Here is a 57476-nt window from a genome sequence, read left to right as displayed (position 1 = left end):
TCGCCCCGCCCGACCCGCCCACGCAGCTGGTGAAGCTGGGCCAGACCGAACCGCTCGGCGTGCTCGATCACCATGACCGTCGCCTCCGGCACGTTGACGCCGACCTCGATCACCGTGGTGGCGACCAGCACGTCGAGCGCGCCCTCGGCAAAGGCGGCCATCACCGCGTCCTTGTCCGGCCCGCGCATCTTGCCATGGACCAGCCCGACGCGGTCGCCAAAGGCCCCGGTCAGGAAGGCGTGGCGTTCGGTGGCGGCGGCGAGGTCGATCTGTTCGGATTCATCGACCAGCGGACAGACCCAGTAGATCCGTGCGCCCTCCTGCACCTTGCGGCGGATGCCGTGGACGATCTCCTCCAACCGGTCGAGCGCAACGGTGACGGTTTGCACCGGCTTGCGCCCAGCGGGTTTTTCCAGCAGGCGCGACACGTCCATGTCGCCATAGGCGGTGAGCGTCAGCGTGCGCGGGATGGGCGTGGCCGTCATCACCAGGACGTCGGTGGCCCGCCCCTTGGCCGACAGTTGCAGGCGCTGATGGACGCCAAAGCGGTGCTGCTCGTCGATCACCGCCAGCGCCAGATCGTGAAAGGTGACATCCTCCTGAAACAGCGCGTGGGTCCCGACCAGCAGGGACAATTCGCCCGAGGCCAGCCGGTCCAACACCGCCTGACGCGCCTTGCCCTTGTCGCGCCCGGTCAACAACCCGATCTCGACCCCGGCGGCCTTGCACAGCGGGGCGAGGCTTTCGGCGTGCTGGCGGGCCAGAATCTCGGTGGGAGCCATCAGGGCGGCCTGCGCGCCGGTTTCCACCGCGTTCAGCATGGCCAGCAGCGCCACCACCGTCTTGCCGCTGCCGACATCACCCTGCAACAACCGCAGCATGCGGGCGTCCGACGCCATGTCGGCGTAAATCTCCTCCAGCGCCGTGGCCTGCGATCCGGTGAGCGCGAAGGGTAAGGCGGCCAACGCCTTCTGGCGCAAGGAGCCGTCGCCCTGGGTGACGCGCCCGGTCAGACGCCGTTGGCTGGCCCGCACCAGCATCAGGGCCAACTGATTGGCCAGCAGCTCGTCATAGGCCAGGCGGCAACGCGCCGCCGTGGTGGTGGCGAGGTCGGCCTCGTCCTCCGGGTTGTGGGCGCGGGTCAGGGCGTCGGCCCAGCCCGGCCAGCGCCGCCGCTCCAGCCACGCCGCGTCCTGCCATTCCGGCAGGGCCGGAAGCTCGGCCAGCGCCGCGCGCACCGCTTTGCGCAGCGTCTTGGCGGGCAGACCGGCGGTCATCGGGTAAACCGGCTCCACCATGTCGATGTCGTCGCGCGCCTCCAGCGGGACCACGGCGTCGGGGTGGGAGATCTGCGGGGTGTCGTTGAACCATTCGACCTTGCCCGACACCACCATGGTCGAGCCGATCGGCATCTGCCGGGCCAGCCAATCGCCCTTCACATGGAAATAGACCAGCTCCAGCACGCCGGTGTCGTCGGTGCAGCGGACGCGGTAGGGGTGGCGCGGGTTGACCGGCGCAACGTGCGAATCGATCCGCACCGTCAGCGTGGCGATGCGCCCGTTCGGGGCCTGGGCGATCTTGGGCGAAAACCGGCGGTCGATGACCCCACAGGGCAGATGCCACAGCAGATCGACGACATGGCCACCCGCCAGCTTCTCCACCAGCTTGCCCAGACGGGGGCCAAGGCCGGGAAGCGCCGTGACCGGCTTGAACACGGGAAACAGAACGACGGGACGCACGGGAGCAGACCGATCCGGCTGGCTGACAGGCCCTTCAGAAAGCGGCAGCCGCTGCGGCACGTCAAGGCCGGTGTTCCACAATAACCGGATGGCAAAAGGAAAATGGCGGAGCGTGACCAGGATCTGGACGAGCATGGCCGGGGGGCAACCATGACCGGACCCAATCCCATCACGCTCCGCCGAAAGGCACCACCCGGCGGGGGGATGAACAACAGCCGGATGGGCGATTCAGTTCGGTGGCAGGGGGAAACGCCACCGAGGGAGGAGACATCAGAAGACACACTTAAGGAGACGCACTTGCAAAACGCACTGTGAAGACACTGCTCTCTCGTGCGACGGGGCCGGTCTGTGGGGGAAGAAGAAGCGCCCCCGTCACAGGATGAACAGTATCTCAGGGTGCGTGAACCGGGTCTGACGGCTGGATGAAATCCGCTTCATGAACCGGGGTAAGGCGAAGAGCAGTTTCAGAGATGGGCGGCCACGGTTTCGGCGCTCTGGCGCTGCGCGGCAGCGGCCAACCGGTACAGCTCATCGCCGTCCAGAATGATGACGATCCGCCCGTCGTTCAGCAGCGACACGCCCCCCACCCCCGGTACATCGGCCAAACCGGGATGGCTTTCGCGCACGAACAGATCGCCGCGCCGCAGCAGCGTGTCGATCTCCAGCCCGATGCGGCGGTCGCCCTGGCGCAGCACGACGATCAGGCGCTGCCCCTCCCCCTGCGGCGGCCACGGCCCATCGGCGGGAAAGCCCAGCGCGTCGGCCAGACGGACCACCGGCAGGATGCGGTTGCGGCGCAACACGGTCCAGCGCCCGGAGACGACACGGAAGGCGTCGGCGGTGAAGCCGCACACCTCCTCCACGCAGCGGTCGGGGATCGCCAGCACCTGATCGCCGATCTGCACCAGCAGGGTGCGGACAATCGCCGCCGACAGCGGCAGATCGATGGCAAAGGCGGTGCCAACCCCCTCGCGCGTGCGAATGGCGATGCTGCCGCCCAGGCGGGTGATGGCGTTGCGCACCACATCCATGCCCACCCCGCGCCCGGAGGTTTCGGTCACGGCCTCCGCCGTCGAGAAGCCCGAGGCGAAGATGAAATCATGTAGCGCGTCCGGCGGCAGGCGGTGGCTGTCCTCCTCCCCGATCAGGCCGCTGCGCACCGCCTTGGCGCGCACCGCCTCCGTCGCGATCCCCCGGCCATCGTCGGCGATCTCCACCACCACCCGGCTGTTGCGCTGAACCGCGCGCAGGCTGAGGGTGGCTTGCCCCGGTTTTCCGGCGGCCTCGCGGTCGGCGGGCGATTCGACGCCGTGGTCGATGGCGTTGCGCACCATGTGCATCAACGGGTCATAGAGCGTTTCGACCATGCTCTTGTCGATGCGGACGTCGCCGCCATCGACCAGGAAGCGGACCGTTTTGCCCTGCACACGCGCCAGCTCGCGCACCACACGGGGAAACTGGGAAAACAGCGTGTCGATGGGCACGACGCGCAGGTCGAGCGCGGATTCGCGCAGCCGGTCGACCGAGCGGCTCAACTGGGCGTCGAGATCCAGCAGGGCGCGGCGATGATGCTCCACCGCCTCCTGCACGGCGCGCAAGGCGGGATCGCCCGCGCCCAGCCGGTCGGTCAGCGCGGCGAGCGCCTGCTCCAGCCGCAGATCGTTGGCGGTGGCGTTCAACTCACCCGACAGCAGCACCATGCCGTCGATGCGCGACATGAAGCGGTCCACCACCTCCCCCGGCACGCGCAGGACGCCGCCGCTGGTCGGCGCGGGCGCGCGGGCGGCGGATGGAGCGGCGGGGGGCTGAACCACCGGGGTTGGAGAGGCCGGAGCCGCAATGGACGACGATGGCGGCACCATCGGGGCGGCTGGGGCGGGCGGTGCGGGTGTCAGGGTGGCGGGGAGCGCGTCGGTCGCAGGCTCCTCCCGCTCCGGTGGGGTCTCCTCGGCGTGATCCTCCAGATCGGGGGCGCAACGGCGAAGGTGCAGAAGGTCGCCAGCGGGGTTGATCGCCCGCAAACCCGCCTGCAACGTCGCCACATCCGGCGGGGCGGCGACCAGCACGCGCAGCCAGGTCTTGCCGTCGATGAATTCCGGCCAGTTGGTGATCGCCCGCACCGCGCTGCCCAGCCAGGCGACGAAGCCGGAGGCCACCTCGGCCGAACTCTCCAGGAAGGCCGTGACCTCGTACAGCGACAGGGTGGGATCGGCGACCGCCGCGCGCAGATCCGCCGCGCTGTCCGGCGACAGGAAGCGCAGCAGGCCGGAATCCAGGCCGAAGGCGGTCAACTCCTCCGCCGTGAAGGGGCGGCGGGACTCGGCGGCGGCGGACGCGGCGTCAACGAAGCGGCGCAAACGGTCTTCCAGCGCGGCGCAGGCGTCGGAGTCCAAATCCTCCGGCGGGTCAAGCGTGGCCTGATGGGACAGGCGCGCCACCATCGCCCGGCTGTCGGCCAGCAGTCCCGGCCAATCGGCGTGCGTCAACGGGGCCGCCCGCCGCACCACATCGCCCACCACCCGCATCAGGGCCGCTGCGCGCGGCAGGGACAGGATGTCGAGCGTGGCGGCCAATCGGTCGAGCTGCCCGGCCAGCTCCTCCCCGGCGGATTCGCCGTGGACCTGGGCCGGATCGGCCATCAACTCCAGGCAACGATTGGTCCCGCGCGCCAGGGCCTGGGCGTTGTGATCGGCCAGCAGGGTGGCGAGGATCGCCGACCCGGCGTCGCGCCCCGACAGACGGCCAACACGGGCGCTGGCCAGCGTCAGGGCCTGCAACTCCCGCAGGATGGCGTCGGGATCGCGGTCGGACATCCCGGCGCGGAACCGGCGGAACACGTCGGCGAAGGGGAGGAAATTCAGCCGTTCGCAGGCGATTTCCAGCCGCTCGGCGGTGTCGTCAACGCTGCGGAACCCCTCCTCGTCCAGCACCGACAGGTCGAGCGCGCGGGTCAGCGTCGCCATGCCGTCGTGCAGCAGGCCGACGAAACGCACCAGCAGCTTGTCGTTGTCGTGCAGCTTGGCCGGGGGCGGAGCCGGTTGGGCGGGGACGGGCTTGGCCGCCGCGCCGTCGGGACCACCGCCCAGCGCGTCGAGCCGCGCCAACAGATCGGCGTCGGCCTTGCCGTCCTTGCGCTCCCGCTCCGCCAGTTCGGCCAGCCCGCGCAGGGCGTCCAGCGCCTCCAGCAGACCGTCGGCGACCGGCCCGGCCAGCGTCAGAGTCCCGCCACGCACACGGCCCAGAATGGTTTCGGCGCGGTGGGCCACCGCCTCCATCGCGAACAGATCCATCGCCCGCGCCGCGCCCTTCAGCGAATGGAAGGAACGGAACAGCGCGGCCACGCGCTCCGCCCCGCCCGCCTCGCCGGAGGGGTCGGACAGCAGCCGTTCGATGGCGTCGAAATGCTCGCCCGCCTCGACGCCGAACTGCCGCCACAGGGTTTCGATCAGCTCGCTCATGCCCCGCGCGCCCGTTCCGTCAGGACCGCAGGGGCAGACCGGCGGCCCGGCGGATGGCGACGACGATGTCGTGCCCCTTCTTGTGGGCCAGATCGAGGCTCATCGTGCCGGATGGCTTGGCGATGATCTCCACCGCCCCCAGCGCGCGGGCCTCGTTCGCTTCGGGCGAACCGACCTGCGCGACCGAGGAAATGATGATCACCTTGGCGCGCGACGTCAGGGACAGATGCTCCATCACCTCCAGCCCCGACATTTCCGGCATCTCGATGTCGAGCAGCACGATGTCGGGCTTCAGCGTCTTGACCATCTCCAACGCCACCTTGCCGTTTTCCGCCGCGCCGACCAGATCGAGATCCTCGTCGGAGCGCACGATGTCGCCAATGATGGTGCGCATCAGCACCGAATCATCGACCAGCAGGATCGTAGGCTTCGCCATAAACCGGGTTTCCTATGCTTGCGTAAGAGTGAAGAGAGCGTTGAGTTTGGCCGCCAGCGCGGCGACCGGAAGAACATCGGTGGCCACCCCGGCGCGGATGGCCGAATTGGGCATGCCGTCCACCGCACAGGTGGCGGGATCCTGGACCAGCACCGGATGACGCCGGGCCGCCAGTTCCGCCGCGCCCGCCGATCCGTCGTCGCCCATCCCGGTCAGGATGACGCCGACCGGGGCTGACGCCTCCAGCCCGGCGGAACGGAACAGACGGTTGGCGGAGGGGTGGTGCGGTTCGCCGCTGTCGGCCACCCGCTGCAACAGGAAACGCCCGGCCGCCGACCGCTTCACCGCCCAATCGGTTCCGCCGCGCAGGATGACGACGGTTCCCGGTTCCAGCGGCGCGCCCTCCTCCCCCTCCACCACCGGGCGTTTGAGGGTGCGGGCGAGCGAGGCGGCGAACCCGGCGGTGAAGCTGGCGGGCATGTGCTGGGCCACCACCAGCGGGCAAGGCAACGGCCCCAAGCCCCCCAGCAGTTCGACCAGCGCCACCGGCCCGCCGGTGGACACACCGACCACCACCAGATCGGGCCGGTTGTGCCCTTGCCCGGCATGCCCTCGCCCTGTCCGCTCCGAAACCGGCTGGACGGTGCGCGGGGAAAGCGACGGACGGGCCGTCACCGCCTCCACGACGGGCGCGGGCTTCACCCGCCCCTCGCCCAACGCGGTCATCCGCCAACGCCCCCAATGGCGCACCTTGTCCGTCAGTTGCCGTTCGATCGACACGGTGTCAAAGGCGATGAAGGAGGTGTTCTTGCAGACGAAATCCACCGCCCCGGATTCCAGGGCGCGGATGGTCGCGTTGGCCCCGTCGGAGGTTTCGTTGGACACCATGATGCAGGGCGGCCCCTTCTCCTGCGCGATGGCCTGAACCGCCTCGATCCCGTCCATGATCGGCATGTTCAGGTCCATGGCGACAACATGCGGCTTCAACCGCCGCGACAGGCGCAGCGCCTCCGCCCCGTTGCGCGCCTCGCCGACGATGTCGATGTCGGCGGCGGTCTCCAGCATTTTGCGCAGGGCGACGCGAACGAAGTTGCTGTCGTCCACCACCAGCAAGCGGATGCGCGGCGCGTCCATCAGCCTGGCCTCGCGTTGGTTGTGGAAGCGTCGATCACAGAGGAAGCGTTGACGGACACCGTGCTGACGGGGGGAAGCGCGACCGATCCGGCTGTTTCGGCCGCTTTGGCGTCGGCCATCAGACCTTCCGGGCGCAACACAGGGATGAGCGCGCTGTCCAATCGGATGACGGCGGCGGTGAGACGGTCGGACATCGGATCCACGTCGTCGCTGGGGATCTTGCGGATGCGCTGGATCGAATCGGCGATCACCGCCACCGTTCCCCCTTGAATCTCAATCAGGATGGCAACGCCGGATTCGGCGGACGTCTGCCCCACCGGGCCGCGCGCCAGCAACCGGCGCAGGTCGAGAACGGGCAGGATCGAGCCATCGACGTCGGTCAACCCGTCAAAGCTGCGGCCACCCTGCGGCAGGCGCAGCCGCCCCGACACCTCCACCACCCGGCGCACCCGCTCGAACTCCATCGCGTAGAGCCGCTCCTCCACCAGAAAGGTCAGGAAACGCCGATAAAGGCGGCGCGGCAAGCGGCTGTCGGCCATATCACCGCCATCGGGAATCAGGGGGCCGATCTCGTCCAGATGCTCGCCCAACATGCGCATGCCGCTTCTCACGTCCAGCCAAGCCCCATCGTAATCCACGATTTCGTTCGGCGCATCGGCTTCCCCGGTTTTCACCCGATCCAACGGCACACGCGCCACACCGCGCACCGCGTCCACCCGAACGCCCACCGGGCCGCGCGGGGTGACGTGCACCACCGCGTAACCACCAACGTCCGGAGCCACGCCGTGCGCCGTTCGGTGCAGCGGGCATCCGCTGAGCGGATCGGTCAACAGCACCGGACGCCGTTGCACCCGCCCCATCCCACGCACCAGCGCCGGGGCGTTGGGCAGCGACCGCACTTCCGTCACTGGAAAGACCAGGACAATGTCAGCCATGTCCAGCGCGTGAACACGCCCACCCGCCTCGACGATCAACAACCGCAGCGTGTCGCGTTCCCGCGATGGGTCCGGCGGGTCGGCGGCGAAGCCGGTCAACGCCTTCCCCTCTCCGGCAGCGGCGACCTGAGCCGCCCCCCGGCCCAGTTCCAGCCGCTCCAACGCCAGCAAACGCAGGGCGCGGTCGCCATGACGCAACCGCCCGACGACCGGCGCGCCCGCGTCCTCAACGGCGGGCGGCTCCAGCGTCACCCTGTCCACGGGCAGCGATCCGCCGATCCGCCCGGCGCGCAGCGCCACCAGCCCGTTGACCGCGCGCACCACGATCAACAGCCCGCCCTTGCGCCCCCCGCCCCAGGCCAACCCCAGCGACGGGCAACCGGTGACGTCCAGCACCGGCAGTATCCGACCGGCGACGTTCGCCACCCCATCGACGTGCGGCGGGCTGAAGGGCAAGCGGGTGACGCGGGTCGATTCCGCCACCTCGATCACCTCGGCGTTGTCGAGGGCAAAGGGGGTGCCGGCAATGTCAAAGGTCAGGAAGCCGCCCGTCATGGCACCCCCGCCTTGTCAGAGCGGCGGCGGTAGGCAACGGCACGGTCGCCGTGAACACGCTCGAACGGAGCGCCATCGGGCAAGCGGTCGGTCGCACCCAAAACCAGCCAGCCATCGACCGCAACCGCCCCGATCAAGAGCCGCATCGCCCGCTCGCGGCTGTCGTCGTCGAAATAGATCATGACGTTGCGACAGGACACGAGGTCAAAGGCGTCGTCGGCGGATCGGCCATCCGGCGCTGCATTCCCCATCAGATTGTGCCGTTCAAAACGGACCAGACGCCGGGCATCCTCCCGCACCCGGCGGCAGGGAGCGGCCTCCCCGACCAACGGCACAAACCACGAGGCGTAGGCGGCGGGCAAATCGCGAAACGACCCCATGCCTTCTTCGCCATAGCAGCCGTGGCGTGCCTGCCGCACAGCGATACGGCTGATGTCGGTGCCCACGACCGCCACCTCCCAAGCGGTGGCAACGCCGTCCGTCCCGCGTCGGGCTTCCCCGGCATCGGCCAACGCCTCCAGGGCCAGGATGGCCAGCCCATAGGCTTCCTCACCGCTCGCGCAACCGGCGCTCCACAGGCGCAACCGCCGTTCCGAACGCCGGGCGTCGATCAGGGCGGGCAGGACCCGGTGACGGACATGCTCGTGATGCTGTGGATCGCGGAAGAAATAGGTTTCGTGAATGGTCAGATTTTCAATCAGACTGAGCCAATCCGGGCTGTCAGGATCGGCAGCCTCGATTTGCGCCACCCACAGTTCCAGCACCGCCAACGGCATGGCGGACAGGATACGGGTGAGTTTGCGTTCCAGCGGGCGGTCGTGGCTAATCCCGGCCTTGCGCCGCACATCGTCCAACAGGCGGCGGGCCAGCGCCTCCAGGGTTTCAGGGGACACGCTCACCGGCGGCACCCCGTCACTGCGCCTTGAACCGATCGGCCAATCGGCGGGTGTCGTCGGCCAGGCGCGACAGTTGGACCATGGTGGTGGTGATTTCCTCCGACGCGGCGGCGTTCTTAAAGGCAACGTTGCGGATGTTGCCGACGTTCGATTCGATCTCGACGATGCTGTCCTGCTGCTGGGCCATCGCCCCGGCAACCGATTGCACCATACGGTCCAACTGCGTCACCCGCTCGGCGATGCCGTCCATCATCGCCACCACCTCGGCGGTGGCGGCCATGCCTTCCTCGGCCATGGCAGCGGCGGCCTCGACGATGTCGGCGATCTGGCGAGCGCTTTCGACCGCGTTGTCGGCCAGCTTGCCGACCTCCTCGGCCACCACCTCAAAGCCCTTGCCCTGTTCCCCGGCACGGGCCGCCTCAATGGAGGCGTTCACGGAGAGGATGTTGGTTTTCACAGCGATCTGGGTGATCGCTTCGGTGATGCGCCCGATCCGGCGGCTGTTGTCCGCCACCGTTTGCGACACCCGGACCAGCCGTTCCATTTCGACCTTGCCCTTGTCAGCAAACCCGGCGGTGTCCTTGACCATGTTGGAGGCCGCGCGCGTGCTGTCGGTGACGGACGCGATGGCGCGGGCCGATTGACCGACCGCGCGCACCACCCGGTCCAAGTCCTCCGTCTGAATCGCCGCCCCGTCGGACACTTGCGCCACAGCGGTGCTCGCCTGGCCAGCGGCGACGGCGACCTGGGTCGCCTGCTCGCCAATGCGCTGGAAGGAGTGACGCGCGCCCTCCACCAAAGTCAGCATCACCCCATAAGCACCGGGCAAGGCCGGACCGCACACCGCATCGCTTTCCCCACCTTCGACCAGGCGCGTCAACTCCGCGTGCAGCGTGGCTTGAGTCTTCGCCAGCCGATCCAACGCCGCCTGGCTGTGTCCGATCTCATCGCCACGCGCCGGAGCCGCCCGCCACCCCTCGAATCGCCCCTCAGCCAGCGCCACCGCCGAGGATTCCAAGCGGCGCACCGCATCGGCCACATCAAGCACGATCACCGCCCCGATCAGCAGCGCGATGGCCAGAGCGCCACCGGTGGCCAACCACAGCGTGCGTGTGTCCAACCCCGGCAGGACCAGCGGCAGGACCAGCGGCACCAACGCGCTGGCGGCGGGCAGCGACGCCATCAGGCACAGCTTGGGAACAGCACGCAGATCGACCGGAAAGGACATGGATCGGCTCCCCACCACACGAACGGATCGAGCAAACGGATCGAACAAGGGAAACGGATGCGATGGCAACCGCCATATGACTTGCCGGATGCACCCCAACCGACGCAAGGTTAAACCAAAGCAGCACGCCAAGGCCAACACGCAGGAACATCGTCGGCATGTCGATCGCCACCCGCATCTCCCTGGGGTTTTCCGCCATCCTGCTGTTGACCGTGTCGGTCGCCGCCGTGGGCTGGAACGGGTTGGACACCTACGCCGGACGGGTGGACGTGGCCAGCCGCACCGCCACGCTGGACAGCAAGCTCAACCTCGCCCGGTTGGAGGAGGCGCGCTATCTGATCGACATCGATCCGTCGGCCAGCCGCCGGGTGCGCTTTCTGACCGACTCGCTGAAGGCCGACGCCGAAGCCCTGTTGAACGATCCCGCCCACCCGGTGAACCCGGTGATTCTGGGTGAAGCGCTCGAAAAGCTGACGGTCTACCGCAAGGCCTTTGACGAAGTGGTGCGGTTGGAGGTGGAGAAGTTCGCCAGCCTGTCCAAGCTGCGCAAACAGACCGCTGTTCTGCTGGTTGCGGCGCAATCCATTTCCCACGCGCAAGCCGACCGCTATTCCAACGCGGTGATCCGCCTGCACACCGATCCGATGGACGGTGACGCGATGGCGACCCTGGAATCCTCTGTGGTGATGTCCAGCATCGCCAACCGGATGATCCAGGAAACCCGGGGGGCAATGCTCGACATCCAGCAGTTCCTGATCGAAGGCGGTGGATCGGGCCGTGACAGCCTGAACGCCAGCATCGACAAGCTGTTGTATGTTGTGGCTGACGCCAAGAAAAGCGCGCCTGACTCCTCCACCCAGGCCGACATCGCCAACCTGACCGCTGCCGTTCTGGGGGTTGAAACCGAATTTCTGCTGGTGCGGGACATCATCCAACAGCGGACCAAAGCCCGTGCGGCGATGAAAAGCGCCGCCGATGCCGTGAGCGAACGGGTCGACACCCTGGTCGCCGGGCAGTTGGCGGAGCGCGAGGCCGGGCGCAACCGCGCCGTTGCCCTGTTGTGGACCGGCGCGCTGGGGGCGCTGGCCGTGGGTGTTCTGCTGTCCATCCTCATCGCCCGCAGCCTGAGCAACCCGATCACAGCGACCACGCGGGCGATTCAGCGTTTGGCTGAGGGCGATCTGACCGTCACCATCCCTGGCACCGGACGCCAGGACGAGTTGGGAGCCATCGGTCGTGCCATCAGCAGCGTCATCCAGGTTCTGCACGGTTTGCACCGCGAGATGCACCGGTTGTCCGGGATGACCACGGGGAGCCGCAGCACGGCCGACACCGCCAACGACCGCCCCGTCGCCTTTCACGGGGCCTATGGCGAAATGGTCGATTTGCTGAAGCAAACCGGGGCGGCCTTCCAGTCCATCGGCGATCAGGCCACCCAGGTTGCCATCGCCGCCGGTCAAGCGAGCACCGCCGTGGCGCAGGTTTCTGATGGCGCCTCGGAACAGACCGGCGATCTCGATCAGGTGGTCATCGCCGTGGGGCAGTCCGCCCGCGCCATCGCCCATGTCACTGACAGCACCCGCGACGTGTCCGACATGGTCAAGGATGCCGCCGGTTTCGCCGACAAGGGCAAGCAGGACATGGCCCGCCTGTTGAGCGTGTCGCAGACCATCGCCGAAAACAGCCGCCGGATCGGGCGCATCACCGAAGCAATCACCCAGATCGCTGTGAAAACCAACATCCTCTCCGTCAACGCCTCCATCGAGGCTGCCCGCGCCGGAGAACAAGGCAAGGGGTTCGAGGTGGTGGCCGAGGAAGTCGGCAAGCTGGCCGACAGCGCGGTCGACAGCGCCCGCCAGATCGCCGACATCATCGAGACCGCCGCCGCGATGGCCGCAGAAGGCACCGCCGTGACCGAACAGGCCCGCCGGATGATGGATGGCCTGGCCGAACGCGTCGCCCGTATCGACCAGGCCTTTCAGGCCGTGGCCGTGGCGATGGAGCAGCAGCAGGCATCGGTCAAGGACATCGAGGGATCGGTGGAAAGCGTGCGGATGGTCGCGTCCAAAAACGCCGCCGCGTCGGAGGAAATCGCCGCCACCATGGTGCAATTGTCGCGGTTGGCCGACGACACGCGCCGCCAGGCCGAACGGTTCAAAGCGCTCTGAGGACCCGTTTCCGAAGGTTTACGGATCGGTCGCTTGGCGGGCCTGCTGCACATCGCGCCAGCGGGCGACGTTGCGGTTGTGATCGGCCAGCGACTTGGCGAACACATGCCCGCCGCTGCCATCGGCAACGAAATACAGCAGATCGTGGCGTTCCGGCTTCAACACCGCCTGCAACGACGCCTTGCCCGGGTTGGCGATCGGCCCCGGCGGCAGCCCCGTCACCTGATAGGTGTTGTAGGGCGACTCGAACTTCCAATCGTTTCGGGTCAGGGCGCGTCCCAACTCCCCCGTTCCATCGGTCAGGGCAAAAATCACCGTCGGGTCGGATTGCAGCTTCATCCCGGATTCCAGCCGGTTGATGAACACCCCGGCCACCTTCGCCCGCTCTGTGGCGATGCCGGTTTCCTTTTCGACGATGGACGCGAGGATCAACGCCTGTTGCGGCGTGTCGAACGGCAAACGCGAATCGCGAGCCTTCCAGGCCTCGGCCAGGGTTTGCGTCATCGCCGTCTGCATCCGCTCAATCAGGGCGGCGCGGCTGTCACCATAGGCGTAATGGTAGGTTTCCGGCATCAGGCTGCCGTTCTTGGGCAGTTGCTTGACCGTGCCGGTCAAGGCGGGTTCCTTGTCGAGCAAGGCCACGACCTGAGCCGAGGTCAGCCCCTCGGGGACCGTAAAGCGACGGACCACCGTGTGGCCCTGCCGCAGTTGGTCCAGCACACCATCAATGCTGATGCCCGCCGGAAACTGGTACTCGCCCGCCTTCAAATCGCGGGGTGCGCCGGGGGCTGCGATCATCGCGGTGATCTTCGCACCGGCCAAAAACAACAGCGGCGACGACACGACCCCGGCGTCCGCCAGGGTGATGGCGATGGCCTCCGCACCGCTGCCGCGCGCGATGACCACCGTTTCGGGATGATCGAGAGGGCCGGGGGCCATGACCTGCATGGCACCCCAGACACCAACCCCGGCTGTGGCGCTGACCAGGACCAGCGCCCCCGCAACAATTCGGAGGCCCCAGCCCATGGCGGTTTACGCGAAAGCCTTGAACACCAACGACGCGTTGGTGCCGCCAAAGCCGAAGGAGTTGGACAGCGCCGCGCGCACCTTGCGTTCCTGGGCCACCTTCGGGACCAGATTGACGCCCTGGCAGCTTTCCGACGGGTTTTCCAGGTTCAGGGTCGGCGGAACGATGCCGTGGTTGATCGACTTGATCGAGTAGACCGCCTCAACCGCGCCAGCCGCACCGAGCAAGTGGCCGATGGCCGACTTGGTGGAGGACATGGCCAGATTGTCCATGGCGGACCCGAACAGACGCTTGACCGCGCCCAGCTCGATCTCATCGCCCAGCGGCGTCGAGGTGCCGTGCGCGTTGATGTAGTCGATGTCGTCCGGCGACAGACCGGCGCGCTTCAGCGCGCCGCGCATGGCGCGGAACCCGCCGTTGCCATCTTCCGCCGGAGCGGAGATGTGATAGGCGTCGCCCGACAGACCATAGCCGACCACCTCGGCGTAAATGGTCGCGCCACGGCGCTTGGCGTGTTCCAGCTCCTCCAGGACAACCACACCGGCCCCTTCGCCGATGACAAAGCCATCGCGGTCCTTGTCATACGGGCGCGAGGCGCGCTCGGGCGTGTCGTTGAAGCTGGTGGACAGGGCGCGCATGGCGGCAAAGCCCGCAACACCCAGGCGGCTCACCGCCCCTTCGGTGCCACCGGCCACCATCACGTCGGCGTCTTCCCACATGATCAAACGGGCCGCATCGCCGATGGCGTGCGCACCGGTCGAACAGGCGGTCACAACCGCGTGGTTCGGCCCCTTGAAACCGTGCTGGATCGAGACATGGCCCGACGCCAGATTGATGAGGCTCGCCGGGATGAAGAAGGGCGACAGACGGCGCGCGCCCTTCTCATGCAGCGTGATCGCCCCGTCGGCGATGCCGGGAAGCCCACCGATGCCCGAGCCGATCATGACGCCCGTCATCTCGCGCTCTTCGTCGGTCTGGGGGACCCAGCCGGAATCCTTGATCGCTTCATGGGCGGCGGCCACCGCGTAGACGATGAAATCGTCCATCTTGCGCTGGTCCTTCGGCGACACGAAGGAGTCGGGGTTGAAATCCCCTTCACCCGAGCCGCGCGGGACCTGCCCGGCCACCTTGGAGGCAAGGTCCGAAACATCGAAGCCCGTGATCGCGCGGATTCCCGACTTCCCGGCAATCAGCCGCTCCCAGTTCAGCGAGTGACCGACGCCCAGCGGCGTGGCCAGTCCGAGTCCGGTGACGACGACACGTCTCATGAGGCTGTTCCTTGACCTTTCCTCGAAAAATCTCGGCGACGGTCAGCACGCCGACACGCGGCGAGGCTGACCGTCGGGAAACGCTGTCCCCGCGCTCAGGCGGCGGGGCCGTTCGCCTTGATGAAGTCGATGGCGTCCTTCACCGACAGGATCTTTTCGGCCGCGTCATCGGGGATCTCGACGCCGAATTCTTCCTCGAAGGCCATAACCAGCTCGACGGTGTCGAGGCTGTCGGCGCCCAGATCGTCGATGAAGGAGGCTGCCTCCACCACCTTCGACTCTTCGACACCCAGGTGGTCGACAACGATCTTCTTCACGCGCTCGGCGATGTCGCTCATTTTATTAGACCTTCCAATCCTTGAAACCGCTCGGGATAATCCGGTCGGAGCAACACGCGAAGAACGTGCCGTCCTGCCGCGAAAGCCCCGTCCGATAACATATTTCGACCGCCTTGACCAGCGCCCAAGAGGGCAACCGGGGGCAATCGACGCTTCACAAGAGGCGAAGCCGCCTCAGATCATCGCCATGCCGCCGTTGATGTGCAGCGTCTGGCCGGTGACATAGGCAGCCTCTTCGCTCGCGAGGTACACGACCCCGGCGGCGATTTCCCCCGGCTCGCCCATGCGGCCGGCCGGGATGGCGGGGAGCAGCTTGTCCTTCTGCTCGTCGTTCAGGGCGTCGGTCATGGCCGTGGCGATGAAGCCCGGCGCGACGCAATTCACCGTGATGTTGCGCGAGGCCAACTCGGCCGCCAAGGACTTTGACATGCCGATCAGGCCAGCCTTGGAGGCGGCGTAGTTCGCCTGACCGGGATTGCCGGTCACGCCGACCACGGAGGTGATGTTGATGATCCGGCCCCAGCGCTGCTTCATCATGCCGCGCATGACGCCGCGCGACAGCCGGAAGGCGGCGGTCAGGTTGACATCCAGAACGGATTGCCAATCCTCGTCCTTCATGCGCATCGCAATCTGGTCGCGCGTCAACCCGGCGTTGTTCACCAGAATGTCGATGCGGCCGAGCGCCGTCTCGGCGTCCTTCAGCAGCTTGGTGATTGCTTCGGCTTCCGACAGATTGCCGGGGACCACATGCGCGCGCTCGCCCAATTCAGCGGCCAAAGCCTCCAGCGGCGCGACGCGGGTGCCCGAGAGCGCCACAGCGGCCCCCTGGGCGTGCAGCGCGCGGGCGATGGAGGCACCGATGCCGCCGGACGCGCCGGTGACGAGGGCGGACTTGCCGGTCAGATTGAACATGGATGGCCTCACAGGGTCTTCAGGAACGACTCGACGTCCGCCGGAGTTCCGACCGACGTGGCCGACAATTCCTTGTCGATGCGCTTGGTCAGACCGGCCAGAACTTTGCCCGAGCCAAGCTCGACCAGCGTTTCGACGCCCTGCTCCTTCATCGCCAGCACGCATTCGCGCCACCGGACCACGCCCGTGACCTGTTCGACCAGCAGGCGGCGAATCGTGTTGGGGTCGGTGACGGGGGCGGCGGTGACGTTGGCGATGACCGGAACGACCGGGGCGGCGATGGTGACAGCGGCGAGCGCCTCGGCCATCGCGTCGGCGGCGGGCTGCATCAGGGCGCAATGGAACGGCGCGCTGACCGGCAGGCGAACCGACCGCTTCAGGCCACGCTCGGCGGCGAGGGCGATGGCGCGGTCAATGGCGTCGGCGCTGCCGGAAATCACCACCTGACCGGCGGAATTGTCGTTGGCGATGGAGCACACATCGCCCTGCGCGGCGTCGGCGGCGATGGATTGGGCCTGATCGAGATCGGCACCCAGCAACGCGGCCATCGCGCCCTGCCCGACCGGAACCGCCTTCTGCATGGCCTGACCACGCAGCTTCAACAGGCGCGCGGTGTCGCCCAGGCTGAACGCGCCAGCGGCGCACAGCGCGGAATATTCGCCCAGCGAGTGACCGGCGACGAAGCGCGCGTGCTTGGCCAGATCGACCCCGCCTTCGCTCGCCAACACCCGCAGGACGGCAACGCTGACCGCCATCAGGGCGGGTTGGGCGTTTTCGGTCAGGGTCAGATCGGCCTCAGGACCTTCGGCCATCAGGCGGGACAGGCGCTGATTCAGCGCGTCGTCCACCTCTTCGAAGGTGTGGCGTGCGACTTCGAACGCCTCGGCGAGTTCGCGGCCCATGCCGACCGCCTGACTGCCCTGCCCCGGAAAGACGAACGCCCGTATCATGCTGCCTCTGAAACCCTGGATGAAACGGCACCGCCCCAGCGGCGGCACCTTTCGATTGGGCGACAGTCATACCCTCCCTTTTGGGCAAGTCAAGCGACGCGCAACGCGCCACCGCCCCAAACACCCATAAAATTCGACGCATCAGGGGCCTGCGCATCGAATTTTTCCCGACCACAGGGCGTCACCTGATCCCATCGTCACAGGATTGGACCGCGCACACTCCGTATATATAGAGTGCCAATTCATCATCCCGCCTTGATGACCGGGACCGGTTCTCGCGGGAATCGCGCCGTAACGGCCGACGCGTGAAATCGGGGTGTCGGCGCGGTCCGCCAACCGAATCCCTCTTGCCAGACCGCCCGCCCTGTGCATACTGCGCCGCTTCATAACTCCTTGCCAGCGGCGTGCCGTTGGCTAGGCCCGGGCGGCTGACCGCACCCATTGGGGGTGTTGGCGCAGCGCCGGACCATGAACAGCCATGGGGAGTGCAATGGCACTTTACGAGTGCGTGCTGATCGCGCGCCAGGACATTTCGGCCGCCCAGGCCGAGACTCTCAGCGAACAATTCGCCCAGATCATCCGTGACAACGGCGGTACGGTTGCCAAGACCGAGTACTGGGGCCTGAAGACCTTGACCTACAAGGTCAAGAAGAACCGCAAGGGTCACTACACGCTGTTCAATCTCGACGCTCCGGCCGCCGCCGTTGCCGAGATGGAACGCAACATGAGCATCAACGAAGACGTCCTGCGCTACATGACCGTGCGCGTCGACGCTCTCGACCCCAACCCCTCGGCGATGATGCAGAGCCGCAACGAGCGCAGCGATCGTGGTGATCGTGGCGACCGTGGCCCGCGCCGTTTTGACGACCGTGGCCCGCGTGGCCCGCGCCGTCAGGACACCGCCACCGCTTCGGAAGGGGAGATCGCGTAATGAGCGACAAGCAGACCACGGGCGCTCCCGCCGCCCGCACCGGCGGCGCCCGTCGCCCGTTCTTCCGCCGCCGCAAGACCTGCCCGTTCTCGGGCGCGAACGCTCCGGCGATCGACTACAAGGACATCAAGCTGCTGTCCCGCTTCATCTCTGAGCGTGGCAAGATCGTCCCGAGCCGCATCACGGCGGTCTCGACGAAGAAGCAGCGCGAGCTGGCCCGCGCCATCAAGCGCGCCCGCTTCCTGGCTTTGCTTCCGTACATCGTGAAGTAAGCCCGGACCGAACGGTTTTCTGGCAAAGGTTCAAAAAGGGGTTTCCATGGCCTCCGGTCTGGCCGCTCCACTGGTTCTCGCCGTAGGCGGTGGTCTGGTCAGCGCGTTTTTCTATCTGGCGGTTTTGCTGGGCGGATTTGGCGCGCTGATTTTGGGCTACCTCGCTCCCCTGCCCCTCTTCCTTGTGGGGTTGTGGCTGGGAGCACCGACGGCGGTCATCGCCGGTCTGACCGGCGGTGCGGCGGTGTTGCTCGGCACGTCCGGCAGCCTGCTGGTGTCGGTGGCCTATCTGCTGACCGGTGCCTTGCCGGTCGTGCTGGTGGTGCGTCAATCGCTGCTGGCGCGGGTCGGTGGGTCTGGAGACCTTGAATGGTATCCTCCCGGTCGGGTCCTTCTGGGACTGGTCGGGATGGGGGTCGCGGCGGTTCTCGTCGCCATGAGTTTGGCGCTTGACCAACCCGGCGGGTTGGAAGGCGTGGTGCGGCGGATGCTGGCCCAACTGGCCGAGCCTCTGTTCAGCGCCCAGGGCCTTGCGGCCCCCGGACCCGAGGCGGTGTGGATGGCGTCGGCCCTGCCGGGGTTGGTGGTGATCTCATGGATTGTCATGACGGTCATCAACGCCGCCCTGGCGCAAGGGGCGCTGATGCGGTTCGGCCGCAACCGTCGCCCTCCCATGCGGATGGGGGCGTTGGAGCTGCCGGTTTGGCTGCTTCCCGTCTTCGCCGTGTCGCTGGCGGCGGCGCTGACTCTCCCGGACTCCTTCGGGTTTCTGGGGATCAATCTGGCGCTGATCCTGGCCCTGCCGTTCGCCTTTGCCGGGCTGTCGGTGGTTCATCATGTCGTGTCCCTGCGCAAGACGGCGCGCGCGCCGCTCCTCGTCGGGTTCTACATGGTGCTGTTTCTCTTCGGGTGGCCGATCCTGCTTTTGGTCGGCCTGGGCATGATCGAGCAATGGATCGGGCTGCGCCGCCGGTTTGACCGCGCGGCCCCCGGTCAGGAGGACGAGTGATGGAAGTTATTCTGCTGGAACGGGTTGAGAAGCTCGGCCAGATGGGTCAGGTCGTGAACGTGCGCCCTGGCTTCGCCCGCAACTATCTGCTGCCGCAGAAGAAGGCCATGCGCGCCACCAAGGCGAACCTGGCGGTCTTCGAGAAGCAGAAGGCCCACCTGGAAGCCGTCAACCTGGAGCGCCGCAAGGACGCCCAGGACGTCGCCTCCAAGATGGACAACGTGACGGTGGTGGTGATCCGTCAGGCCGCTGAAACCGGCGTTCTGTATGGTTCGGTCAACACCCGTGACGTCGCCGAGGCGCTGGACGCCGCCGGTTACAAGGTGGACCGCAAGCAGGTCGTGATCGAAACCCCGATCAAGACCCTGGGCCTGTTCAAGGTCCGTCTGGTCCTGCACCCGGAAGTGTCGATCACCGTGACGGTCAACGTTGCCCGTTCCTCGGAAGAGGCGGAGCTGCAGGCCCAGCGCGGTGGCATGATCACCGCCGCTGATCTGCGCGACGACGACGAGGAAGAAGACACCTACGTCGAAGAGACCGCGACCGAAGACGAAGAGGCCTGATCGCCTTTTCCGCCCCGCGCCCAGGTCCCGGACCGGGGTGCGGAGCGCAGCGTCGCTCGTCCAGATGCCGCCCACCCCGCCCGGGGTCGGGCGGTTTTCTGCGTTTGGCCCGCTGTTCGGCCCATACACTGTGTTTGCCCTGCCTTGGACGGTCATCGCGCGAAATTGTGGGCGGAGGAATGTCGTTTTTTGGACAGACGCCGACCGACAAGCCGGAGGTTCACGGGGTGAAAAACGCACATGGACGGCGTGTCCCGCAGTGGTCTGACCAGTTGGTGCAAAGTGTTGAACCGTGCGACATCGACGCCGGGGGCTTCGCGATACCTTCCTTTTCCTGCCGATGCGGTGCTATACAGCATTGATTAATTCCGCCCGGGGTATCGGGGGCCGCGCTTGCGCGTTCTCCCGGCAACAAGCGCCCGCTGGACGGTGCGCCCGGCACCAGGAAACGACAACGCCCTTACCCGTTCGGGGAGATCTCGCACACATGAACAAGATCAAGGTAGCCAATCCGGTCGTCGAACTCGACGGCGACGAGATGACGCGCATCATCTGGCAGTTCATCAAAGAAAAACTGATCCTGCCCTACCTCGACATCGATCTGAAGTATTACGATCTGGGCATCGAGAATCGCGACGCGACCGACGACAAGGTCACGGTCGAGTCGGCCAACGCCATCCAAAAGTACGGCGTGGGCGTGAAGTGCGCGACCATCACCCCCGACGAAGCGCGGGTGAAGGAATTCAACCTCAAGAAGATGTGGAAGTCGCCCAACGGCACGATCCGCAACATCCTGGGCGGCACCGTGTTCCGTGAGCCGATCGTCTGCTCCAACGTTCCGCGCTACGTGCCGGGTTGGACCAAGCCGATCATCATCGGCCGTCACGCCTTCGGCGACCAGTACAAGGCCACCGACTTTGTCGTGCCGGGTCCGGGCAAGCTGACGATCAAGTGGGAAGCCACCGACGGCAGCAACAAGATCGAGCACGAGGTGTTCGATTACCCCGGCGCCGGTGTGGCGATGGGCATGTACAATCTGGACGAGTCGATCGAAGGCTTCGCCCATTCCAGCTTCATGTATGGCCTGGAGCGCGGCTACTCGGTCTATCTGTCCACGAAGAACACCATCCTGAAGGCCTATGACGGGCGCTTCAAGGACATCTTCCAGAAGATCTTCGACGAGACCTACGCCGACCAGTTCAAGGCCAAGGGCATCGTCTACGAGCACCGCCTGATCGACGACATGGTCGCCTCGGCCCTGAAGTGGGAAGGTGGCTTCGTCTGGGCCTGCAAGAACTACGACGGCGACGTGGAGTCGGACGTGGTGGCGCAGGGCTTCGGCTCGCTGGGTCTGATGACCTCCGTGCTGGTCACGCCCGACGGCAAGACCGTCGAGGCGGAAGCCGCGCACGGCACGGTCACTCGCCACTACCGCGAGCACCAGAAGGGCAAGGAAACCTCGACGAACCCGATCGCCTCGATCTACGCCTGGACCCAGGGCCTGGCCTATCGCGGCAAGTTCGACGACACCCCGGACGTCGTGAAGTTTGCCCAGACGCTGGAACGCGTCTGCGTCGAGACGGTCGAGGCCGGTTACATGACCAAGGATCTGGCCATCCTGATCGGCCCGCAACAGCCGTGGCTGACCACCAAGCAGTTCCTGGACAAGCTGTCGGACAATCTGGAAAAGAAGATGGCCGCCTGGGCCTGATCCAGCGCGTTCATCTCCGCTGTTCCACAGCCGGGGTGCGACGCCTCGTCCGGGTCACAACGGATGAGGGGTCGGCTAAGGTGACAAACGGGGGGCTTCGGCTCCCCGTTTTTTGTTGCCTGCGCGCCGCGCCGCGCAGAGGGAGGACACCACACCATGGCCCATGATCTGTTCCGCGTCGCCATCGTTGGCGCGGGCGAAACCGGCACCCCGCTGCTGCGCCAATTGCTGGACGCCCCGTTCGTCCGCCTGCTGGGGGTGGCCGATCTGGACGCCGACGCCCCCGGCATGACGCTGGCCCGCGCGCGCGGCGTCACCACCACCACCGATTTCCGGGAGTTGGCCCGCTTGGGCAGCGACCTTGACATTCTGATCGACGTCACCGGGGTGGCGGCGGTGCGCGAGGCGCTGCGGCAGGAGATGCAGGACACCGACAACCACCACACGCTGATCGTGCATGAGAAGGTCGTCCAGTTGATGCTGTCGCTGCTGGCCGGGTCGCTGGTGACGCTGAAGCACGGCGCGCAGGACTATTGAGCGCCGCGCCCGGTGTGCGCCACCGCCGGAAAAGGAAAAACCCTTCTCACCAGAGGTGAGAAGGGTCGTTCATCAGGATCAACGGTACGGGAGAGGCGGCCGGATCAGGCGGCACCGACGTTGCGGTCCCGCTCCTCCTCGCGCTTCTTGCTGCTGCCGGTGGGCTGATAGGCCATGGCGGCGTGCTCCGCGCAATAGGGCAGACCGGCCAGGGACGGCTTGCCGCAGAAATGGAAATCCTGGTGCTTGGGATCGCCGACCGGCCATTTGCACATGCGCTCGGTCAGGGCGAGGATGGTCGCCCCACGGGTCGGCTTCTTCTTGATCGGCGAGGGGCGACCGGACAAGCCGAGCCGATGCGCCTTGCCGATCACCGCGTTGCGGCTGATGTCACCCAGAGTGTCCGCGATCTCGCTCGCGCTCAACCCCTGGGACCACAGATCCTTGAGCTGTTGAATACGCTCATCCGTCCAACTCATCCCCGAGTACTCCCGATCCGGTGCCATTGCCTGCTTCCGGGTCACGGTCTGACGCCGTTTTCCATAAGCCGCAACATTTTGTGCCAGTCGGTGAGGAAGCTACCAGATGGACACCGGAAGCGGTAGGGGGTCGCGGCAACATTCCTGTGCATAAGTCGCCGGAGCCTCAGGAGTTCAGCGCGCCATAGACCTCCTCGGCGATGGCCGACAGGGTGGCGCGGTCGAGATCGCCGGTGACGGCGAGCGCCAAGCCGTTGTCCTGCCAATACAAAGCCTGCAAGCCGCCGTCCTGGGCGAAGCGGAAGGCGGTCCCCGCCGGGCTTTTGGTGGAGCGGATGTAGAGGGTAATGCGGCGACCAGCCGCATCCTCGTACATGTAGAGCGCGGCCGGTCCCTCGGCGTCGGCAAGCAGCCGCCCGCCGATCAACTCATAGCCGCTCTTGGTCGCCTTGGGACAGCGCATGTCCCGGCCGATCCGCTTGGACAGCCAGGACACCAGATGCGCCTCCTGGTCCACCCCGACCTCGATCGGGTGGCGGACCTCGACGGAAAACACCTTGTGCGCCGCCACCGCGTCGGCAAGGAAGGCGGTGGACAAGGCGTCGCCCCCGGCCCCACGGCCACCGCCCAACCGGTCGCGCACCGCCCAGCCCGTCGCCCCACCGGCCACGAACAGCAGCAGCGAGGCGGCGAGCGCCAGCCCCCAGACGCGCCCCCGGCCAAAGCGCGACGGCGGCACGGCGGCGGCCTTGCGCGGGGCGAAGGGCGGGGTCAGATGGTCGGGCAAGGGCTGGTCGATCAGGGGGCCGAAGCTGCGGGCCAGCAGCGCGCGCTGCGCCCGGTAGCGCTCGAACCGCTGGGCGTCCTCCGGGCGGTCGGCCAGATGCCGTTCCACCGCCGCGATCCGCTCCTCCGGCAATTCCCCGTCGATCCAGGCGTGCAGTTCCGCCTCGGTCACGGGTTGGGTCTCGCCGGTCATCATCACTTGATCCTCCTCACCACCGCCTGCTCCACACCGCCGTCCAGCAGCACGCGCAATCGCTCGCGCGCGCGGGCCAGCCGGGACATCACGGTGCCGATGGGCAGTTCCAACACCTCCGCCACCTCGCGGTAGGACAGCCCCTCCATCCCGGTCAGGAGCAGCACGGCCCGGTGCTCCTCCGTCAATTGGCCAAAGGCGCGGACGAAGTCGCGCACCTCGCCCCGGTCGGCGGGGGTGGCGCTGAGCGCCAGATCGTCGGCCAGTTCCTCCACCGGCACCTCGGCCCCGCGCCGCCGCCGCCCGCGCAGCACCGACACGTGCAGATTGTGCAGAATCGACATCAGCCAGCCGCCCAGACGCGAGGGGTCGCGCAGGGCGTGGCGGTTGGCCAGCGCCTTTTCCACGCAATCCTGCACCAGATCGTCGGCGTCGGGCCGGTTGCCCACCAGCGCCGTGGCGTAGCGGCGCAGGCGCGGCACATGGGCGGCGATGTCGTGATCGGTGGGGGAACCGGGGGTCATGCGGGGGTCATCCGGCGGCGGCCTTGAGGAAGCATCTTCATCGATCATGACGCCGCTCCCCTCCCCTTTATTCCGCCCGACTCAGCCCAGCGTGGAGAATCCCGCCTTGCCGTCGAAGTTGCTGAGGTTTTCCGTCTGGGTGAAGTCGATCCCGGCGTCGGCCAGACGGCCCAGCAGATCGACGATGGCCGCGTGGGTGATCGGCCCGTTCTGGGCCAGGAAGCGGCAACGCCAATGGTCGGTGCAGAACACGTCCAGATTGCCGTCCGGCCAGACCTTTTGCGAGCGGTTGGAGATGCTGACCAGGGTCAACGCCTCCGTCGCCAGCGGTTCGACCAGTTCGGCCAGATCGTTCGGCACCCCGCCCGACCAGTGCAGGAACACATCGACGCCGACCAGCTCCTTCACCGCCACCCGGCGCGGCGACAGCCGGTTGGTGCGGTCATAGGCGGGCCGGGCGGTGGTGTAGCCCACCGTCGGCATGGTGACGGGCATTTGCCCCAGCCGTTCCACCACAGCGTCGGCAAAGGCGCGGGTCCCCGCCCGCACCCGCCCGATGCCGCGCGCGAAGATGTCGGCGGTGTGGATGCCGTCCTCGATGGTTTTGAGCCACGCGTTGTGGATGCGCGCGGCGATGTCGCCCTGGCCGATGTGGACCAGCATCATCACGGCGGCCATCAGCAGGCCCGACGGGTTGGCGATGCCCTGCCCGGCGATCATCGGGGCCGATCCGTGGATCGCCTCGAACATGGCGCAGGTTTCGCCGATGTTGGCCGACCCGGCCAGCCCGACCGAGCCGGTGATCTGCGCGGCGATGTCCGACACGATGTCGCCGTAGAGGTTGAGGGTGACGATGACGTCGAACCGCTCCGGCTGGTCGGCCAGCCGCGCCGCGCCGATGTCGACGATCAGGTGATCGGCCTTGATCTCCGGGTATTCGGCGGCGAGTTCATAAAAGATCTTCAGGAACAGCCCGTCCGTCATCTTCATGACGTTGTCCTTGACGAAGGCCGTCACCTTTTGCCGGTGGTTGGAACGGGCGTAATCGAAGGCGTAGCGGACGATGCGCTCCGACCCCGGCCGCGAGATCAGCTTGACCGACTGGATGACGTCGTCGGTCTGGCGATGCTCGATCCCGGCGTAGAGATCCTCCTCGTTCTCGCGGATGATGACGACATCCATGCGCGGATGGCGGGTGCGGACATAGGGGTGGTAGGCCACGCAGGGCCGGACGTTCGCGAACAGCCCCAGCGTGGTGCGCGCCGTGACGTTCAGCGATTTGTTGCCATAGCCCTGCGGCGTGGTGATCGGCCCCTTGAGAAACACCCGCGTCCGGCGGATGGACCCCCACCCGGCGTGATCCAGCCCGCCGGCATGGCCGCGCCGGTAGACGACCTCGCCCGCCGGAACCTCCTCCACCTTCAGACGGGCACCCGCCGCGTTCATCACATAGAGCACGGCGTCCATGATTTCGGGGCCGATGCCGTCGCCGCGAGCGACCGTGATGGGGGTGATATCGCGCATGCACTCACTCCGAAGCAACGCGGCGACCGTAGACGCAAACGGGGGTCGGTTTCAATGGGGGGCGGTGCCGCATGGGGGCAATGAAGCAAGGTGAACGGAACCAGGCCAGCGGGGGGAGCGGGTTTTGAACACGGATGAACACGGATATCCACGGATGAACACGGATAAACAACGCCACATGATCCGTGTTCATCTGTGCGCCGACACCGTCGGCATCCGTGTTTATCCGTGTTCACTGTTGCGTTCCGTTCGTGCAACACGGCCAGATTCGTCCTCTGCCCTTGCCGTCGGCACCGCATCCGGGCAATCCGGTTCCGTCGCGCCTGTGGTGGAGCGACCATTCCCGATGGTGGGGGCCGATGGCGGTTCGGGGTGGTGAATGGAACGTTTGAAACGCTGTGCACCGGTTTTCCGCCCGCTGTTTCATCCCATCCATCGCGCGTCAGGTTCGGCGCGACCACGCCCCGCGCCCGCCCCGCCGTTCCGCGACCGATCCCAGATTGGGAAAGCGGTCGTCGGGGTTGAGCGTCCAGGGATAGACGCCCTTCGGCCCCTCCGCCTCCGGCCGGGCCAGCAGGGCGGCGATGGCCTCGGGATCGGGCGGGAACCGCTCGCGCAGCGCACCGGGATCGGCATCGTCGTCGGGGATCGGACCGGTGGCGGCGATGGAGGCCACGAGGCGCGAGGAGTCCGGGGACCGCGCCGCGTCGGGGCACGCGGGGAATGGCGGCGCGGGAGCAGGGAGCGCGGTGTCGCCGGACGCGGAATCGGAGGGGGTGGCTTCCGTGGTGGCGGCCTCCGTTGGAGAGGTTTCCGTGGGGGTTGATTCGGTGGCCGTTGATTCCGTGGCCGTTGATTCCATGGGTTGAACGGTGGGCGGGCCGCTGGGCGGCGGGGTGGGGTCAGCCGAGGCGGCGGCGGGCGGGCGTGTCGGGTTGCCTGTCGGGTTGGGCGCGGCGGCGGTTTCCGCCGCGATCCCGCTCACCGCGCGCGGTTCGGCGAACAGGCCCAGCCGGTCGGCCACCCAGCGCACCGTCGCCGGATCGCCAAGGGACACCAACCGTTCCAACTGCTCGACCGCCAAGGCGCGCAGGGAGCCAAGCCGCAACTCCGCCTCGCGGTTCAGCGATTGCCGTTCCCACCACACCCGGACGCGCAACGCCTCCGACCCGTAATAGGCCCGCCACAGGGTGGTGCGGCTGCACCCCATGGCGCGGGCGACCTGCTGAAACGATGCCCCGCGCGCCAGCATCCCGGCGGCCATCACCCACAATTCCTCATGAAAGCGGGAGTCGGGAACCAACGACCCTTTCACGACCGGCGGCTCCTCCGCCCAGGCGGGAAAACAGTCGGTGGCGGGGGTGGTGGGGTTCAGGCAATCGGGCATGGAGCGACTCCGTGGGCTGGAGAGTGAAACGCGCCAGTGTCCGGCACCGATCACCAGAATGATAGGATTAAATGCACATTCCCGAACGAGCAGCTCACCCGCGCCACCGGATGCCACCGACTCCGGAGGCCCGATGGTTGATGCGAGGGTCCGGGCGGGGGTAAGCTCCCCCTCCCCGAAACAACCTTAACTTTTAGTTAATATTATTTTGTCAACCGAAGCTATTCGGCTGTTGCGTCTTCAGGGGGGAAGAGATCGGGCAAATTTCGCGCACCATGGACAACATGCAGGATTGTCACGCTGTCGTCTCTGATCTCGTAGAAAATCAGGTGTTTCTTATAAGGAAACAAGAAGGTGCCCGGCAGGATGTCGTCCCGCTGTCGCCCCATACGGGGAAAAGCCGCGATCTTTTTGCATGTTTCCTGAAGGTTGAGGACCCACATGCCGACGGCGGCAGGGTTTTCTTTGTGAATGTCCGTCGCAATGGTGAGGATTTCGTTTCGCGCCGAAGGGGCAAAAACAAGTTTGCGCACGGTTATTTGCAGAAGGTTCGTTTCAGGTCCGCAAAAACCGCGTCGCCGTCAATCCCCAACCCGGCGTCGATTTCCGCGCGGCCCTTGTCGATGCCAGCGCGGGCGTTCGCCAGCCATTGGTCCGGCGTCGGCTCTTTGACCGCAAGAGTGACCTCCACCATGTCCGACGGCAGGGGACGGGGGCGGATGAGGGCGGCGTATTCCGGGGGGAGCGCGTCCGCCCGAACGGTCACAGTGGCGCGTTGCGGCATGGCTGCGGCCTCCTTTTCCATGCCCTGAGCTTACCCCCCATTCCTGAACAGCGCCAGAGGCGGACGCGGCGGCGTGGCGGTTGATGCCGGGGGCCGGGCGGGGGTAAGCTCCCCCGCGCCGCTGCGAGAGGATCACGCCCCATGTCAAACCAGAGCTTCGCGATCCCGTCGATCGGGGTCACGCTCAACGCTGACGTCGCGCGCGAAATCCTGGAATGGAGCATCGCGCAGCAGCCTGCCCACCCGCCCTTTGTGCTGAAGGTTCTGAACCTGTTCCGCTGCATGCACGCGCATGGGCTGAGCCGCTTCATCGAAACCGGCACGTTCCACGGCGACACGGCGGCGCGGATGGCCGCCTTTGGCTTCGACGTGACAACCATCGAGCTGTCCGTCGCGCTGCATCAGGCCGCGTTGGCGCGCTTTGCCGGGCAGCCCCGGATCCGTTGCGTGCAGGGCGACAGCGCCGATGTTCTGCCTGCGGTGGCGGCGGCGCTGGACCAACCGGCGCTGTTTTGGCTGGACGGCCATTATTCCGGCGAAGGCACGGCGCGGGGCGCGGTGGAAACCCCGATCCGCGCGGAAATCGCCGCGCTGAAGGCGGAACGGGCGCGCCGCCCCGACCTGATCGACCGCTGCGCCATTTGGATCGACGACATCCGTCTGGCCGGAAGCGGCGATTACCCCAGCCTGTCGGCGCTGCTGGACATGGCGGCGGATGCCTTTCCCCGGCACCGGACCATGGTGGTCAACGACGCCTTGCGCATCCTGCCGCTGGAAGCCGCCAACGGCGCGGCGACCAACGCGGGCTGACCGGTCCCCGCCCGCGCATGGGGAGCCACCGCCTGATCCGCCTCGGTTCGTGCTTGGGTGACGATGGCCGCTCGTTTGGGCGATGAACCTGCCCGTTAGCGCACCAACTCCCGCATCGCCGCGTCCAGCCCCTCCAGGGTCAGGGGGAACATGCGACCGTCCATCAGTTTGGTCAGGAGGCGGGTGCTTTCGGAATAGTCCCAATAGGGACGCGGGGTGGGGTTGAGCCAGACGGCGCGGCTGTAGACCGACAGCAGGCGTTGCATCCACACCTGCCCCGCCTCCTCGTTCCAATGCTCCACGCTGCCGCCGGGGTAGGTGATTTCATAGGGCGACATGGCGGCGTCGCCGACGAAGACCAGCTTGTAATCCGCCGGGTAGGTGTTGATCACCTCCAGGGTCGGGGTGCGTTCGACATGGCGGCGGGCGTTGTCGCGCCACACGCCTTCGTAGACGCAGTTGTGGAAATAAAAATGCTCCAGATGCTTGAATTCGCTGCGCGCGGCGGAGAACAGCTCCTCGATCAGGCGGATGTGGTCGTCCATCGACCCGCCGATGTCGAGGAAGAGCAGGACCTTGACCGAATTGTGCCGCTCCGGGACCATTTTCAGATCCAGCCACCCGGCGTTCGCGGCGGTGGCGCGGATGGTTCCCGGCAGATCCAGTTCGCTGGCCGCGCCGCTGCGGGCGAATTTGCGCAGGCGGCGCAGGGCGACCTTGATGTTGCGGGTGCCGATCTCCACCCCATCGTCGAGATTCTTGAACTCGCGCTTGTCCCACACCTTCACCGCGCGGCGGTGGCGGCTCTCGCGCTGGCCGATGCGCACGCCCTCCGGGTTGTAGCCATAGGCCCCGAAGGGGGAGGTTCCGGCGGTGCCGATCCATTTGGAACCGCCCTGGTGCCGCCCCTTCTGCTCCGCCAAGCGCTGGGCCAGCGTTTCCATCAGTTTGTCCCAACCGCCCAGCGCCTGGATCCGCGCCTTTTCCTCCTCGGTCAGGAAGCGTTCGGCGAGCTTGCGCAGCCATTCGTCGGGCAGGTCGGTGACGGGGATTTCGTCGGTCCCGTCGGCTGTCGCGTCGCCAATCCCCTTGAAGGTCGCGCCGAACACGCGGTCGAAGCGGTCCAGGTTGCGCTCGTCCTTCACCAGACAGGCCCGACTGAGGTAATAGAACTCCTCAACGCGGAAGTTGGCGACGCCGCGCGTCATGGCCTCCATGAGCGTCAGGTACTCCGTCAGCGAGACGGGCACGCCAGCCTTGCGCAGATCGAAGAAGAAACGGGTGAACATCGGCGGTCCTTGCGCGCGGAATTGCGTGCGCCAGGGTAGCGCCGAAACGGAAAGAACTCCATGAGCCAGCCACACGCCCCCCTGCCCAACACCTCCTTGCACGCCCCCCTGTTGGATTTCGCCCGCGCGCTGGATTTCGCCGCGCACAAGCACATCGACCAGCGCCGCAAGGGGGTGCGGGCCGAACCCTATGTCAACCACCTGTCCGAAGTGGCGCTGCTGGTGGCCGAGGCGACGGAGGGCAAGGACCCGGTGGCCGTCATCGCCGCCCTGCTGCACGACACGTTGGAAGACACCGACGCCAGTTTCGAGGAGATCGAGGAGCTGTTCGGCGAAGAGGTGGTGCGCGTGGTCGCCGAAACCACCGACGACAAGCGGATGTCAAAGGCCGAACGCAAGCAACACCAGATCGACGCCGCCCCCACCGCGTCCAAACGCGCCAAGCTGGTGAAGCTGGCCGACAAGGTGTCGAACCTGCGGTCGATGGCCGCCAGCCCGCCCGCCGATTGGCCGCTGTCGCGCAAGATCGAGTATTTCGAATGGGCCTACGCCGTCGTCGCCGGGCTGCGCGGAACCAACGCCCGGTTGGAAGCGGTGTTCGACCGCGCCTATCACGACGGGTTGGCCGAACTGCGCGGCGAGAGCGTGTGAGGCGACAGGCAGGGTTGCAACGCGGGCGGGGCGGAACCGCCCAAGCGATTGACATCGCGCAATGTGACTTCATCACGGAACGCTTATAGACGAGGGACTACGCTGACCAACGACGTCACCCCGACGGTCGAGGATGCCTGCCATGTCCCAGTCTTCCGATACGCGCTCTTCCGATACGCTTTCTTCCGATGCGCGCGCAAAGCACGCCGATCCCCTGCCCCGCTCCGCCTCCGACGTGCCGCACGGCGCGCCGCAGGAGGAGCCGGTGCGGCATTGGTTCATCGACCGGCCCAAGGTGTACGCCGCCGACGTGCGCGGCACCTTCCGCCGCCTGAAATGGGCGGCACTGATCGCGCTGCTGGCGGTCTACTACATCACCCCCTGGATCCGGTGGGAGCGCGGCCCCGGCATTCCCGATCAGGCGGTGTTGCTCGACATGGTGGGGCGGCGGGCGTACTTCCTGTGGATCGAGATTTGGCCGCAGGAGATTTACTACCTGACCGGCCTGCTCATCATCGGTTGTTTCGGCATCTTCTTCGCCACCACGCTGTTCGGCCGGGTCTGGTGCGGCTACGCCTGCCCGCAAACGGTGTGGAGCGACCTGTTTATGTGGGTCGAACGCAAGATCGAAGGGCCGCGCACCCAGCGCATCCGGCTGGACAAAACCGCGATGACCGGGGCCAAGCTGGGGAAAAAGGCGCTGAAACACGCGGTGTGGATACTGATTTCGGTGATGACCGGCGGGGCCTGGGTGTTTTACTTCAACGACGCGCCGACGCTGATGCGCGAGATCGCGACGGGCGAGGTTGGCAGCGGCGTCATCCTGTTCACCGCCCTGTTCAGCGCCACCACCTATTTCTTTGCCGGTTGGGCGCGCGAGCAGATTTGCATCTATGTCTGCCCGTGGCGCAGCTTCCAATCGGCGATGGTCGATGAGGACACCTTCCTCGTCACCTACGAGGATTGGCGCGGGGAAGGCCGCGCGCCGCTGCGCAAGTCGCAAAGCTGGGAGGACCGCGCGGCGGCGGGGCTGGGCGACTGCATCGATTGCAAGCAGTGCGTCTTCGTCTGCCCGACCGGGACCGACATCCGCAACGGTCAGCAAATCTCCTGCATCGGCTGCGGCCTGTGCGTGGACGCCTGCAACGACGTGATGGCGCAGATCGGGCGGCCCGGCCACCTGATCCAGTTCGACACCCAATCCAACCAGATCGCCAAGATCGACGGCTCCACCGAACGGGTCCGGCTGATCCGCCCGCGCACCGTCGTCTATTCGCTGATCATGCTGACGGTGGGCTGCATCATGGCGATCGCGCTGTATCTGCGCCCGACGCTGGACGTCAGCGTGCTGCGCGACCGCGCCCCGCTGTTCGTCGCCCTGTCCGACGGGCACATCCAGAACGCCTACACCATCAAGATCCTGAACAAGACCACGATCAACCGCCGCTACACGGTGACGGTGGAGGGGCTGCCCGGTGCCAGCCTGTCGGTGGCCGGTGAGACCGGCGGTGCGGCCAGCCTGACCCTGGGGGCCGAAGCCGATCAGGTCGCCACCTACCGCGTCTTCGTGAAAATCCCATCCAGCGCGGTGAAGTCCGGCTCGACCGACGTCAGTGTGCTGGCCAAGGATCTGGGAAGCGGTGAAACCCGCAAGCATCAGAGCGTGTTCATGGCACCATAACGCGGTGGAAAGAGCGGCGGCGGCGTCCGATTTGGGTGTCGCCACACATTGTTTTTTAATACAGATGAATGATGATGAGTGCCACCCACCTTGTCCTATCGAGGAAAATTGAATTCAATAAATTAGATCAATTTATTGATAAGGTTTATACATTTGTTTGTTCTTGTAAGAAACATCATGCGCCACATCAAGATAATTTCAACGTTGCCGCTGGATCGCACATATCAAATATGGTAAAATAAGTTCACTGCTTCTTATGGAGAAGAAAGTGGAACAAGAATATATAGATATCGATTATTTTGAAAGCTCAAAACTATTAATAGAACGAGCAAAAAAAAGGAATAGTGAATTCCACCTCCATTGCCAAGAGTTTCTCCGCAAATTAAGCCATGATGTCATTAGGATAATTGATGGTAAATCTGGAGATTTTGTAATTAAATTTCGATTTCATCAAAGAATTCCTAAAGATCTATATTTAGATGCATCGGAGATTATCTCCTTATTTCGAGAGGCCCTTGATCATTCAATATGCGATTCAATTCGATTTCTAGGGAAATCTCCAGGTCATGCGGCATTTCCAATAGGAGATGCTCATGATACATATGAGAAATCCATTAAAAGTAAATGCAAAAATGTTCACCCTGATATTTTATCCTTGATAAGGGAGACAAAAGCCTATCGCGGCGGAAATGACTTCCTCTACGAAATATGCGAACGCAATAACAAGAAAAAACATAATAGAATTCTTTCTTTATCAGCCAACCAAATAGGATTTTTGATCGATTTTTCAAAAACAAATATAGAGATTCCGCATACTGCTTTAAGAGATGTTCCAATAAACAAATGGTGCGAGACACGAAATGAGCTTGAAATTTTTAGGTGTGGACCAGGAGCAAGAGGAAGTATAGATTTTATACCGAATCTCGATATCAGAATTCGTGATAGCGGGCCGCATCTTTCAGGCTCGGCTCACGTAGTTTTTGAAAAATTCTCCCAAGAAGTGGAGAAAATTGTTTTTGACATAGAAAAAGAAACTAAACGTATATCGGAAATTAATGAGAGTAACGACCCTCAATAAACCGCAGTCTGATGTGATACTGGCATGTGTGCCCACTGCATAAACCTGTGGATAGAGCGGCACGATCATAGACTATTCTGAGCTTTAGCACCATGTCATCTCAGCTCTATTGACCGATGACGACGCCCTGTCGCGGGAGATTCTGGACGCGGCGCGCGCGCGCTGACAACACCGACGGCGGGGTAACGCCGTCGGTGCCGCCGATGAGGAGGCTTACGCCCCCAGCATGTCCAACGCCTTTTGCAGCTTGTCGCGGGCTTGATCGGCGGCGGCGCGGCGGTCGCGTTGCTCCTCGATCACTTCGTCCGGGGCCTTGGCGACGAACTGTTCGTTCGACAGCTTGGCGTCGATCTTCTTGATCTCGCCGGACAGCTTGTCGATCTCCTTGGTCAGGCGCGCGCGCTCCTTGTCGAGATCGACGATGCCTTCCAGCGGCAGGACCAGCGTGGCTTCGTCCTGCACGGCCTGGACCGCGCTTTTCGGCGTCGGGCCGACCAGCGGTTCGACGCTCGACAGGCGGGCCATGCGCAGGATCAGGTCGCGGTGGGTGTCCAGACGGGCGAGGCTGCCGGGACCGGCGTCCTTCAGCTTCAGTTCGATCTGGGCGGCGGGCGGCACGTTCATTTCCGAGCGCATCGAACGGACGGAGGTGATGAGCCGCACCACCCAGTTCATCTCATCGCGCGCCGCCGCATCGACCAGCTCCGCCCCATAGACCGGCCATTCCGCCGCAATCAGGCGGTTGGCGCGGGCCGGGGAGAGCTGCTCCCACAGCTCTTCGGTGATGTAGGGCATCATCGGGTGCAGCACATGCAGGATCTGGTCGAGCACCCAGGCGGTGGTCGCGCGGGTCTCCGCCTTCGCCGCCTCGTCCGTTCCGGCCAGGATCGGCTTGGTGAACTCCATGTACCAGTCGCAGAAATTGCCCCAGGTGAACTGGTAAGCCGCGTTCGCCGCCTCGTTGAACTTGTAGGCGTCGATGGCCTCGGCCACCTTGCGGGCGGCGTCGGCCAGTTCGCCGACGATCCAGCGGTTGACCGTCTGCGTCAGCCCGACCGGGCGGTAGCCCGCCACCGGCTCGCAACCGTTCATCTGGCAGTAACGCGCGGCGTTCCACAGCTTGGTCGCGAAGTTGCGGTAGCCCTCGACCCGGTTGACCGCCAGCTTGATGTCGCGGCCCTGCGCGGCCATCGCCGACAGGGTGAAGCGCAGGGCGTCGGTGCCGTATTCGCCGATGATCTCCAGCGGGTCGATGACGTTGCCCTTCGACTTCGACATCTTCTGCCCCTTTTCGTCGCGGACGAGGGCGTGGATGTAGACGGTGCGGAAGGGCACATCCTTCATGAAATGCAGGCCCATCATCATCATCCGGGCAACCCAGAAGAAAATGATGTCAAAGCCCGTCACCAGAACGTCGGTGGGGTAATAGCGCGCCAGCTCCGGCGTCTGGTCGGGCCAGCCCAGCGTCGAGAAGGGCCACAGCGCCGACGAGAACCAGGTGTCGAGCACGTCCGCGTCGCGCGTCAGCTCCACGTCGGAGCCGTAGTGTTTGGCGGCGGCGGCGCGGGCGGCGGCCTCCGTCTCTTCGACGAAGAAGGTGCCATCCGGGCCGTACCAGGCCGGGATCTGGTGGCCCCACCAGATTTGACGGCTGATGCACCAGGGCTGGATGTTGCGCATCCACTCGTAATAGGTGTTTTCCCACTGTTTGGGCACGAACACCGTCTTGCCGGTCTCCACCGCCTCGATGGCGGGCTTGGCCAGGGTGGCGGCGTCGACATACCACTGATCGGTCAGCCAGGGTTCGATCGCCACGCCCGACCGGTCGCCGTGCGGGACCATGTGGGTGTGCGGCTCGATCTTCTCCAGAAGCTCCAGGGCTTCCAGCTCGGCGATGATCTTCTTGCGCGCCTCGTACCGGTCGAGGCCCTGATAGGCTTCCGGCACGTTATCGTTCAGGCGGGCGTCGCGGTCGAGGATGTTGATCGCCTCAAGGTTGCACCGCTTGCCAACCTCGAAATCGTTGAAGTCGTGCGCCGGGGTGATCTTCACGGCACCCGACCCGGTGGCCGGATCGGCGTATTCGTCGCCGACGATGGGAATCAGGCGACCGACCAGCGGCAGGCGGACATGCTTGCCGATCAGATCCTTGTAACGCTCATCCTCGGGATGAACGGCGACGCCGGTGTCGCCCAGCATGGTTTCCGGGCGGGTGGTCGCCACGACGATGAAACGGCCCTCCTCCCCGTCGATGGGGTAGCGGAAGTGCCAGAGGTTGCCCTTGATCTCCTTCTGCTCCACCTCCAGGTCGGAAATGGCGGTGTGCAGCTTCGGATCCCAATTAACCAGCCGCTTGTCCTTGTAGATCAGGCCCTGGCGGTGCAGCTCGACGAACACCTTGGCGACGGCGCGCGACAGCCCGTCGTCCATGGTGAAACGCTCCTTCGCCCAATCGGGCGAGGCCCCCAGGCGGCGCAGCTGGCGGGTGATGGTCCCGCCCGATTCGGCCTTCCACTCCCACACCTTGCCGATGAAGGCGTCGCGGCCGAAATCATGGCGCGTCTTGCCCTCCTTGGCGAGGTTGCGTTCCACCACCATCTGCGTGGCGATGCCCGCGTGATCGGTGCCGGGCTGCCACAGCGCGTCGCGCCGCCGCATGCGGTTGTAGCGGATCAACACGTCCTGGATGGTGAAGGTCAGGGCGTGGCCCATGTGCAGGCTGCCGGTGACGTTCGGCGGCGGCATCATGATGGTGTAGGGCGTGGCGTTCGACCGCGTGTCGGCGGCAAAGGCGCCCGACTCTTCCCACAGGCGGTAGTGCTTTTCCTCGACCTCGGCGGGCCGGTACGTCTTTTCCAACATCACCCGAAACTTTCGCTCAGCGTCTCAAACAGGGGTCCGAACGGGGCGGCGCGGTGCCGCCCTTTCCTTAGAATTTCTGCGACCGGCGGATCATGCGGTCGATTTCCTGCTGCACCAGCCGTTCGACGACGGTCGGCAGATTCTCATCCAGCCATTCCTTCAGCAACGGCTTCAGCAATTCGCGCACGACCTCCTCCACCGTGCGGATGCCGATGGGCATCGGGCCGATGGACAGATCGTCGCCCAACTCGCGCGCCAGATGGGTCAGGTGATGCGACGCGTCATCGGCGGTGCGGCGGGAAATCAGGCCGTCGTCGTCGGCGACCATGCGGCGGCGCGGGCGCGGCGGCGGCGGCGGCTCGTCGTCTTCGAAGTCGTCGAAGGCGGGCGGCGGCGGGGGCGGCGACCGGCGGCGCGGCGGGGGCGGCGGCGGTTCCTCGAACGCCATCGGCGGATCGGGAAAGGCCGGTTCGTCCTTCCAGGGATCCGGTTCCGGCGCGCCGAAATCCGGCATGCTGGGAATCGGATCGTCATCGACCATCTGGGTCAATTCGAGCACGTCGTCGTCATCATCCTCCATCATCGGGGGAGGAGGTGGCGGCGGCGGCGGCGGCGGGGGCGGAGGAGGTGGTGGGGGCGGCGGCGGCGGAGGCGGGGCAGCCGCCGGGGCTTCCGTCTTCGGAGGTTCGCCGTCCTCGGAAATGATCCGACGAATGGAGGCGAGGATCTCCTCCATCGATGGTTCTTGTTGGCCCTTATCGCTCATCGTGGCAACCCAAGACGTCAACCTGCCACGAACCTAGGGCAGACCCGGACAAAAAGCCACAATACAAAAACGGCCCGCTTTCGCGGGCCGTTTCAAACGATCATTCACCCGATCATTCGACCGAGGTCCCGATCCACTTTCCGCGCGTTTTCTCGTAATTCGCCTGCGGATCGTAATACTCCGTTGGCAAATTCAGCTGCTGCGCGGTCAATTGGCCGGCGGCGGCAACCACGTTGAAGGACGCCACCATCTCGTCGCGCTGGGCGCGGACCAGATTGACGCGGCCGTTCAGCAGTTCCTGTTCCTGGTTCAGCACGTCCAGCACGGTGCGCGACCCGACCTGCGCTTCCTGACGGACGCCGTCCAGGGCGATTTGCGCCGCCTTGATCTGCGCCGAGTAGGATTGGATGCTGGCACGGGCGGTTTGCAGGGACTGCCAGGAGCTGATGGCGCTTTCCACCACCTGGCGGCGCGACTCCTCGATCTGGATGCGGGCCTGATTCGCCGTCTGCTTGGCCTCGCGGACCTGGGCTTCGGGCAATCCGGCCTGATAGATCGGAACCGTGACCTGGGCGGTGATCGACCCGCTGTCCGTCCGCTTCAACTCGACCCCGGACGAGCGCCCCGGATCATAGGTGCGGGTCCCCGTGGCCGACAGGTTGACCGACGGCATCAGCTTGCCATACTGCTGCTCGACCGCCGCCTGCTGGGCCGACTCCGTGTAGGTCGCGGCCAAAACATTGGGGTTGTTGGAGCGCGCCAACTCCACCAGATCATCCAACGTCTTGGGCAGCTTGAAGGACGGCTTCGGGGCCTTCAGGTCGCCCGGAGGCGCGCCGATGATGCGCTCATACGTGGCGCGCGCGCCCTTGAGCTGGCCTTCGGCGGAGATTTTGGTGGCCACGGCCAAGGCCAGACGCGACTCGGACTGGCTGACGTCGGTGCGGGTGTATTCGCCCACGCGGAAACGGTCGCGGGCGGCGTCCAACTGGCGGCGCAACACCTGCTCGTTGTTGGCCTGAAGCTGATAGACCGCCTGATACTGGACCACATCGAGATAGGCTTGCGCCGCACTCAACAGAATCGACTGTTCGCTGGCGATGAGCGTGGCGCGCTGCGCCTCCACCAACCGTTCGGCCCGGCGGACCCCCGGCGCGACGGTGGCGTCGTAGATCGGCTGGGAGGCGGTCAGGCTGGCCGATTTGGAATTGGTTTCGGAACCGGTCGATCCACCGCTGAAGGTGCTCTCGCTGGTCGAACGGGTGGCACCGAAGGTGGCGCGGGCGGTCGGGCGATACCCCGACAGGGCCTGCGGCACGCTTTCGTCCACGGCGCGCAGGCGGGCGCGCTGCGCGCCCAGCGTCGGGTTGTTGGCGTAGGCCTGCGCCAACGCCTGTTCCAGCGACTGGGACCAGGCGACGCTGGAACCGCCGCACAGGGTGGCGGTCAGCGTCAGGGCCGTGGCCAGGCAGTGGCGCGCAAAACGGCTTCGCACAGTCATCATCAATAGACCTTCATGTTCGGGTCAATTCGGCGCGCCCAGGAATCCACGCCGCCATCAAGGTTGATGGCACGATCAAATCCTTGGGACCGCAGCCACATCGTGACCTGCGCGCTGCGTCCGCCATGATGGCACACCACAATGATGTCGCGATCAATCGGCAGCTCCGCCACCCGCCCCGGCACGCTGTGCATCGGGATCAGGGCGCTGCCGTCGATCACGCACAGATCATGTTCCCACCCTTCGCGCACGTCCAGCAGGAACAGGTCGTCCCCCGCCTTGCGGCGGCGGTCCAACTCTTCAACCTCGATCTCGAACGGCACCGACATGGAATCCACTTTCGCGCAAGTCTGAGCGTGACGGTAACGCAGAACCGTTCAAATGTGAACTGGACGGTTTAGTCCAAACGCGTCATCAGAACACAAACGACGCTTTTTTCTCAAAACCGGGCAGCGCGTGGGGCTGGGCTTCGAACAGAACGCGGCTGGACAGCACCCCGGCGACCCGCTGGAACAGGCGAACCTCGCCGACTCCGCGCGCGTCGTGGACGATGGCGACCAGACGCCCTTCCTCGGCCAACTGGTCGCCCAGCGCCGTCGGCAGCTCCGGAATGGTCCCCTCGACGACGATCACGTCGTAGGGGCCGCCTTCGGCGTGGCCAGCGGCCAGCGGGCCGGTGACGACGGTGGCGTTGGTGATGCCCTGCGCGGCAAGGGCGGCGGCGGCTCCGGCGGTCAGCGCGGCGTCGCTGTCCAGACCGACGACCGACGCCGCCAGCTTGGCCAGGATCGCGGTGGAGTAGCCACCGGCGCAGCCGACATCGAGCACGCGGTCGGTGGCCTGCACGCCGAGATGTTGCAGCATGCGGGCGAACACCATCGGCTCCAGCAGGTAACGACCGTTGCCGATGGGCAGATCGTCATCGACATAGGCCACGCCGCGCGCCGATTCGGGCACGAAGGCTTCCCGTGGCGTTTCGGACAGGGCATCGACGAGGCGATGATCCGTGACCTTGTTCGGACGAATCTGTCCCTCGACCATGAAGAAGCGGGCGGCGGCGAAATCGGTCATGGCGGTCGCTTATGGCTTTGTTGTGACGGCACGGGCACCAAGCCGAACATCGGACGGCTTCCTGCCAACGTGTTTGTATAGCCGGAAAACCCACAAAAACACAACGCTGCACCGCAGCTCTGCGGGCATGGAGGGCGGTCATGGCTTCGCCGTTGCGCATGCGTCGCACGGGCATTGGCGCGCGGGGTCAAGTCGGCTACAGTGCCGCCCGCCTTTTCCCATGGCGTCCCTGGAGTGCGGGGGACGGAGCACCGGGAATCGGACCGCAAGGGCACAGGGCAAGGACACAGAGTTGCTGGTGATGACGCGCGCAGGCAGGCTGACGGGGGCGATCGCGCTGATCGGCGCGATGGCGCTGGCTGGCTGCGTCCAGCAGCGCGGCGACACGACCAGCCTGCCCACCAGCGGCGTCTACACGGTGGGATCGCCCTATCAGCTCAACGGCGTCTGGTACTACCCGGCGGAAGACTATTCCTATGATGAATCGGGGCTGGCGTCGGTGGCCGAACCCGACTCCGGCGGGCGGGTGCTGACCAACGGCGAGATCTTCGACCCGGCGGAGCTGACGGCGTCCCACAAGACCCTGCCGATCCCCAGCCTGGCCCGCGTCATCAATCTGGACAACGGGCGCATGGTGGTGGTGCGGATCAACGACCGTGGCCCGCCGACCAACGGCCGCCTGATCCATCTGTCGCCGCGCGGCGCGCAATTGCTGGATTTCAACCATTCCGGCGTCGGCAAGGTGCGCGTGCAGATCCTGGCAGAGGAAAGCCGCGCCATCGCGGCCGCCGCAAGGCAGGGGACCCCGGCGGCCATCCTGGCGAAAACCGATGGTCCCGCGCCCAAGGCGGCCCCGCGCGGCACGGTCGAGGCGGACGGCCCCGGTGCCGGCCCGACCGTGGGCAAGACGGCGTCGGCGGGGGTGGTCGGCCTTGCCCCCGCCCCGCCCGCCAGCGTGCCGGGTGCGGTCGTCGCCGGTCGTTTTCTGCCCGCCCCGGTGGTGGCGCAGGCCCCGGTGTCGGGGCGGGAACGGCTGTTCGTGCAGGTGGGATCGCCCGCCAACGCCGAACGCGCCAACCAGCTCCGCGCCCGGCTCGCCGCGCTTGGCCAACCGGCCAGCGTCAGCAACACCGCCGTCGGCAAGCAGCGCCTGCAACGGGTGCGCGTCGGCCCGCTGGACGGCGTGGAGCGCGCCGACACCGTTCTCAACCAAATCATTCAGGCTGGCCTTACGGAAGCCAAAATCGTGATCGAATGATCGTCGCAACCGGCGGGTCGATCATGTTTTCTCGGAGGGATGTTGCTATGCACGCTGTTGTCGTTCGCACCGGGGCCGTCATCGGCCTGGCGGTCGCGCTGGCCTCGGCGGGGGTCGGGTTGGGAAGCGTCACCGGCGTTGGCGGGGTGGGAACGGCGCAGGCCGCCACCATCGACACCATCGCCAAACAGGCGATCCTGATCGATCTGACCTCGAACACCGTCCTGTTCGAAAAGAACGCCGACGAACGGATGGCCCCGTCGTCGATGAGCAAGATCATGACCGCCTATCTGGTGTTCGAGGCGATCAAGGGCGGCCGCCTGACCATGGAGAGCACGCTGCCGGTGACGGAGCGCGCGTGGCGGATGCAAGGCTCCAAGATGTTCGTGGAGCTGCACAACAACATCAAGGTCGATGACCTGCTGAAGGGCGTGATCGTCCAATCCGGCAACGACGCCTGCATCGTGCTGGCCGAGGGGCTGGCCGGGTCGGAATCGGCCTTCGCCGAACAGGCGACCAAGCGGGCGAAGGAGCTGGGGCTGCGCGGGACCAACCTGACCAACTCCACCGGCTGGCCCGACCCCAACCATTACATGACCGCCCGCGATCTGGCGCTGCTGGCCGAACACCTGATCAAGGATTTCCCGGAATATTACCGGTACTACTCGATCCGCGAGTTCAAATATCACGGCATCACCCAGGGCAACCGCAACCCGCTGCTGTACCGGGGCATGAATGTGGACGGGATGAAGACCGGCCACACCGAAGCCGGTGGCTATGGCCTGACCGCCTCGGGCGAGCGCGACGGGCGGCGGCTGCTGCTGGTGGTCAACGGCCTGCCCAGCATGCAGGCGCGCGCCGACGAATCGGCCCGGCTGATCGAATGGGGCTTCCGCGAATTCGCCACCTATTCCCTGTTCCGCAGCGGCGAAACCATCGAACAGGTGCCGGTGTGGATGGGCGACCAGGACACGGTTCCCGTCTCCGTCCCGCGCGACCTGAACGTGACGATGGCGCGCGCCGACCGCGCGGGCATGAAGGTGTCGCTGGTCAGCAACGCCCCGGTCAGCGCCCCGATCAAGAAGGGCGACGTCGTCGGCAAGGTGGTCATCACCGCCCCCGGCTTCCCCGGCAAGGAGGTTCCGGTCGTGGCCTCGCAGGATGTGGAGAAGCTGGGCTTCCTGGGCCGCGCCTTCGCGGCGGCGAGATACTTCGTCTTCGGCGCGAAGGGCTGACGGCGATGACCGCAGCCAAGGGCCGCTTCATCACCCTGGAGGGTGGCGAAGGGGCGGGCAAGACCACGCAGATCCGCCGTTTGACGGAACGCCTGCGCGCGCGCGGCCTGCCGGTCGTCACCACCCGCGAACCCGGCGGCTCCCAGGGGGCGGAGGAGATCCGCGCCCTGCTGGTGTCGGGCGATCCCGGCCGCTGGGGGGCCGTGACCGAAGCGCTGCTGCACACCGCCGCCCGCCGCGACCATCTGGAACGCACCGTCTGGCCCGCGCTGGAGGCCGGGCAATGGGTGCTGTGCGACCGCTTCTTTGACAGCACGATGGCCTACCAGGGCTATGGGCTGGGGTTGGGGCGCGAGCGGATCGCGGCGTTGCAGGCGCTGGCGCTGGACGGTTTCCGCCCCGACCTGACGCTGATCCTCGATCTCGACGTGCGCAGCGGCCTGCGCCGCGCCGCCGCGCGGGCGGGGGGCGAGGACCGCTACGAACGGATGGACATCGGCTTTCACGAGCGGCTGCGCGACGGCTTCCGCGACATCGCCGCCCGCGAGCCGGAGCGCTGCGCCGTGATCGACGCCGACGCCGACGCCGACACGGTGCAGGCGCGGGTGTGGGACGCGGTGGCAACCCGGCTGCCGGTTCCCACCGGAACGGCTGCGCCGTGAGCAAGGCCCGCGCCGCCGCTGCCGCCGTGGCCGACGAGGATGCTGGCCTGACCGCCCGCCGGAATCCCGACCTGACCGGGCAGGCGGCGGCCGAACAGATCCTGATCGACGCCTGGAATTCGGGCCGCCTGCCCCACGCCTGGCTGATCGGCGGCCCGCCCGGCGTCGGCAAGGCGACGCTGGCCTACCGCTTCGCCCGCTTCGTGCTGGCGCAGGACGCCGCCGGGGGCGGGCTGTTCGGTGAGAGCGCCCCGGCGACCTCGCTGCACCTGTCGCCCGACCACCCGGTGTTCCGCCGCGTCGCCTCCGGCGGCCACGCCGACCTGCTGACGGTGGAACGCCAGCGCGACGAGAAGCGCAACCGGCTGAAGCGCGACATCGCGGTGGACGAGGTGCGCAAGATCGCCCCCTTCCTGCACCGCACCTCGGCGGAAGGCGGCTGGCGCATCGCGGTCATCGACGGGGCCGACCGCATGAACACCAACGGCTTGAACGCCATTCTGAAGATTTTGGAGGAGCCGCCCAAAGGCACGTTGCTGCTGCTGGTCAGCGACAACCCCGGCGGCATGCTGCCGACCATCCGCTCGCGCTGCCGCAAGCTGACGCTGAAGCCGCTGGCGGAGGACACGGTCGTCGATCTGCTGGGCCAGCACCGCCCCGACATCCCGGCGGACGACCGCCCGGCGCTGGCCCGCCTGTCGGAGGGCAGCGTCGGCCACGCCGTCGCGCTGGCCGACGCGGGCGGGTTGGCGCTGTACCGCGAGATGATCGGGCTGCTGTCCGCCCTGCCCCGGCTGGACATCGCCGCCACCCACGCCTTTGGCGACGCGCTGACCCGCAAGACCGACGACGGGATGTACGAGACGGCGACGGAGCTGCTGGTCTGGTGGCTGGCCCGCTTCGCCCGGTCGCTGGCGCGCGGGGCCTGGCCCGCCGAGGTGGTTCCCGGCGAAGCCGCCCTGATGACCCGTCTGGCCAACGCCCGCAGCCTTGAACGCTGGGTGGAGGTGTGGGAAAAGGTGCAACGCCTTTTCGCTCGCGCGGAATCCGCCAATCTGGACCGCAAGCAAGTGGTGCTGAACGCCTTGGCGGCGCTGGAAGCCGCCGCATCTTAATGACCGTGCCGATCCTGTTTCGGCAAGACAACCCCTCGGGAGAGCGCCGACAATGGCCGGGCCGAAGACCTTCTACCTGACGACGCCGATCTATTACGTGAACGACGTGCCGCACATCGGCCACGCCTACACCACGCTCGCCTGCGACGTCCTCGCCCGGTTCAAGCGCCTCGACGGTTTCGACGTGAAGTTCCTGACCGGCACCGACGAGCACGGCCAGAAGGTGGAGAAATCCGCCGAAAAGGCCGGGATCGCGCCGCAGACCTTCACCGACCGGGTGTCGCAGAATTTCCGCGACCTCGTGTCGCTGATGAACTACTCCAACGACGATTTCATCCGCACGACCGAGCCGCGCCACGTCGCCTCGGTCCAAGCGCTGTGGAAAGTGCTGGAGGAGCGCGGGGAAATCTATCTCGGCGCCTACGCCGGTTGGTATTCGGTGCGCGACGAGGCGTTCTATGGCGAAGACGAGCTGACCACCACCCCCACCGGCAAGAAGATCGCCCCCACCGGGGCCGAATGCGAGTGGGTGGAGGAGCCGTCCTATTTCTTCCGCCTGTCGGCCTGGCAGGATCGCCTGATCGCCTTTTACGAGGCCAACCCCGATTTCATCGCCCCGGCCAGCAAGCGCAACGAGGTGATGGCCTTCGTCAAATCCGGCCTGAAGGATCTGTCGGTCAGCCGCACCACCTTCAAATGGGGCATCCCGGTTCCCGGCAACGACGCCCACATCATGTATGTCTGGCTCGACGCGCTGGCGAACTACATCACCGCCGTCGGCTACCCCAACACCGCCGAGGGCAGCGAATACGCCCAGCGCTGGCCCGCCGACCTGCACATGGTGGGCAAGGACATCCTGCGCTTCCACGCCGTCTATTGGCCGGCCTTCCTGATGGCCGCCGATCTGGCGCCGCCCAAGCGCGTGTTCGCGCATGGCTGGTGGACCATCGAAGGGCAGAAAATGTCCAAGTCGCTGGGCAACGTCATCGCGCCGGATGCGCTGGTCAACACCTATGGCCTGGACCAGACCCGCTATTTCCTGCTGCGCGAGGTGCCGTTCGGCAACGACGGCGATTTCTCGCACAAGCAGATGGTCGCCCGCATCAACGGCAACCTCGCCAACGATTACGGCAACCTCGTGCAGCGCGTGCTGTCGATGATCGGCAAGAATTGCGGCGGCGTGGTTCCCACCCCCGGCCCCTTCACCGAGGCCGACAACGCCCTGTTGGGAGCCGCCCATGGCCTGCTCGACACGGTGCGGGCGGAGTTCGACGCGCAGGCCTTCCACAAGGCGCTCGACGCGCTGTGGGCGGTGATCGGCGACGGCAACCGCTACGTCGATGAACAGGCCCCGTGGACCCTGAAGAAGACCGACCCGGCCCGCATGGCGACGGTGCTGTATGTGCTGGCCGAAACCATCCGTCATCTGGCGATCCTGACCCAGGCCGTCATGCCCGACGCCTCGGCCAAGATCCTCGACCAGTTGGCCTTGGGGCCGGACGCGCGCGGCTTCGCCTCGCTGGGGTCGGCGGGGGCGCTGGTGGCGGGCACGCCGCTGCCGACACCGCAGGGCGTGTTCCCGCGCTTTGTCGAACCGACGGCGGAGTGAGCCAAGCCATGCTGGTGGACAGCCATTGCCATCTCGACTTCCCCGACTTCGCCGACGAGCTGGATGCGGTGGTCGAGCGCGCCCGCGCGGCGGGTGTGGGCCGGATGGTGACGATCTGCACCTATCTGACCCGATTCGACCGCATCCTGGCGGTGGCCGAGCGTTACGACGACATCCTGTGCACCGTCGGCGTTCACCCCCACCAGGCGGCGGAGGAGTTCGACGTCACCACCGTGAATGCGCTGGTGGAGCGCGCCCGGCACCCGAAGGTGATCGGGCTGGGCGAAACCGGGCTGGATTACTTCTACGACAAAAGCCCGCGCGAGCAGCAGCAGGAGTGTTTCCGCCGCCACATCCGCGCCAGCCTGGACACCGGCCTGCCGCTGATCATCCACACCCGCGACGCCGACGACGACACGATGCGCATCGTGAAGGAGGAGACCGGCGGGCAGCGGGTGAAGGGGCTGTTGCACTGCTTCAGCTCCGGCCGGGCGCTGGCGGAGGAGGCGCTGGAATACGGCTTCACCCTGTCGCTGTCGGGCATCGTCACCTTCAAGAAATCCGAGGACCTGCGCGCCATCGTCGCCGATGTGCCGCTGGACCGGATTCTGGTGGAAACCGATGCGCCCTATCTCGCCCCCATCCCGTTCCGGGGCAAGCGCAACGAACCGGCCTTCGTCGCGCACACCGCCGCCTGCGTGGCGGCGATCAAGGGCGTGAGCGCGGAGGAGTTGGCGCGGATCACCACCGCCAATTTCTTCCGCCTGTTCGACAAGGCCGTGGAACAAAAGGCGGCGGCATGAGCGACGGCCGATCCCCCGAACCGATGCGCGTCACCGTCCTGGGCAGCGGCGGGTCGCGCGGCGTTCCGGCGATCGGCCCCGACGGCTGGGGGCGCTGCGACCCGGCCAACCCGAAGAACCGGCGGATGCGCCCGTCGGTGCTGGTGGAGCGGGCGGGCGTGGCGGTTCTGGTCGACACCTCGCCCGACCTCCGCCAGCAGATTTTGGACAATGGCTTTGACCGGCTGGACGCCGTGCTGTGGACCCACCAGCACGCCGACCACGCCCACGGCATCGACGAGCTGCGCGAACTGTGCCGGATGATGCACGCGCCCATCGACGCCTATGGCCGCGACGACCATCTGCGCGACATCGAGATCCGTTTTCCCTATTGCTTCGAAGCGTTGAAGCCGGGCTATCCCTATTACCGCCCGGTGCTGAACGTCCAGCGCATCACCGGCCCCTTTGAGGTGAAGGGCCTGCCGGTGACGCCGTTCGAACAGGATCACGGCTTCATGACGACGCTGGGCTTCCGCTTCGACCGCTTCGCCTATTCCACCGACGTGGTGCGGCTGGACGAGGCGGCCTTTGCCGCGCTGGCGGGAATCGACACCTGGATCGTCGATTGCGGCCGGTTGGAACCGCCCTACCCGGTCCACGCCCATCTGGCGCTGACCCTGTCCTGGATCGAACGGGTGCAGCCCCGCCGCGCCTATCTGACCCACATGGACAACAGCATGGATTACGACCACCTGCGCCGGATTCTGCCCGCCGGGGTGGAACCGGCCTATGACGGGATGGTGATCGAGGTGTGAGCGGGGCTGGTCAGACCCAACGGTCATACTCCGCCTTCAGGAACCCGTAGAGACTGCTGCCAGCGCTCAATTGATCGCCCACAGCCACCAATTGGACGGGTGGGCGCGGACCCAGGCGGAGATACCACCGCACCGCCATCAACCGCGCGGTGTGGGAGGCAAACGGGCCGCCCAGCACCCCCACGGCTGCGGTGGACGCGGCTGAGGGATTGAATTTCCATTTCGAGTTGTAGGACGCCAGAGCCGCCTGCACATGCTGCTCCAACGTACGCCCGCTCCGCCCGACGCTGGCCGGAACCGCGCTGTAGCGTCCGTTCGCGCTTTCGTAGTGGGTGATGCCAACCGGTGCCGGCAAGGTTGGACGCAGCGCCTTATCTGGCAAATAGGTCGCCGCCCGCAACCCCGGCACCGTGCTCAACGCGGTGCGCATGTCCGTGTTGGCCTGCTTGATCGCTGCCACCTTTGCAGAAAAATCCGGCGCGAGCGGGTTGTCCTTGACATACTTCATATCCCGTTCAACCTGCGCCTTCAGCGTGCCCGCGTGTCGGTATGTGTCCTGAAGAGCGGTGCGGTTTTGCGCGCCGACCGGCGTCGGTGGATTCACCAGCGTGTGGCCCGTCGCCCCGTCCACCTGGCTGTAGCCGCCATTGCCCTTGACGATGCAGCGCACGCCCCGCAGCGCCAACGCCGCCTGAAAGCGGAACGCATAGGTGTCGGCACCGGCCCCGGTGGCGGTGTTGCAGCCGTTCAGATAGATTTTTCCGGCGTAGGTGGCCTGCAACCCCTTGGACAGCACGAGGGTTGCGAGCTGTTCCGGCGACAGCCCACCAAACAGAACGGCGGCCCCCGGCACTCCGGCTTCTTCCGGCGCGGCACCATGGGCGTCGAGGTAGAGGGTCTCGCCGTCGGCCAAAGCGCTCAACGGTGTTCCAGCCGCTGTTTCCAAACGGGGAGCCGACGCCCCCAGAGCCAGCGGTGCTCCAACCTTGGCGCTGAGGATGGTTGCCATCGATCTGGCGATGGTGTCATCGACGTCGCCAACGGCAAAGGCCTGCTTGCGCTGGATCGCCGCCGACGAAACCGAACGCGACGGCCCCCTCGGCGGTGTCGCGGTGCGCCCCGTGGGCAGGCGGGAGACCGCGCCGACGAAAAAGCGCCGGTTCATGGTGGCAGGAGGGGGCGACGGCATGGCTCTCCCTTGAACGGCTCGAGACGCGTCTTTCAGGATCGTGTCACAAGCAAAAATGGAGAGTCAACGCACCCAAACGGCGGCTATGCCCCCTTGCGGGATCACGCCGCCCCGGCCTCCTCCTCGCCGAATTGCAGGCGGGACAGGCGGGCGTAGGCCCCGTTGGCGGCGATCAGGGCGTCGTGGGTTCCCTGTTCGAGGATGCGCCCCCCCTCCATCACCACGATGCGGTCGGCGTTGCGCACGGTGGCCAGACGGTGGGCGATGACCAGGGTGGTCCGCCCCTGGGTCAGCCGTTCCAGCGCGGCCTGCACCAGACATTCGGATTCGCTGTCGAGCGCGCTGGTCGCCTCGTCCAGCAGCAGGATCGGGGCGTCCTTCAAAAAGGCGCGGGCCAGCGCCAGACGTTGACGCTCGCCGCCCGACAGCTTCACGCCCCGGTCGCCGATGACGGTGTCGTAACCCTCCGGCAGCGTCATGATGAAGTCGTGGGCGGCGGCGGCCTGGGCGGCGGCGGTGATGGCGTCGAACGGGGCGTCGAGCCGACCAAAGGCGATGTTGGCGCGCACCGTGTCGTTGAACAGAACCGTGTCCTGGCTGACGATGGACACCGCCGCGCGCAGGCTGCGCAGGGTGGCCCCGCGCACGTCCTGCCCGTCGATGGTCACGCGCCCGCCCTGGGCGTCGTACAGGCGCGGAATCAGGTTGAAGACGGTGGATTTGCCCGCCCCGCTGCGCCCGACCAGCGCCACGGTGCTGCCCGCCGGAACCTCCAGGTCGATGCCCTTCAGGGTTTCCGTCCCGTCCTCATAGGCAAAGCGCACGCCCTCCAGCGCCACCGCGCCCTTGGTCAGGGCCAGCGGCGCGGCGTTGGGCTGTTCCTGGATGGTCGGGGCCTGATCGACCAGTTCGAAGATGCGCTGGGCGGCGGCCAACCCCTCTTGCAGGGCGGCGTTCAGCGTGCCGATGGCGCGCACCGGCTGGGCCGCCATCAGCAGCGCGCCGACAAAGCCGGAAAAGGCCCCGACCGACCCCTCGCCCATCGCCATGCGGAAACCGGAAAAGGCGATGACACCGGCCACCGCCACACCGCCCAGCACCTCCATCATCGGGTCGATGCGCGAGCGGGTGCGGGTGGCCTTCATGGTCAGTTCGTAATTGTCCGCGAAGGCGCGGGCCGCGCGGGCGCGCTCGTAATCCTCCAGGCAATAGGTCTTGACCATGCGCGCGCCCGACAGGCTTTCGGTCAGCAGCGAGGTCATGTCGCCCATCTGCGCCTGGGTGTCGCGCGACACGCGGCGCAGCCGCTTGCCGATGTTGACGATGGGCACGGCGGCGATGGGGTAGATGACGAAGACGATCAGCGACAGCAGCCAATCCAGATAGAACATCGACCCGACCAGCGCGATCACCGTCAGGATGTCGCGCACCAGCCCGGTGAGCGAGCGCGACAGCGCGTTGCGGATCACGTCCACGTCGTTGATGAAGCGCGAGGTCAGCGACCCCGTCGGCGCGGCGTGCAGCTGCGCCATGTCGGCGGTCAGCAGATGGCTGAACATCGACAGCCGGACGTCGGAGATGATGCGCTGGACGATGTCGCTGGTGACGACGGTCTGGGCGTAGAGCGACAGCGCCTTGATCAGCGTGACCAGCACGATCAGGGCCGGGATCAGCAGCGCCAAGCCGCGATCCTGCGCGGAGAACATGGCGTAGGACTGATCGATCAGCAGCGGGTAGCCGCCGGTCGTCGCCGCCACCACCGCCATCAGCAGGAAGGACAGCGCCAGCTTGGCCCGGTACGGCCGCACCCACTCCCGCCACACCCGGCGCATCAGCCGTTCGGTCGTCGCGTCCAGCCGCAAGGCCCCGCCGCTCGCTTTGCTCACAATCGCACTCTCGTTCATCCGTGGGGGGTCGGGGGTGGGATTCGGGCCGAATCCCCGCGCCGATGGCTTAACCGATCCCCTCCGCTTTTGTCCATCGGGCGGCGCGGCGGCGGGTGGATTTGCCGATGCTGGAGGATCGGGCCACGACATGGGGCCATTTGTTTCGGCTCGCGGAACGATTGCGTCGTAGGAACGATCCCAATCGGTCCGTTAACGATGCATAAATGTTCAAACGCCACCGTTTTGGGCAGGAACGGTTCTTTTTGAGGAGCGGAATCATGCGCACCATTGCTCTGGCCGCCGTCGCCCTGTGGGCGTGCGCCGCCCCGGCCCTGGCCGAGGACATCACCGTTCTCTACAACGTCCGCCCGCCCTATCTGGTGGAATCCGGCGGCGGCGTGACCGGATTGACCGGCAGCCCGGTGGCCGCCGCGTTCAAAAAGGCCGGGATTCCCTTCAAATGGGAATCGGCCCCGTCCGCCCGCCAGATGCAGATGATCAAGGACAGCTCCGGCCCGCTCTGCGCCGCCGGGTGGTTCAAGAATCCCGAACGCGAGGCCTTTGGCCGTTTCACCGCGCCGATCTATCAGGACAAGCCGTCCGTCATCCTGACCCGCAAGGACAGCCCGGCCACCAAACACACCACCACCGACGGCCTGCTGGCCGATCCGAAAATCACCGTGCTGGTGAAAAGCGGCTATTCCTATGGGGCGTTCATCGACGAGCGGCTGCCCAAGGCGGCGGCGGAGAAATCCTCCACCACCCAGGAAAACACCGGCATGGCAACGATGATCGCGGCGGGCCGCGCCGACCTGATGTTCCTGGCGGCGGAGGAAGGCAGCGAGTTGCTGAAGGCCCCGGAACTGGCCGACAAGGGGCTGGTGCTGGCCAACCTGACCGACATGCCGCCGGGCAACCCCCGCTATCTGCTGTGCAGCCGCAGCGTGCCGCCGGACACCATCGAGGCGCTGAACCGGGCGATTGCCGCGCCCTGACCGACACCGAACCACCATCGCCACCGCCACCGCCACCGTCACCGCCATCGTCACCGGTAGCCTCCCACATCCAAGGTTCGTTAACCACTGCGCGCCAGACTTGATGACAAGCGTGGACCACAACGCGGTGTGAACAACGGATGGGGAGGCGACCATGGCGCTTGGCGGCAATCTGGGTGGCAACAACGGTCATGGCCCTGTCCACCCGCGCAACCGGCCCCGCATCGGCATCGCGCTGGGCGGCGGTGTGGCGCGCGGCTGGGCGCACATCGGCGTGCTGCGGGCGCTGAAACGCTATGGGATCGAGGCGGACATCGTCTGCGGGGCCTCCGTCGGGGCGTTGGTCGGCGGCATCCATCTGGCGGGCAAGCTCGACGCGCTGGAACAATGGGTGCGCAGCCTCAACCGCCTGAAGATCGTCGGCTATCTCGATCTGCGCCTGCGCCAGGGCGGCGGGCTGATCGGCGGCGACAAGCTGGTCGCCGAGATGCGCCGCCACATCGGCGATCTGCGGATCGAGGAACTGCCGGTCCCCTACGCCGCCATCACCACCGACCTCGTCACCGGCCACGAGGTGTGGGTGCAGGACGGCGATCTGGTGGACGCCATGCGCGCGTCCATCTCCCTGCCCGGCGTGTTTCCGCCGGTGGCCATCGACGGGCGGTGGATGATCGACGGCGCGCTGGTCAACCCGGTCCCGGTGTCGGCCTGCCGGGCGCTGGGGGCGCAAATGGTGATCGCGGTCAATCTGGCGGGCGACATCCTGGGCAAGGCGCGCAAGCCGGGGGCCACCGTGCCGACCGCCGCCGGGTTCGACCTGTTGAAGCTGATCGACGAGGAGATGCCGGAAAGCCGCGCGTCCTCCATGGTCGGGGCGCTGACCCGCCGCATCTTCCGCCGCGATTACGAGGGGCCGAGCCTGTTCGGGGTGATGGTGTCGTCGCTGGGCATCGTCACCGACCGCATCACCCGGTCCCGGCTGGCCGGGGAGCCGCCCGACGTCCACATCGCGCCGCGCCTGGGCCACATCGGCCTGACCGAGTTCGACCGCGCCGACGATTGCATCCGCGAGGGCGAGGCGGCGGTGGAACGCGCCCTGCCCGACCTGCACGACGCGTTGGCCGTCTTCGCCACCGGCCCCCGCGAAAACACCCACGGACCGCAGGGCCGTTGAGTCCCAAGACAGGGCGGGTCGTCGCCCTGCCCCTTCGGTTAACCATTATTTTGCCCCACCGGACCACTACAGCTTGCGGATGGTGGGGCTTGCCGTCAAAATCATGTGGTTCCGCCACAGGGCGGCCCCCTATGACCATGGCGTGCGAGGCTTATGGAGGCGGTCAGCTACATCATCTTGATCGGGTCGACCCTGCTGATCGCCAGCGTGCTGACCAGCTATCTGGCCCTGCGCATCGGCACGCCGCTGCTGTTGATCTTTCTGGGCATCGGCCTGCTGGCGGGCGAGGACGGGATCGGCCGCATCGCCTTCAACGACCCGCAGACCGCCTTTCTGATCGGCTCGATGGCGCTGGCCGTCATCCTGTTCGAAAGCGGATTCGACACCAAGCTGTCGAGCTACCGGGCCGCCGCCTGGCCCGCGATGACCTTGGCCACGGTCGGGGTGGCCGTGACCACCGGGGTGATCGGGACCGCCGCGCATTACCTGATGAATCTGCCCTGGGCCGAAGCGCTGCTGGTGGGTGCGGCGGTCAGCTCCACCGACGCGGCGGCGGTGTTCTTCCTGCTGCGCGTGGGCGGCATCACCCTGCGCGACCGCGTGCGCTCCACCCTGGAAATCGAATCCGGGACCAACGACCCCGTCGCCATCATGCTGACCATCATCCTGGTGGAGGCGGCCAGCCATGGCTGGGGATCGCCCTGGCATGTGGTGGAGGAGCTGCTGCGCGCCGTCCTGATCGGCGGGGTGCTGGGGCTGGTGGGCGGCTGGATCGTCGTCACCTTCATCAACAAGGCGCAGTTCGAAACCGGCCTGAACCCGGTGGTGACGCTGACCTTTGCCCTGTTCATCTTCGGCGGCACCAACGTGCTGGGCGGCAGCGGCTATCTGGCCGTCTACGCCGCCGGTCTGTACGCCGGAAACGTCAAGCTGCGCGGCGCGTTGGAGCTGCGGCGCTTCCACGCCGGTCTGACCTGGCTCAGCCAGATCGTCATGTTCGTCATGCTGGGGCTGCTGGCGACCCCGCACGAGTTCGGCGAGATCGCCCTGCCCGCGCTGGCCATCGCCTTTCTGCTGATTCTGGTGGCCCGCCCGCTGGCGGTGTGGTTGTGCCTGCTGCCCTATCGCTTCAGCGCCAACGAAACCACCTTCATCGCCTGGGTCGGGCTGCGCGGGGCGGTGTCGCTGCTGCTGGCGCTGGTTCCGGTGCTGGGCGGGCTGGACAACGGGCAGATGGTGTTCAACACCGCCTTCATCGTCGTCGTGGTGTCGCTGCTGGTCCAGGGCTGGACCATCGGGTCGATGGCGCGCTGGCTGGGCCTGATCGTGCCGCCGCGCCGTGGCCCGGTGGAGCGCGTGGAGCTGGAATTGCCCGGCAACGCCGACCAGGAGCTTGTCACCTACACCGTCCACGCCAAAAGCCCGGCGGCGCGCGGGCAACGGCTGCCGCGCTGGGCGCGCCCGTCGCTGGTCATCCGCGAGGACGCGGTGGTTCCGCCGCACAAGATCAAGCCGCTGCAACCGGGCGATCACGTCTATCTCTTCGCCCCGCCCCACCAATTGCCGTTGATCGACAAGCTGTTCGGCGGCAGCCGGGCGCTGGACCAGGACGACCGCGAGTTCTACGGCGACCTCGTGCTCAGCCCGGACGCGACGGTGGAGCAGGTGGCGGAGATGTATGGCCTGCCGCTGTCGCTGGCCAACGCCAAGCTGACCCTGGCCGACCTGCTGCTGCACGAGTTCGGCGGCTCCTGCGAATTGGGCGACCGGGTGCGGATGGGCGACGTCGAATTGATCGTCCGCGACATGGACGACCACGGCATCACCTCCGTCGGCTTGGCGCTGGAACCGACGACGGTGACAAAGCCGCGCGTCCCGCTGTTCCGCCACCCCGCCGAATGGGCGGGCCTGCTGCGCGGCTGGTGGACCCGCCAGACCTTCGAACGTTGGAAACGCCGCGAACAGTTGAAGGAACGGCGCGGCGGCGACGATTGAGGGGAAGGCGGTCCGGCGGCTGAACACACAGCCTGATGACCGGGATCCGGCGGGCGGGTTTCGACGCGCGCAATCCGACGAACGGATGCCGCCTCAGCCCGCCGTCGGCGTCCGTTGCTGGCGGATCATCTCGGCCAACGCCTCCGGCGTCATCGGACGGCCGAAGAAATAGCCCTGCAACAGGTCGCAGCCGACGGAGACCAGGAATTTGCGCTGCTCCTCCGTCTCCACCCCTTCGGCGACGGTGGCCAGCCCCAGGCCGTGGGCCATGCCGACCGCCGCGCGCACCAGGGCGTTGCTTTTCGGGTTGGTCGGCACGTCGATGACAAAGGCGCGGTCGATCTTCAGCTTGGCCACCGGCAATTGCTGGACATAGCTGAGGGAGGAATAGCCGGAACCGAAATCGTCGATGGCGGTCTGAATCCCCAGCGCCGACAATTCGCCCAGGGTCTTGATCGCCACCTTCAGATCGCGCACCGCCGCCTGCTCGGTGATCTCCAAGCCCAGATGGGGCCGCAATTCCGGGCAGCCGCTCAACAGCTCGCCCAGGCGGGCGGTCAGGTTGCCGCGCAGGAACTGCTGGCCGGAGATGTTGAGGAACACCCGGTCCGGCAACACGCCCTCGGCGTTCCAGCGCATCATCTGACCGATGGCGGTGGACAGGATCCAATCGGTCAACGGCACGATCAGGCCGCTTTCCTCCGCCACCGGGATGAATTCGGCGGGGGACACCGGCCCCAAGGTGTCGTGCGTCCAGCGCAACAGCGCTTCGGCCGACACCACCCGCCCGGTCTTGCCATCGACGATGGGCTGATAGACGAGGTGCATCTCGTTCCGCTCGATGGCGTGGTTGAGATGCATGGTCAGCATCATGCGCCGGGTCGCCGCCGCCGCCATTTCGGGGGTGTAGAAGCACACGGCGTTGCCGCCATCGTGCTGGACCGCCTGCAAGGCCAGCTTCGCCCTGGCGTTCAACTCTTCCAGGGAATGCGCGCCGGCCTCCTGCAAGGCCGCGCCGACGGACAGGCGCAGACGCACCCAATGCCGGTCGGCGTAGATCGAGGCGGTCAGACGATCGTGCAGCACATCGGCCAGCGTCTGGGCGTGCTCCATCCCGTTGACGCGGGCCAGCGCGGCGAATTCATCGGCGGCGATGCGGCACATGTAGGTGTTGGGCGGCAGCACCTCCATCACCCGGCTGACCAGCGCCTTCAGCGCGGCGTCGCCGACGTGGAAGCCGAACGCCTCGTTGATGTCGCTGAACTGGTCCACGTCCAGGCTGTAAAGGGCAAAGCCGGTGTCGCCCCCCACCGGATCGTTCGCCAGCAGCGCCTCGCACTCCTCCAGGAAGGCGGTGCGGGTCAGAACCCCAGTCAGGGGATCGTGCCGGGCCAGATAGGAGGCGCGCTGTTCCGCCGCCAGCCGGTCGGAGATGTCACGGATGATGCCGACATAGGTGGTGCGGTCGCCCATCCGCGCCTCGCCGACGCTCAGATGGATGGGAAACACCGCGCCGTCCTTGCGCCGTCCCAGCGTGTCGCGGCCAATGCCGATGATCTTCGGCCGTTCGGTCTTGACGTAGTTGGAGACGTATTTGTCGTGGTCGCGGGCGAAGGGCGGCGGCATCAGCACCGTCATCGGTTGGCCGAGCAGCTCCGCCTCCTCGTAACCGAACAGATCGCAGCAGGCCCGGTTGATCGAGCGGATCACGCCGGTCCGGTCGGACACGATGATGCCATCGACCGCCGCGTTCAGCAGGGTGGCGACGAACGGATCGCGACGGGCGACGAAATCGGCGATCCGATCCGGGTCCCCGGTTTCGATGAACAGCCCGAGCCATCCCACCACCGCGCCGTCGGCGTCGGTGTGGGCCAGCAGATTGCCGCTGACGATCGCGCGCTGCCCGTCGCAGCCGGTGGTTTCGCAATCCAACGGGGCGGAACGCCGCACGCCCGACGCCAGCGACTCCATGGCGGCGGCCAGCGCGCGGGCGACCGGGTGGTCCAGGGTTGACAGCGTCATCCCCACCAGCGCTTGCGGGGTGCGGTCCAGCAGGGCGGCAAAACGACGGTCGGCGTGGCGGCACAGGCCGCCCCGATCCAGATAGACCAGCGCCAGATCGGCGTGATCCAGAAGGCTGGACGCCAGCGACGAGAGAAAAGCCGGATCGCGCGGAATCACCCCGCCGATCGCACCATTCCCATCCTGCGGGGTCTTTTCCGTGTGCTCGAACACAGGTTCTTTCCGTTTTACCAAACCCGACCCGTCGTTCCGGGACAAAAAAGATCGGCGCGGACACGCATTATGACCCGCCCGCCCGTATTTTCCAGCCTTTCCGAACGCCACCGTCCGGAAGCGGCCATGATCGGGACGCGGTGGTCCTCCGCCACAAGCCCTTGCCAGTCAAAGCCCGCGCAGCGTTCTCAGGCCGGACAATCATCCAAACGCACCACAACCAAAGGACCGGCATGGTTCAATCGGTCGCATGCGCGCGACCTGTGACAACGGTCGGGTTCCCGCAATCCCGCGTTGGACCGGCCCCCAAAGCCGGGCATCATGCGGGCGTTCCTCCAGACACCCTTCCTATTGCTGTCACCGCACAGACCGCCGACGCATCACCCGTTTTTTCCCTGGCCGTTCAAAATCCTTGGAACAAACGGTGGTGCGCCGGTGTTCTTCCGACCAACGGGTTGGACACCCGTTGACCGACAACCGCCCACGGACACCCGCAGCACCACGATGGGGAGAATCGTCATGACCCTGGCCTTCCGCCACATCCGCCACTCCGATGGTCGCGCCTATTACGAAGGGCGTCCGCTGACCCTGGCCGACGCGCATCTGATGCTGAACGACGACATCCTGCGCCGGGCGGTGCGCCCCGGTGCGTATCTGCGCCGCGAACGCAGCGAGCTGGTTCTGGTGACGGACGCCGATACGGAGCATTGATCCGGCGCGCGCGCCGCGCCCAACCCGTCTGCCCGGTCGTCGATCCGGTGTTGCGGGAAGGGGAGTTGCGGGTTGTTTCAATTTGTTACGGAAAACTAGCGGCGCTCCGTTCTGTTTCCGGTCATTGTGAATCCACTCTGTCCACAGTCAAAAGGCTGCTTGGTCGTGCCGCTGAACGCCGACAACCCGATGCGCGACGCGCTGGAGATCATCCGGGGAACCGATGTGATCTCCGCCGAGAAAAAGCGCAGCCTGGTGCGCGGGTTGAAAGGATTGCGCACGGGAATCGCATTTGGAAAAGATGAGTAGCAGCGTTCGTTGAAATGGATTCTGTATGTCGGCCCTTATGGCGGGAGCTGGGT

51 protein-coding genes (1 of these 51 running past the window's edge) are annotated in these 57476 nt (G+C 66.4%); 23 read left to right on the top strand and 28 right to left on the bottom strand.

All coding sequences use genetic code 11. The features are described from left to right. The 7 genes from recG to EJ903_RS08450 form a co-directional block, all read right to left on the bottom strand. On the bottom strand, positions 1-1739 hold the 5' portion of the coding sequence (gene recG / locus EJ903_RS08480; RefSeq protein ID WP_126614104.1) for an ATP-dependent DNA helicase RecG. It extends 343 nt beyond the left edge of the window; the window shows 1739 of its 2082 coding nt (coding positions 1-1739); the start codon lies at positions 1737-1739; the stop codon falls past the left edge of the window. A gap of 464 nt (positions 1740-2203) precedes the next feature. Then, positions 2204-5197: a chemotaxis protein CheA gene (locus EJ903_RS08475; RefSeq protein ID WP_126614102.1), complete on the bottom strand. Its 2994-nt coding sequence runs from the start codon at positions 5195-5197 to the stop codon at positions 2204-2206. A 19-nt stretch (positions 5198-5216) separates the two neighbouring features. Further along, positions 5217-5633 (bottom strand): response regulator, encoded by a 417-nt coding sequence (locus tag EJ903_RS08470; RefSeq protein WP_126614100.1) that lies wholly within the window; start codon positions 5631-5633, stop codon positions 5217-5219. A 12-nt stretch (positions 5634-5645) separates the two neighbouring features. Further along, the gene (gene cheB / locus EJ903_RS08465) at positions 5646-6767 is read right to left on the bottom strand and encodes a chemotaxis-specific protein-glutamate methyltransferase CheB (protein WP_126614098.1); all 1122 of its coding nucleotides are present in this window, start codon (positions 6765-6767) and stop codon (positions 5646-5648) included. After that, positions 6767-8257, bottom strand: coding sequence for a chemotaxis protein CheW (locus EJ903_RS08460; protein WP_126614096.1), 1491 nt, complete (start codon positions 8255-8257; stop codon positions 6767-6769). Before EJ903_RS08460 ends, cheB begins: the two co-directional genes overlap by 1 nt. Beyond that, the gene (locus tag EJ903_RS08455; RefSeq protein WP_246015350.1) at positions 8254-9156 is read right to left on the bottom strand and encodes a CheR family methyltransferase; all 903 of its coding nucleotides are present in this window, start codon (positions 9154-9156) and stop codon (positions 8254-8256) included. Before EJ903_RS08455 ends, EJ903_RS08460 begins: the two co-directional genes overlap by 4 nt. Before the next feature lie 13 nt (positions 9157-9169). Then, positions 9170-10381: a methyl-accepting chemotaxis protein gene (locus EJ903_RS08450; RefSeq protein ID WP_126614092.1), complete on the bottom strand. Its 1212-nt coding sequence runs from the start codon at positions 10379-10381 to the stop codon at positions 9170-9172. Between the two features lie 158 nt (positions 10382-10539). Between EJ903_RS08450 and EJ903_RS08445 the strand changes: the two genes are divergently transcribed. Next, positions 10540-12549, top strand: a complete 2010-nt coding sequence (locus tag EJ903_RS08445; RefSeq protein ID WP_126614090.1) for a methyl-accepting chemotaxis protein — start codon at positions 10540-10542, stop codon at positions 12547-12549. A gap of 18 nt (positions 12550-12567) precedes the next feature. On the opposite strand, the gene mltG is transcribed toward EJ903_RS08445, so the two are convergent. From mltG to fabD, 5 genes are all read right to left on the bottom strand, one after another. Beyond that, on the bottom strand, positions 12568-13575 hold the full coding sequence (gene mltG, locus EJ903_RS08440; RefSeq protein ID WP_126614088.1) for an endolytic transglycosylase MltG: 1008 nt from the start codon (positions 13573-13575) through the stop codon (positions 12568-12570). A 6-nt stretch (positions 13576-13581) separates the two neighbouring features. After that, a complete protein-coding gene (fabF, locus tag EJ903_RS08435) occupies positions 13582-14844 on the bottom strand; it encodes a beta-ketoacyl-ACP synthase II (protein WP_126614086.1) in 1263 nt (420 codons plus the stop codon). Between the two features lie 95 nt (positions 14845-14939). Then, positions 14940-15182, bottom strand: coding sequence for an acyl carrier protein (locus EJ903_RS08430; RefSeq protein WP_126614084.1), 243 nt, complete (start codon positions 15180-15182; stop codon positions 14940-14942). A 174-nt stretch (positions 15183-15356) separates the two neighbouring features. Further along, complete coding sequence (fabG, locus tag EJ903_RS08425) at positions 15357-16094, bottom strand: 3-oxoacyl-[acyl-carrier-protein] reductase (protein ID WP_126614082.1); 738 nt, start codon at positions 16092-16094, stop codon at positions 15357-15359. An 8-nt stretch (positions 16095-16102) separates the two neighbouring features. Continuing rightward, positions 16103-17044 carry an ACP S-malonyltransferase gene (fabD, locus tag EJ903_RS08420; protein WP_126614080.1) on the bottom strand — a complete coding sequence of 314 codons (942 nt, stop codon included), beginning with the start codon at positions 17042-17044 and terminating at the stop codon, positions 16103-16105. Positions 17045-17534: 490 nt separating this feature from the next. Between fabD and rpsF the strand changes: the two genes are divergently transcribed. The 6 genes from rpsF to EJ903_RS08390 all read left to right on the top strand — a co-directional run bounded on the left by rpsF (position 17535) and on the right by EJ903_RS08390 (position 22067). Next, positions 17535-17975, top strand: a complete 441-nt coding sequence (gene rpsF / locus EJ903_RS08415) for a 30S ribosomal protein S6 (protein ID WP_126614078.1) — start codon at positions 17535-17537, stop codon at positions 17973-17975. Then, a complete protein-coding gene (gene rpsR / locus EJ903_RS08410; protein ID WP_126614076.1) occupies positions 17975-18247 on the top strand; it encodes a 30S ribosomal protein S18 in 273 nt (90 codons plus the stop codon). Before rpsF ends, rpsR begins: the two co-directional genes overlap by 1 nt. 46 nt (positions 18248-18293) lie before the next feature. Next, the gene (locus EJ903_RS08405; protein WP_126614074.1) at positions 18294-19256 is read left to right on the top strand and encodes a DUF2232 domain-containing protein; all 963 of its coding nucleotides are present in this window, start codon (positions 18294-18296) and stop codon (positions 19254-19256) included. Continuing rightward, positions 19256-19819 carry a 50S ribosomal protein L9 gene (gene rplI, locus EJ903_RS08400; RefSeq protein ID WP_126614072.1) on the top strand — a complete coding sequence of 188 codons (564 nt, stop codon included), beginning with the start codon at positions 19256-19258 and terminating at the stop codon, positions 19817-19819. Before EJ903_RS08405 ends, rplI begins: the two co-directional genes overlap by 1 nt. 487 nt (positions 19820-20306) lie before the next feature. Then, entirely contained in the window at positions 20307-21530 is a 1224-nt protein-coding gene (locus EJ903_RS08395; protein ID WP_126614070.1) for an NADP-dependent isocitrate dehydrogenase, read from the top strand. A gap of 156 nt (positions 21531-21686) precedes the next feature. Beyond that, positions 21687-22067, top strand: a complete 381-nt coding sequence (locus EJ903_RS08390) for an oxidoreductase (RefSeq protein ID WP_126614069.1) — start codon at positions 21687-21689, stop codon at positions 22065-22067. Positions 22068-22171: 104 nt separating this feature from the next. On the opposite strand, the gene EJ903_RS08385 is transcribed toward EJ903_RS08390, so the two are convergent. The 7 genes from EJ903_RS08385 to EJ903_RS08355 form a co-directional block, all read right to left on the bottom strand. Next, positions 22172-22546, bottom strand: coding sequence for a GcrA family cell cycle regulator (locus EJ903_RS08385; RefSeq protein ID WP_126614066.1), 375 nt, complete (start codon positions 22544-22546; stop codon positions 22172-22174). Between the two features lie 166 nt (positions 22547-22712). Beyond that, positions 22713-23528, bottom strand: coding sequence for an anti-sigma factor family protein (locus tag EJ903_RS08380; RefSeq protein ID WP_246015349.1), 816 nt, complete (start codon positions 23526-23528; stop codon positions 22713-22715). After that, complete coding sequence (locus tag EJ903_RS08375; protein ID WP_126614064.1) at positions 23528-24049, bottom strand: RNA polymerase sigma factor; 522 nt, start codon at positions 24047-24049, stop codon at positions 23528-23530. Before EJ903_RS08375 ends, EJ903_RS08380 begins: the two co-directional genes overlap by 1 nt. Positions 24050-24130: 81 nt before the next feature. Beyond that, the gene (locus EJ903_RS08370) at positions 24131-25573 is read right to left on the bottom strand and encodes an NADP-dependent isocitrate dehydrogenase (RefSeq protein ID WP_126614062.1); all 1443 of its coding nucleotides are present in this window, start codon (positions 25571-25573) and stop codon (positions 24131-24133) included. 442 nt (positions 25574-26015) lie between these two features. Next, positions 26016-26960 (bottom strand): hypothetical protein, encoded by a 945-nt coding sequence (locus EJ903_RS08365; protein WP_126614060.1) that lies wholly within the window; start codon positions 26958-26960, stop codon positions 26016-26018. A gap of 221 nt (positions 26961-27181) precedes the next feature. Then, positions 27182-27493, bottom strand: a complete 312-nt coding sequence (locus EJ903_RS08360) for a type II toxin-antitoxin system RelE/ParE family toxin (protein ID WP_158627902.1) — start codon at positions 27491-27493, stop codon at positions 27182-27184. Positions 27494-27495: 2 nt separating this feature from the next. Continuing rightward, the gene (locus EJ903_RS08355) at positions 27496-27744 is read right to left on the bottom strand and encodes a hypothetical protein (protein ID WP_126614055.1); all 249 of its coding nucleotides are present in this window, start codon (positions 27742-27744) and stop codon (positions 27496-27498) included. A 141-nt stretch (positions 27745-27885) separates the two neighbouring features. Between EJ903_RS08355 and EJ903_RS08350 the strand changes: the two genes are divergently transcribed. Then, on the top strand, positions 27886-28554 hold the full coding sequence (locus tag EJ903_RS08350) for a class I SAM-dependent methyltransferase (RefSeq protein WP_126614053.1): 669 nt from the start codon (positions 27886-27888) through the stop codon (positions 28552-28554). A 95-nt stretch (positions 28555-28649) separates the two neighbouring features. On the opposite strand, the gene EJ903_RS08345 is transcribed toward EJ903_RS08350, so the two are convergent. Further along, positions 28650-29843 carry a vWA domain-containing protein gene (locus tag EJ903_RS08345; RefSeq protein ID WP_126614051.1) on the bottom strand — a complete coding sequence of 398 codons (1194 nt, stop codon included), beginning with the start codon at positions 29841-29843 and terminating at the stop codon, positions 28650-28652. Positions 29844-29903: 60 nt separating this feature from the next. On the opposite strand from EJ903_RS08345, the gene EJ903_RS08340 reads away from it, so the two are divergent. The 3 genes from EJ903_RS08340 to EJ903_RS08330 all read left to right on the top strand — a co-directional run bounded on the left by EJ903_RS08340 (position 29904) and on the right by EJ903_RS08330 (position 33253). Next, entirely contained in the window at positions 29904-30494 is a 591-nt protein-coding gene (locus tag EJ903_RS08340; RefSeq protein ID WP_126614049.1) for an HD domain-containing protein, read from the top strand. Positions 30495-30636: 142 nt separating this feature from the next. After that, positions 30637-32175, top strand: coding sequence for a cytochrome c oxidase accessory protein CcoG (gene ccoG / locus EJ903_RS08335; protein WP_126614047.1), 1539 nt, complete (start codon positions 30637-30639; stop codon positions 32173-32175). 268 nt (positions 32176-32443) lie between these two features. Then, positions 32444-33253 (top strand): hypothetical protein, encoded by an 810-nt coding sequence (locus EJ903_RS08330; RefSeq protein WP_126614045.1) that lies wholly within the window; start codon positions 32444-32446, stop codon positions 33251-33253. Between the two features lie 213 nt (positions 33254-33466). Here EJ903_RS08330 and EJ903_RS08325 read toward each other — a convergent pair whose 3' ends face one another. The 5 genes from EJ903_RS08325 to EJ903_RS08305 all read right to left on the bottom strand — a co-directional run bounded on the left by EJ903_RS08325 (position 33467) and on the right by EJ903_RS08305 (position 39453). Next, on the bottom strand, positions 33467-36115 hold the full coding sequence (locus EJ903_RS08325) for a valine--tRNA ligase (RefSeq protein WP_126614043.1): 2649 nt from the start codon (positions 36113-36115) through the stop codon (positions 33467-33469). Positions 36116-36182: 67 nt separating this feature from the next. After that, on the bottom strand, positions 36183-36851 hold the full coding sequence (locus EJ903_RS08320) for a DUF2497 domain-containing protein (RefSeq protein WP_281274755.1): 669 nt from the start codon (positions 36849-36851) through the stop codon (positions 36183-36185). 142 nt (positions 36852-36993) lie between these two features. Further along, entirely contained in the window at positions 36994-38385 is a 1392-nt protein-coding gene (locus tag EJ903_RS08315; protein WP_246015348.1) for a TolC family outer membrane protein, read from the bottom strand. Next, positions 38385-38711 (bottom strand): rhodanese-like domain-containing protein, encoded by a 327-nt coding sequence (locus tag EJ903_RS08310; RefSeq protein WP_126614039.1) that lies wholly within the window; start codon positions 38709-38711, stop codon positions 38385-38387. Before EJ903_RS08310 ends, EJ903_RS08315 begins: the two co-directional genes overlap by 1 nt. A gap of 85 nt (positions 38712-38796) precedes the next feature. Next, a complete protein-coding gene (locus tag EJ903_RS08305; RefSeq protein WP_126614037.1) occupies positions 38797-39453 on the bottom strand; it encodes a protein-L-isoaspartate O-methyltransferase family protein in 657 nt (218 codons plus the stop codon). A gap of 301 nt (positions 39454-39754) precedes the next feature. On the opposite strand from EJ903_RS08305, the gene EJ903_RS08300 reads away from it, so the two are divergent. The 7 genes from EJ903_RS08300 to EJ903_RS08270 are packed head-to-tail and all read left to right on the top strand — an operon-like array spanning position 39755 to position 46929. Beyond that, positions 39755-40711, top strand: a complete 957-nt coding sequence (locus EJ903_RS08300) for a septal ring lytic transglycosylase RlpA family protein (protein WP_126614035.1) — start codon at positions 39755-39757, stop codon at positions 40709-40711. A gap of 47 nt (positions 40712-40758) precedes the next feature. Continuing rightward, positions 40759-41946: a D-alanyl-D-alanine carboxypeptidase family protein gene (locus EJ903_RS08295; RefSeq protein ID WP_126614033.1), complete on the top strand. Its 1188-nt coding sequence runs from the start codon at positions 40759-40761 to the stop codon at positions 41944-41946. A gap of 5 nt (positions 41947-41951) precedes the next feature. Then, positions 41952-42608, top strand: coding sequence for a dTMP kinase (gene tmk / locus EJ903_RS08290; RefSeq protein WP_126614031.1), 657 nt, complete (start codon positions 41952-41954; stop codon positions 42606-42608). Continuing rightward, positions 42605-43723, top strand: coding sequence for a DNA polymerase III subunit delta' (locus EJ903_RS08285; protein ID WP_126614029.1), 1119 nt, complete (start codon positions 42605-42607; stop codon positions 43721-43723). Before tmk ends, EJ903_RS08285 begins: the two co-directional genes overlap by 4 nt. 52 nt (positions 43724-43775) lie before the next feature. Continuing rightward, positions 43776-45332: a methionine--tRNA ligase gene (metG, locus tag EJ903_RS08280; RefSeq protein WP_126614027.1), complete on the top strand. Its 1557-nt coding sequence runs from the start codon at positions 43776-43778 to the stop codon at positions 45330-45332. 8 nt (positions 45333-45340) lie between these two features. Next, entirely contained in the window at positions 45341-46135 is a 795-nt protein-coding gene (locus EJ903_RS08275; RefSeq protein ID WP_126614397.1) for a TatD family hydrolase, read from the top strand. Further along, entirely contained in the window at positions 46132-46929 is a 798-nt protein-coding gene (locus tag EJ903_RS08270) for an MBL fold metallo-hydrolase (RefSeq protein WP_126614025.1), read from the top strand. Before EJ903_RS08275 ends, EJ903_RS08270 begins: the two co-directional genes overlap by 4 nt. Positions 46930-46939: 10 nt before the next feature. On the opposite strand, the gene EJ903_RS08265 is transcribed toward EJ903_RS08270, so the two are convergent. Next, positions 46940-48118, bottom strand: a complete 1179-nt coding sequence (locus EJ903_RS08265; protein ID WP_126614023.1) for a hypothetical protein — start codon at positions 48116-48118, stop codon at positions 46940-46942. Positions 48119-48219: 101 nt separating this feature from the next. Continuing rightward, on the bottom strand, positions 48220-50004 hold the full coding sequence (locus EJ903_RS08260; protein WP_210211405.1) for an ABC transporter ATP-binding protein: 1785 nt from the start codon (positions 50002-50004) through the stop codon (positions 48220-48222). Positions 50005-50282: 278 nt separating this feature from the next. Between EJ903_RS08260 and EJ903_RS08255 the strand changes: the two genes are divergently transcribed. The 3 genes from EJ903_RS08255 (at position 50283) to EJ903_RS08245 (ending at position 54168) form a co-directional block, all read left to right on the top strand. After that, positions 50283-50999 carry a substrate-binding periplasmic protein gene (locus EJ903_RS08255; protein WP_158627901.1) on the top strand — a complete coding sequence of 239 codons (717 nt, stop codon included), beginning with the start codon at positions 50283-50285 and terminating at the stop codon, positions 50997-50999. Positions 51000-51153: 154 nt separating this feature from the next. Continuing rightward, the gene (locus EJ903_RS08250) at positions 51154-52173 is read left to right on the top strand and encodes a patatin-like phospholipase family protein (RefSeq protein ID WP_126614017.1); all 1020 of its coding nucleotides are present in this window, start codon (positions 51154-51156) and stop codon (positions 52171-52173) included. Positions 52174-52326: 153 nt separating this feature from the next. Beyond that, positions 52327-54168: a potassium/proton antiporter gene (locus tag EJ903_RS08245; RefSeq protein ID WP_126614015.1), complete on the top strand. Its 1842-nt coding sequence runs from the start codon at positions 52327-52329 to the stop codon at positions 54166-54168. Between the two features lie 93 nt (positions 54169-54261). On the opposite strand, the gene EJ903_RS08240 is transcribed toward EJ903_RS08245, so the two are convergent. Continuing rightward, positions 54262-56403 (bottom strand): putative bifunctional diguanylate cyclase/phosphodiesterase, encoded by a 2142-nt coding sequence (locus EJ903_RS08240; RefSeq protein WP_246015347.1) that lies wholly within the window; start codon positions 56401-56403, stop codon positions 54262-54264. A gap of 519 nt (positions 56404-56922) precedes the next feature. Between EJ903_RS08240 and EJ903_RS08235 the strand changes: the two genes are divergently transcribed. Then, positions 56923-57114, top strand: coding sequence for a hypothetical protein (locus EJ903_RS08235; protein ID WP_126614013.1), 192 nt, complete (start codon positions 56923-56925; stop codon positions 57112-57114). 165 nt (positions 57115-57279) lie between these two features. After that, complete coding sequence (locus tag EJ903_RS26950) at positions 57280-57423, top strand: hypothetical protein (RefSeq protein ID WP_158627900.1); 144 nt, start codon at positions 57280-57282, stop codon at positions 57421-57423. Positions 57424-57476: the final 53 nt, after the last annotated feature.

This window comes from Azospirillum griseum, assembly GCF_003966125.1.
Classification (GTDB): Bacteria; Pseudomonadota; Alphaproteobacteria; order Azospirillales; family Azospirillaceae; genus Azospirillum; species Azospirillum griseum.
This window is presented reverse-complemented; position numbering and strand designations above follow the sequence as displayed.

Bases quoted from the DNA above. Each gene is read 5' to 3' on its own strand.
- rpsR (WP_126614076.1), top strand. From the start codon at position 17,975: ATGAGCGACAAGCAGACCACGGGCGCTCCCGCCGCCCGCACCGGCGGC.
- EJ903_RS08355 (WP_126614055.1), bottom strand. From the start codon at position 27,744: ATGCCGCAACGCGCCACTGTGACCGTTCGGGCGGACGCGCTCCCCCCG.
- EJ903_RS08345 (WP_126614051.1), bottom strand. From the start codon at position 29,843: ATGTTCACCCGTTTCTTCTTCGATCTGCGCAAGGCTGGCGTGCCCGTC.
- rpsF (WP_126614078.1), top strand. From the start codon at position 17,535: ATGGCACTTTACGAGTGCGTGCTGATCGCGCGCCAGGACATTTCGGCC.
- metG (WP_126614027.1), top strand. From the start codon at position 43,776: ATGGCCGGGCCGAAGACCTTCTACCTGACGACGCCGATCTATTACGTG.
- fabD (WP_126614080.1), bottom strand. From the start codon at position 17,044: ATGATACGGGCGTTCGTCTTTCCGGGGCAGGGCAGTCAGGCGGTCGGC.
- EJ903_RS08365 (WP_126614060.1), bottom strand. From the start codon at position 26,960: ATGCCCGATTGCCTGAACCCCACCACCCCCGCCACCGACTGTTTTCCC.
- EJ903_RS08320 (WP_281274755.1), bottom strand. From the start codon at position 36,851: ATGGAGGAGATCCTCGCCTCCATTCGTCGGATCATTTCCGAGGACGGC.
- EJ903_RS08475 (WP_126614102.1), bottom strand. From the start codon at position 5,197: ATGAGCGAGCTGATCGAAACCCTGTGGCGGCAGTTCGGCGTCGAGGCG.
- EJ903_RS08395 (WP_126614070.1), top strand. From the start codon at position 20,307: ATGAACAAGATCAAGGTAGCCAATCCGGTCGTCGAACTCGACGGCGAC.
- EJ903_RS08250 (WP_126614017.1), top strand. From the start codon at position 51,154: ATGGCGCTTGGCGGCAATCTGGGTGGCAACAACGGTCATGGCCCTGTC.
- EJ903_RS08245 (WP_126614015.1), top strand. From the start codon at position 52,327: ATGGAGGCGGTCAGCTACATCATCTTGATCGGGTCGACCCTGCTGATC.
- EJ903_RS08370 (WP_126614062.1), bottom strand. From the start codon at position 25,573: ATGCGCGATATCACCCCCATCACGGTCGCTCGCGGCGACGGCATCGGC.
- EJ903_RS08275 (WP_126614397.1), top strand. From the start codon at position 45,341: ATGCTGGTGGACAGCCATTGCCATCTCGACTTCCCCGACTTCGCCGAC.
- EJ903_RS08460 (WP_126614096.1), bottom strand. From the start codon at position 8,257: ATGACGGGCGGCTTCCTGACCTTTGACATTGCCGGCACCCCCTTTGCC.
- EJ903_RS08380 (WP_246015349.1), bottom strand. From the start codon at position 23,528: ATGATGACCGGCGAGACCCAACCCGTGACCGAGGCGGAACTGCACGCC.
- EJ903_RS08340 (WP_126614049.1), top strand. From the start codon at position 29,904: ATGAGCCAGCCACACGCCCCCCTGCCCAACACCTCCTTGCACGCCCCC.
- EJ903_RS08375 (WP_126614064.1), bottom strand. From the start codon at position 24,049: ATGACCCCCGGTTCCCCCACCGATCACGACATCGCCGCCCATGTGCCG.
- mltG (WP_126614088.1), bottom strand. From the start codon at position 13,575: ATGGGCTGGGGCCTCCGAATTGTTGCGGGGGCGCTGGTCCTGGTCAGC.
- rplI (WP_126614072.1), top strand. From the start codon at position 19,256: ATGGAAGTTATTCTGCTGGAACGGGTTGAGAAGCTCGGCCAGATGGGT.
- EJ903_RS08310 (WP_126614039.1), bottom strand. From the start codon at position 38,711: ATGTCGGTGCCGTTCGAGATCGAGGTTGAAGAGTTGGACCGCCGCCGC.
- cheB (WP_126614098.1), bottom strand. From the start codon at position 6,767: ATGGACGCGCCGCGCATCCGCTTGCTGGTGGTGGACGACAGCAACTTC.
- EJ903_RS08295 (WP_126614033.1), top strand. From the start codon at position 40,759: ATGCACGCTGTTGTCGTTCGCACCGGGGCCGTCATCGGCCTGGCGGTC.
- EJ903_RS08405 (WP_126614074.1), top strand. From the start codon at position 18,294: ATGGCCTCCGGTCTGGCCGCTCCACTGGTTCTCGCCGTAGGCGGTGGT.
- EJ903_RS08270 (WP_126614025.1), top strand. From the start codon at position 46,132: ATGAGCGACGGCCGATCCCCCGAACCGATGCGCGTCACCGTCCTGGGC.
- EJ903_RS08300 (WP_126614035.1), top strand. From the start codon at position 39,755: ATGACGCGCGCAGGCAGGCTGACGGGGGCGATCGCGCTGATCGGCGCG.
- EJ903_RS08470 (WP_126614100.1), bottom strand. From the start codon at position 5,633: ATGGCGAAGCCTACGATCCTGCTGGTCGATGATTCGGTGCTGATGCGC.
- EJ903_RS08450 (WP_126614092.1), bottom strand. From the start codon at position 10,381: ATGTCCTTTCCGGTCGATCTGCGTGCTGTTCCCAAGCTGTGCCTGATG.
- tmk (WP_126614031.1), top strand. From the start codon at position 41,952: ATGACCGCAGCCAAGGGCCGCTTCATCACCCTGGAGGGTGGCGAAGGG.
- EJ903_RS08385 (WP_126614066.1), bottom strand. From the start codon at position 22,546: ATGAGTTGGACGGATGAGCGTATTCAACAGCTCAAGGATCTGTGGTCC.
- EJ903_RS08445 (WP_126614090.1), top strand. From the start codon at position 10,540: ATGTCGATCGCCACCCGCATCTCCCTGGGGTTTTCCGCCATCCTGCTG.
- EJ903_RS08265 (WP_126614023.1), bottom strand. From the start codon at position 48,118: ATGCCGTCGCCCCCTCCTGCCACCATGAACCGGCGCTTTTTCGTCGGC.
- EJ903_RS08325 (WP_126614043.1), bottom strand. From the start codon at position 36,115: ATGTTGGAAAAGACGTACCGGCCCGCCGAGGTCGAGGAAAAGCACTAC.
- EJ903_RS08315 (WP_246015348.1), bottom strand. From the start codon at position 38,385: ATGATGACTGTGCGAAGCCGTTTTGCGCGCCACTGCCTGGCCACGGCC.
- fabG (WP_126614082.1), bottom strand. From the start codon at position 16,094: ATGTTCAATCTGACCGGCAAGTCCGCCCTCGTCACCGGCGCGTCCGGC.
- EJ903_RS08255 (WP_158627901.1), top strand. From the start codon at position 50,283: ATGCGCACCATTGCTCTGGCCGCCGTCGCCCTGTGGGCGTGCGCCGCC.
- EJ903_RS08390 (WP_126614069.1), top strand. From the start codon at position 21,687: ATGGCCCATGATCTGTTCCGCGTCGCCATCGTTGGCGCGGGCGAAACC.
- EJ903_RS08350 (WP_126614053.1), top strand. From the start codon at position 27,886: ATGTCAAACCAGAGCTTCGCGATCCCGTCGATCGGGGTCACGCTCAAC.
- EJ903_RS08430 (WP_126614084.1), bottom strand. From the start codon at position 15,182: ATGAGCGACATCGCCGAGCGCGTGAAGAAGATCGTTGTCGACCACCTG.
- EJ903_RS08305 (WP_126614037.1), bottom strand. From the start codon at position 39,453: ATGACCGATTTCGCCGCCGCCCGCTTCTTCATGGTCGAGGGACAGATT.
- EJ903_RS08235 (WP_126614013.1), top strand. From the start codon at position 56,923: ATGACCCTGGCCTTCCGCCACATCCGCCACTCCGATGGTCGCGCCTAT.
- ccoG (WP_126614047.1), top strand. From the start codon at position 30,637: ATGTCCCAGTCTTCCGATACGCGCTCTTCCGATACGCTTTCTTCCGAT.
- fabF (WP_126614086.1), bottom strand. From the start codon at position 14,844: ATGAGACGTGTCGTCGTCACCGGACTCGGACTGGCCACGCCGCTGGGC.